Raw genomic sequence first — 57,671 nt, 5'->3', positions numbered from 1 at the left:
TGTGGTCGAAATGGGTCAGCTGCGAAGTAACGCTTACTTGCCCTGCTGGGGTAAACTTAATAGCGTTACTCAGTAGGATCGACAGTATCTGCTGGATCTTTTCGGCGTCGCCTTCGAGGCTATAATCAATATGATGAATATGACTGCTTAAATCCAAACCTTTCTGCTTGGCAATAGGTTCATATTCGGCCAATAGGTCTGAAATTAATTGTAGCGGATTAAACTCACTGATTTGTAGGCTGATTTGCCCTTTTTGGATTTGATTCAGTTGTATAATTTGATTGAGCGCCAATACCAATTTATCACTGCCATTGTGAATAATCTCAACTGCGTCTTTTTGCTCAGCGTTTAGCTGTTCACCTTCTAATAACTGTAAACCGCCAACGATGGCATTCAATGAAGTTTTTAGCTCATGGGTTATCATACTTTGAAAATTATGCAGCTGCACGTCAAGCGATAAATCTTTTTGATGTAACTGCTGCTCAAACACCGCCAGCGCTGCATAGTCTTGTTTCGACGCTTGCAGGCGATTAAACAAAGTAATAAAAGCCTGCTTAATCTGCACCAATTCTTCAAATTTAAAGCGCTGCGGAATCGCCGGTAGCTGCTCAAGCTCAGGGTTTTTTAGCACAATATCGCAAACTTCGGTCAGTGCGTCGATATCTTTTGATGGCCAGTTTAGTTTGCGCAAAATAAACAACGCCCAGATAATCGCCAACGTAGTCGTCATTAACCACAGCCATAAATTGCTTTGCACCCAATCTGTCCGCAGCGCTGCCACATTTAAAGTAATATTGATATAGCCAACCAAGGCGGTATCAGACGACATTTCGCTCACTAAGTCGCTTACAGGGTCGCTCTCTGAGTTTGAGTTAGCATTGATAGCGGTCAAAGTCGTAAAATCTTTCTGCTCGCCGTTTAGCGTATCACTACCGATAGCGAGCGTGCTATTGCCATCCACATAGTCGCCGACGACCGGATAATTAAAGCTGACTGCATTGGCAAATAAAGCATTTTTCCAATCATCTTTTGATAGGTTGCTATCAGCAATGGGCTGCGAGGTGGTATAAAATAAAATACTTTCGATATTTTGCTCATTTTCTAACAAAAAACGCACTTGATCAGCGACTACCTCATCGCCATCTACGCTCGCCGCGCTAAGCGTCAGGAGGTTCGCCAACTGCTGAGTATGCCGACGTTCTTCCTTATAATGCTGCACCAAGCCATAAACAAAAGACAATAAAAAACCTGCCAATACAGCCAAAATCATGGTCTGCATGATAGATTGCCAAATAAGCATGGGTAAGGTTTTTGGGGAGCGGTTGTTCATATGACTCAACTGAGTGAAGACAACTTGTAATTATAATATAGATATATTATAGAGAGGATAAGGATAATGCGACATTTTAATGTAACTTAACACAGTCTTAAATTAAAAAATGCCATGACGACTGATATAGCCATCATGGCATTTTATACTACAGAAAAAGCTAAGAATCGAAAAACAGCAAAGTTAAAATAAAATGTTCTTTATTTGCTAAAAAAGTAAAGACACTCACTATCTGGCAAAATTAACGCTTTTTATCTTTATTGGTAAATCTGGGCTTATCTTTGGTGGTAAATTTTTGTGCGCGATTGCGTTCACGTTGGCGTAATTGCTGCGCTTTTGCTTTGGTTGGCGTATCACTCTTATTGGCGTACGGGTTTTCATTTTGCTTAAAGATAACATTAAGCGGTGTGCCTTCAAGTTTAAAAACTTGACGGAATTGGTTTTCAAGATAACGCTGATAGCTTTTTGGTAGCGCAGAGGTTTGGTTACCATGAATCACAATCACCGGCGGATTATGACCACCAATATGCGCAAAACGTAACTTAATACGGCGACCAGCAACCGTTGGCGGCGGATTTGCCGTAACCGCATCTTGTAAAATCTGCGTCAAACGGTTGGTTGATACCTCAAACATCGACGACTGATAAGCGCGCAAGATAGATGGGTATAAATTACCTACGCCAGTGCCGTGTAGCGCTGAGATAAGATGTACTTTGACATAAGGGATAAAGTTAAAGCGGCGATCCATCTCAAGCTTGATATAGTCTTTTTGATCCTGGGTCAGACCGTCCCATTTATTAATAGCAACTACCAATGCACGCCCTGCATCAAGCGCATAACCAATCATATTTAAGTCTTGGTCGACAATGCCTTCGTGCGCATCAATCACAATGATGGTTACGTTAGAATCTTCAATCGCTTGCAAGGTTTTAATGACCGAGAACTTCTCTACCTTTTCATCGATTTTACCGCGGCGACGTACACCAGCCGTATCAATCAAAACGTAATCTTTGCCATCGCGTGTATAAGGAATATAAATACTATCGCGCGTCGTACCGGGCATATCAAACACCACCACACGGTCTTCACCTAATAAACGGTTGACCAGCGTTGATTTACCAACGTTTGGACGACCGATAATCGCAAGCTTTAGCCCTCTTGGCTCGACGACATTTTCTTGCGTTGGCATATTAGCGGTCAACGCTTCTAGCAAATTACCAACACCGCGCCCATGACTGGCGGCCATCGGATACGGCTCGCCCAATCCTAACGCATAAAACTCTGCAGGCGCAGCTTCATGGACACCATCGACTTTATTGGCGACGACATAAACAGGCTTGCCAAGGGTATGCAAAAACTTACCAATTTCAGCATCAGCGCCAATCATACCGGCGCGCGCATCAACAACGAAAACGATAATATCGGCTTCATGAATGGCGGTATGCGACTGCTCAGACATATAGTCATCAATATTGCCGCTACCATCGTCAGCTTCGCCAATACCGCCGGTATCGACTACGATAAAGGATTTGTCTTCATAAGTCGCATCACCGTATTGACGGTCACGAGTCAGCCCTGATAAATCAGCAACCAATGCCTGCCGACTTTTAGTGAACTGGTTAAATAAGGTAGATTTACCGACGTTTGGACGGCCAATTAAGGCGACCACAGGCTTGATACTCATGGGTTACTCTCAGTGAAAGACACAGTGATGTGTACAATGGCGGACGCTGCGTTTACGCTTATATTAAGAACAATAACGCTATTCGACCGCGAATTTAAATAAAAGATAAAATGATGATAAATAATAGTGAGCTTTTTGTGTTAAGCAGTTGCTATAAGTGTTGGTTAAAATATTGTCCAAAGTCTGGTAGGTTAAGCGTATAGATATAATTACCAATCAATCATCATAACTTATACCATTAACACCTAGCACTTAAACACCTAGCACTTATCGGTCGCATAGAGTACGCGAAAGCCACTACTTAAACAAGCAATTTACACAAGGCACGAAACGCTGACAAAGCAGCGTTTTTCTTGAACCTAATACCAGTATGCTTATTTAACGCTTTATTTGACAACTAGTTTTAAAATATTGCTTTAGAACATTGATTTAAAACATCGCTTTAAAAAATAGGAGGTTAAATAAGCCGTCACTGACAAAAAATTAGCGTGCTAATTGCCAAATCGCTACTTGTCCTGCGGTACTTTGGGTCATTAACAGACTGCCTTGTACTTGCAAGTTGGTCAAAGCACCTTTGGTCTGCACGCGGCTAACGATTTTACCGCTTGCAGGGTCAAATAAATGTACGACCCCATCAAAGTCGCCAACCGCAATATAATTGCCAATCATTACAGGATTGGTGAGGTGACGGTAAGCCAACTCTTCGCTTTCCCATAACACTTCACCATTACTGCGGTTATAAGCGACCACTTTACCGTCTAAACTGGTGGCAATAACTTGCTGATTATTGACCGCAAGTGACTTTAAGCTGGCAAGTTCATTGACGAACATAACCTGACGCGAGGCCAGATCAATCCCAAGCAGCTGACCGCTATAACTGATGGCAAATAGCTGATTGCTATCAACAATCGGCATACCATCGACATCGCTCATGCGCTCAACTTCGCTACTACCCGATCCGACGCCAACGCGGCGTGACCACTGCGGTAGACCATTATCAATAGTAATAGCATGCAAGCGACCGTCAGCCGTTGCTAGGAGTGCAGTTTTATCATCTAACAGTGTCGGCGCTGCTGTACCGCGTACACTGATAGGAGGTACTTGGGTGGCAAACTGCCAAACAGATTGACCGTTTTGTAGCGACAGACCATGCAAGAAACCATCATTGGCCGATAAAATTACTCGGTTATTGCTGATTAATGCTGGCGTCAAAACCGTACCGGTTAATTGCTGCTGCCAGCGCTTGGCACCAGTGGCACTATCAAATGCCATCACCGAACCGCTGCGTGTACTAACAATAGCCGTCTGACTAAGGGCGTCTAATGCCACGCCGCCGGTGATTTGATCGCCTACATTGACTGACCATAGGCGCTGACCCTTACTATCAAAGCCTGTCAAATCGCCACCGCGTGAGGCCGTCACGATTTGCGAGTTGGCATAGCCTACTTGCAAGCTAAGAGGGTCTTTACTACTGGCTTTTTTGCTGCCAACATCGGTACTAAAAACAGGTTGTAGTACGCTAATTGGCTGTGCGATTTGTACCAACTTTACAGGCTCATTGACGACTGGTTTGATACCTCGATTACACCCAACGACTGCTGTTGCCATCACTGCGATGACGGCGACATGCATGGCCGTCGTTTTGATTGTCTTAACGTTTATCGTTTTGTTTGAGCGAATAGCTTGAGTCATTATAGGTTCTCACTACCAATAAAGTAATCATGAATAAATTAGTTAGCAGTAAGTAAACGGCACACAATAATAAGTATAATAAATAAGCACTTATGATTGATGCTACCTCTTTAACTCACTGCGCTACTTAGTTTTAAAAGGGTTTGTACAACGTTTTATCGTGTTGCAATTTTTCTTTATTAGCACATTAGCGCTTTTGCTATTTTTTTAATATTTGGTTTTGGTATCTTTTTAACAACTGGCTTATGCGCCAGCTTCTATCTTATTATTGTCTGCCGCATTTTCACCTTCGGCTACGACTGGCTGGGCAGGCATAGCAGGTTCTTGGATAAGTCCAGCTTGCGGCTCAATAGGTTCAGGCACGATACCGAGACTTTCCATCTTTAATGCCAATACTGCACGCGTTTCTTGACGGCTACGTAACAATTCCCAAGCATTATTGTAAGATTTAATCGCCGCATCTTTATTATTTTGCGCCAAATAAATATCACCCAATAGCTCTTGCTGGCTTGCCTCAAACGAGCTTGGCATATCGTTATTAGCTTCAGCTAAAGCAGCATCGGCATCGCCCGCTGCCAATAGTGTTTTGGCATAGCGCAGACGGGTAATCGCTTGTAGACCCGCATCACCCAAATCGATTGCCAGTGCTTTTTTAAAGGTCTCACCTGCACCTTTAAAATCATCGCTGTCCACTTGCTGACGCGCTTTAATCATTAGCGCTTGCCACGCATAGACAGAATTACCATGGGTGCTCACTAGAGCATCAATATCTTTATCTAGCTTTTTACGGCTCTCTGCTAGTGACGCTTGTGCCTCTGCTTCTAAGTCTGGGTTTTGTGATGCGAGGCTAACTTCTTCATTTAAACGTTGAATATCGGCGTAATGGTCGGCGGCCACCGTATCGACGCGCGCATGGTTGTTTTGCCAATACGTCCAGCCAAAATAGGCTGCTAACGCCAATAAAATCGCAGTGACAATATAGCTGCCATATTGCTTTAACGCTTGCATTGAATTGTCTGCATTTGGCGAATTGGGTGTCAGAGCCATATATTTTTACCTGATAAAATTGATATGAAATTTTTAATGCTAAAACCACAATCGCTTATTAACGAACGAAGTTGTCTTTAGTTGACAACCAGTCTTGCGCGACTGTTTTTTGCTCACCCGTCTGCATGTCTTTGATACTAATGGTATTATCATCGAGTTCCTGCTGAGCGATAATCACTGTCAACGCCGCGCCCGATTTATCAGCCTTTTTCATTTGCGCTTTTAAGCTGGTTGCGCTCGCCATTTTTACGCGTAGGTCAGGACGGCTATAACGCAGCGCTTGCGCATAACTGATACCCGCACTATAAACTTCTGGATGGGCAACCACAAAAATATCGCAAGCGGGCAACTCTGCTATCGGTGATACAGCGTCGATAAGCAGTAATAAGCGCTCAAGTCCCATCGCAAAACCAACGGCTGGCTCAGATTTTACTGCTTTATCATCAGAGGTGCCGATAGATTTTAACTGACCAACCAAACCATCGTAACGGCCACCGGCACAAACGGTCGCTTGGCTACCAAGCTTATCAGTAACCCACTCAAATACGGTTTTATTATAATAATCAAGTCCACGTACTAAATGCGGATTAATCTCAAACTCAATCCCAAGTGCGGTTAAATACGCTTGTACTTGTTCAAAATGCGCTTTACTTTCGGCACCCAAAAACTCGGCAAGCTTTGGCGCCTCTGCCAATAGCGCTTGGGTACTCGCCTCTTTACTGTCTAAAATACGTAATGGATTGGTCGTCAGGCGGCGTTTGCTGTCTTCATCTAACTGCTCTTGCTTATCAGTTAGATATGCAACCAATGCTTCGCGATAAGCATGACGCTCATCAAGCTCGCCCAAACTGTTAAGCTCTAAGCGCATCTCATCTTTTAGACCCAATTCTTGCCACATCAAATGCGTCATAGCGATCAGCTCGGCATCAGCATCCGGTAGCGCACTACCAAAACTTTCGACACCCAATTGATGAAACTGACGGTAGCGACCTTTTTGTGGACGCTCATAGCGAAACATCGGGCCAATATACCAAAGTTTCGGCGTATCACCGCGCAATAAATTGTGCTCAATCACCGCGCGTACTGCCCCTGCCGTGCCTTCTGGGCGCAATGCCAATGGCGTTGGCGGCTCAGACTTATCGGTAAAGCTATACATCTCTTTTTCGACGATATCGGTTGCGCCGCCGATAGCACGCGCAAACAAGTCGGTTTGCTCAACGATAGGCAGACGAATATGCTCATAACCGTATCTGCCCAATACATCTGCCAACATCGACTCTAAGTGCAGCCATTTTGTAGACTGCTCAGGCAAAATATCATTAAACCCTTTGATTGCTTTAATCATAGTACGGTCGCATCCTTAAATTTTTAACAAGCTATCTCTAATACTTTTTATTAATAATCGCGCTTTATTTTAATCAGAAAATACATCAGGGTGACGACTTATTTTACGCGAATGATTTCATTCTCACGTTTTTTCGCCAAATCTTCGGCATGCGCACGTACCATGCCTTCGATTTCATCAACCAAATTATTGGTATCAATCAAATGGCTTTTTTCGCCCATACGGTAGACCAGTGATTTTGGCGCGGCGCCAACAATACCAATGTCCGCTTCTTTTGCTTCGCCCGGACCATTTACCTTACAACCAATCACCGACAAATTCATCGGCTCACGGATATCTTCTAAGCGTGACTCTAATGCGGTCATTACTTTAATCACATCGAACTCTTGGCGTGAGCAGCTTGGGCAAGCGATAAAATTAACACCATTTGAGCGGATATTAAGCGACTTTAAAATATCAAAGCCGATTTTAATTTCTTCCTCTGGCTCTGCTGCCAAGGAGATACGAATGGTATCGCCGATACCGTCTAATAACAGCCCGCCTAAGGCAATGGCAGATTTCACCGCGCCAGTACGATACACGCCCGCTTCAGTGACGCCTAAATGCAAAGGATTATCAATCTGCGCAGAAATCAGACGATAGGCATCTAAAGTCAAAAATACATTACTGGCCTTTACCGATACTTTATATTGATCAAAGTTCAAACGCTCCAAAATATCAATATGGCGCATCGCTGATTCAAGCATCGCCTCGCCAGTTGGCTCGGTATATTTACGCTGAATGTCTTTTTCTAATGAGCCTGCATTAACGCCAATACGAATCGGAATATTATAATCTTTGGCGCAAGCGACCACTTCGCGGACTTTGGCGTCGCTACCGATATTACCCGGGTTAATCCGCAGACAATCGGCGCCCGCTGCTGCAACCGCTAGGGCGATTTTATGATCAAAATGTACGTCTGCGATAAGGGGTACACTAACCCGCTTACGAATCTCGGCAAAGGCGTTGACGGTGTCCATTGTCGGTGTCGACACGCGCATCAAATCCGCACCCGCTTCAACGCAGCGCTCGATTTGGGCAACAGTCGCTTCTACATCACAAGTATCGGTATTGGTCATGCTTTGCACACTAATCGGTGCATCGCCGCCGATTGCGACATCACCAACATATATTTTTTTGGTAAGACGACGGTTAATAGGCGCTGACGTTGACATAGACAAACCCTTTCATTGGAACAAATTGGAACGAATTAAAACTGAAACTTGGAAACCAACATTACTTTTAACGCTAACAGCTTGTTAAGAACAATCGTTTTGTTAAGTTTAATAGCTGTTAAATATTAAGGTGCAAGCTCAAAACTGGCCTGCGTACCTGTAGCATAACTGTCTAACGCCACCGCTTCTTCATTAAGCATTAAGCTGACATTTTTGACATTATCAATCTGTACGTTAAAAGGTGGTGTACCTGATAACTTATAATCGCCAGCAGTTTGCGAGCCATTCATTAAATTGCTACCCGAGGCATCGGTAATCACCACAACAGCGGCATCGGTCAGCTTCACGTCGAGCGTAGCGGCAGCTGTACTTTCACCGCCCAAATTCAGCGCCGAGCCAGACGCACCAACGCCATTACTATCAACATCAATCGCTGCGCCTTGCGCTTGCTCTAGTGCTGAGATATCTTCGCTGGTCGTTACTGGCTGCTCATTATTGTCTTTACTGGCGTTAGACACCATGCGAAATAAGAAAATCGCTAAAATAATAACGCCAATCACGGCGATGATTAATAAGGGATTAAAACGAATGCGATTGTGAGTATCGCGCTGCAACGTACCCATCGGGCGTAGTGGCGACTCAATATTCTGAGGGGCGCGCGCTTTTAGCTCATTAGGATAAGCAGCATCAAAGCTGCTCGCTACTTTTGTGGGATCTAAACCCAAAAACTTAGCATAATTAATCGCAAAACCGCGTGCAAACGCCGCTTGTGGTAAATCCGCAAAATTCTCATTTTCGAGCGCTTGTAAATGACGTTTTAAAATAAATAATTCGGCAGCAGCCTCTTCTAAACTGACTTGTTTGGTTTTGCGGGCTTGCTGCAACATGGCACCAAATGATCCCTGAGCGTTAGATTGTGTGTTTGATGATGGGGTGGTCATTTCCATGGTGCCTCTGGATTATTAAGCCAAATCTTAAGTTGTTTTGCTTCATCGCTTAGTGGGTAAGCAGATAAAAGCTGCTGAGCCAATTGCTGGCGCGTTGCTATGTTATTTTGTGCCGCGGCAAGTTTGATACCCTGTAATAGCAGACGCGGGCTAATACCCTGTCCTTGTACCAGTAGCAAGGTTTCATCATAGAGCCTTTGAGCCTGCTGTACACGTTGCTGCTCAAGTAGCAAATCAACCAGTTCAATATGCGCAATCACACTATTACGGTTGCCATCTAAAGCGCGTAAAAATGCTTTGGCAGCGGCTGGATGATCATTGAGCTGAAGATAGGTACGCCCTAAATTCTCTAACGCCCCAATTCGGCCTTCGTAACCAAGCGCCGCCCCTGCAATCTCAAACTGCTCCGCCGCCTCTTTATAGCGCTTCATTTGCGACAGATAAACGCCATAATTATTGTGCGCTTGATCAAAATCTTTATCTAGCATAATGGCTTTTTTAAAGTATTGATCGGCTTTCGCAAGATTTAGGCGACTGCCCTCTTGCTGCAACAAAATGCCCATCATATCATAGGCAGGCGCATAACGGCTATCGGCAGCAAAGGCTTTTTCAAGTTGGCGCTGGGCGGTATCGAGCTCATTTTTGCGGATATATTGTGCAGCAAGTGACGTGCGAACGCGAGCAATTTCTTGCTGATCCAAATTGCGATTGTCGCTCGGTCGCGTCGACGTTTGATAAGGTGCATTACCAATCAAGTCTGTGGTCGTCGTACTTTGACAACCACTTAATAACAAAGCACTTAGCGCACTGGTTAACAAAATAACTTTTGCGCCGCGCGTTTGGGCAATACTGACAGCTGATTGCTGCGCTGGTTGAGAAAGTAAGGTTTGATATTTGAACTGACAAAGAGTTTTTAAAGTCATCATAGCCGCCATCATAAAACTGTGGGTCAATGCGTTCGATCATCGAGGCATCAGTTTAATGGATTTAGCACCCATAAGTACAATTTAGTTGATATTAATTGTACTGCTCTTTGTTATTGATGCCCGTAACTACATTTTATTACCGTTGTGAGATAAAAACGACAGTTAAGCAATTCAATTCATTGCCTTACCTACTCACTTGTCAATCAGCAAATATTTAATCCTAACCTCCTAACTTTAGACAATAAAAAAGGCATTAAACAGTTTCTCGATCTTTAATACTTTGCTGCCACGCTGCTGAACGACGCGTTCTATCCGCCACTTGTCCAACCAATTGACCACAAGCGGCATCAATATCATCACCGCGCGTTTGGCGAATGGTACACACAAAACCCGCTTGACTTAAAATATCGCTAAAGGCATGAATGCGGTTATTGCTCGATTTATCATACGGCGCATGCGGGAACGGGTTAAACGGAATCAGGTTAATCTTACTTGGCAAATCTTTTAATAATGCCACCAGTTGATGGGCGTGCTCATTGCTATCATTGACGCCATCAAGCATGACATATTCAATCGTGACATGCTTTTTATGACGCGGATTAACATCATAAACGTAGTTTTTTGCCGCGGCAATCAGCTCATCTAACGGATATTTTTTATTAATCGGCACCAGCTCATTACGCAACTCATCGTTTGGTGCATGCAAGGATATCGCCAATGCCACGTCAATATCTTGCGCCAATTGGTACATTTTTGGCACCACGCCTGAAGTCGATAGCGTCACACGGCGTTTTGATAAACCGTAAGCATGATCGCTCAGCATCAGCTCCATTGAGCCAACCACGGGTTTATAATTTAACAATGGCTCACCCATGCCCATCATCACGACGTTGGTGACGTTATTTTCCCATAAACTATGGTCAACGTTTTCCAAACTGTCATTGTCATCGCTCATATAAGAGGCGTTCGCCACCCATAATTGGCCGATAATTTCAGCAGGGGTTAAATCACGTTCGAAACCCTGCTTACCAGTACTACAAAAACTACAGTCTAGCGCACAGCCAACTTGCGAGGAGATACATAAGGTTTTACGGCCGTTTAGTTTGCTATCATCAGCTGGAATTAATACTGTCTCAACCAATGAGCCACCCGTGACTTCAAAGACCCATTTACGCGTGCCATCATCGCTATATTGACGATGAATCACTTTTGGCGGCGTGACACAAGCATTGGCAGATAATTTATCGCGCAAGGATTTGCTCAAATTGGTCATTTGCTCAAAATCGGTCACCCCATGCTGATAAATCCATTTAATCACTTGCGTCGCACGAAACGGCTTTTCGCCAATACTTTTGAAATAATCGGCCAGTTGTGCTTGCGTCATGCCCAATAAGTTGGTTTTTGCTTGTGCTTCATCGACAAGCTTGATGCTATTGGCAGGCTTTTTAGCAGTCTGTGCTGGGATATGTTGGATAGGAGTTTTGAGAGTGGACATAATAGGTAACCTTTTTGCAGCCATTAAAATAAGCGCTGCAATTATTGAGATGGGCGTTGCCAGTTAATCATACATCTGATGTATGAGGGCATAAGCAATCCGTTATGAGCGCATTTTTATCCGCTTCTTTTATCAAAATATCTATAAACACATAAATTTTATAAAAACATCATGACAATATGCTGATAAGGGATTGATAATGCTCGTAAAACTAATAATGAGGCAGATCTTTAAGAATTTCAATATAGAATCAAACTATTATAGCTAAAACGGCTTATACCAAAAGATATAAGCCGTCTTGCTACACTAATTATCGATAACCAGCATCAAAGCGATTATCAATAACTGCTGCTATTAACGCGTACGTGCACAAACTTCATCTTCATTGAAGAAATAGCTGATTTCACGGGCTGCTGATTCCGCTGAATCTGAACCATGAACGGCGTTTTCATCGATGCTGCTAGCGAAGTCAGCACGGATAGTGCCTTCAGCAGCGTCTTTTGGGTTAGTTGCGCCCATGATTTCACGGTGCTTAGCGATTGCGTTTTCGCCTTCTAGCACTGATACCAATACTGGACCTGACATCATGAAAGATTTTAGGTCGTTGTAAAATGGACGCTCAGCGTGCTCAGCGTAGAAACCGCCTGCTTTTTCATCATCAAGTTGTAGCATTTTAGCGGCAACAATTTTTAGACCCGCTTTTTCAAAACGGTCGTAGATAGCGCCGATGTGGTTACCAGCTACTGCGTCAGGTTTGATGATAGATAAAGTACGTTCGTTAGCCATGAAAAGCTCCTATTAAGAGTGGGTTGGATAAGAAATAAATTGTTATGTCTTTGGCCACTGTGTTGGTATCGGCTAAATTAAGCCATTTTTATTTGCCAATGCGGCAACCTGAGTGCCAACACAGGATTGCTGCCTATTATAATGGTTGACGATATAAATGATAGGGTTAATTTAGGAAAGTCACTTGCATAAAGCCAGAATTCAACGCTCATTTAGCAAATATTTATAATTTATTTCTACTAAAAAACCCCAATACTCAGCATTAGGGTTTTATTATTCAATCAAAGCCAGCTAATATTTAAGCATCATACGGATCGCGCAATACAATCGTTTCTTCACGGTCAGGACCGGTTGAGATGATATCAACTGGGCAACCAATCAACTCTTCAATACGTTTGATGTAAATCTTGGCGTTTTCTGGTAGGTCATCATAGCTTGTGATACCAACCGTTGACTCGCTCCAGCCTTGTAAGGTTTCGTATTTAGGCGTAACTGACTCATAGAATTCAGCATCATGCGCGCCTGCACACTCAGTCTCAGGTAAGTTGTAACCGACACCGATTAATAGCTCTTCTAGGCCGTCTAATACGTCAAGCTTAGTCAAGCAGATACCTGACATAGAGTTTAGTACCACGGCACGGCGTAATGATTCAGCATCAAACCAACCACAGCGACGCGCGCGGCCGGTGGTTGCACCAAACTCATGACCGACTTTGGCCAGATGCGCACCAACATCATCAAACAATTCGGTTGGGAATGGACCGCTGCCAACACGCGTAGTATAGGCTTTAGTGATACCCAATACATAATCTAAATACAATGGACCGATACCCGTACCAGTTGATACGCCGCCCGCGGTGACGCTTGAGCTGGTGACAAACGGATAAGTACCATGGTCGATATCAAGTAAGGTACCTTGCGCACCTTCAAACATTAAGTTTTTGCCAGCAAGACGTAATTGGTTTAGGTCTTCGGTCACATCGGTAACCATGCCTTTAATTTCTTCGCGCCACTCTTGGCAAAGCTTAAAGGTCTCATCAAAATCAATAGCGTCCACTTTATAGTACTGAGTCAGTTGGAAATTATGATATTCGATTAGATTGCGTAGTTTTTCTTCTAAGTCATCTCGGAACAAGTCAGCAAGTTTAATTGCACGGCGCGCAACTTTATCTTCATAAGCTGGACCGATACCGCGACCTGTGGTACCGATTTTGCCAGTGCCGCGCTTAGCTTCACGTGCTTGGTCAAGCGCGACGTGATAAGGCATAATCAATGGACAGTTTGGTGAAATACGTAGGCGCTCACGGACTGGCACATTTTTCTCTTCTAGGGCTTTCATCTCTTTTAATAGAGCGTCAGGTGCAAGCACCACGCCGTTACCGATGAAGCAGGTTACGCCTTCACGCAAGATACCTGAAGGAATCAGATGTAGGATGGTGGTTTTGCCATCGACAACTAAGGTGTGACCGGCATTATGACCGCCTTGGAAACGTGCAACAGCTGAGGCTTTTTCGGTCAGTAAATCAACGATTTTACCTTTACCTTCATCGCCCCATTGACTACCCAAAACTACGACATTCTTACCCATGATTAATCCTTACCTTTATATATTGAGGTGTGTGCAGCAATAATTTTAAAACAACCTAGCAAAACTTAATTAGTACTAAGAAATGATATGTTATTCACTGTCTGTTTTTTAAAATTTAATAAATAAGCTTCGATAAATAAGCCTTATACAAACTGGTTGTGAGCGTAACAGTTTTTTTAAATTTAAACCGCTTCTAGACGCCACTCATTATCTACAAAGTTTAAACGGTGCGTCAGCGCTGCTGGACGGTCATCAGCCGTTAATGGCATAGTGACGCGGTAACCTTGCTGACGTAAGCTTGTGACTTGTTGTAATAGATTCTGCATTTGCGCTTTATCAGCATTAGCGTGCTGTAAAGCCTCATAATCAACCAGTACAATAATTGGTGACTCAAGCTGCGTATGCGCCAACAAACGGCTGACATCCATACTAAAGCCTGTCGCTTGACGTGGCTGCTTTGCGCTTAATTGACCAACACTTTGCATACCATCAAAACGCCCACCACGTACCAGCGGCTGGGTTTCACTATTGATATAGCCGTTAAAGATAATACCGGTATGATAATGATAGCCCGACAGTTCGGTCACATCGATACTGACTGGCGTCTGCCACTGCGTTTCTAAATGAGTTTTTAGACGTTGCAACTCATCGACAGCCGTCACGATGTGTGTATCTTGCTTAGCAGTATTTGACAGGGTGTCTAACAGTTTTGCCATATCATGACCAAAGCGCGCCAATGCGTAAAAATCATTACCCATTGTCAATAGCTGGCAGACACGTTTTAGCTCTGGTAAATTTTTATTGGCATACAGATGCATCAATTGCTCGGTGTCATTATCCGACAACTCAGCCAATGCTGCCAAACGCTTAAATATCGCCACATGACCCAAATCAATATGCAATGCTGCGCTCATATCTAAGCTGTTGACCATACTAAACAGCACATCTATCAGCTCGATATCAGCTGCAAGATCGCCGCAACCAAATATCTCTGCACCAAGCTGTAGCGGTGTACGTGAGCCAAAGAGCCCTGAAGGCAAGGTATGAATGACGTCGCCTGCGTAGCAATAACGTGCAATCCCTTGACCGCCATGATGGGCATCAATACGCAAAATCTGCGGGGTAATATCCGCGCGTACGCCCATCAAACGACCGGTCAGCTGATCGATAATCTTAAAGGTTTGGCGTTTTAAATCTTCTGAAGCTTCACTCAATAACGATTCGGTAAACTCAATCATGGGCGGATTGACCAACTCATAGCCATGACTGATCAGCTGCTGGATCAATTGATGTCTCAAGACCTCTTGCTTATGGGCATCTTCAAACAGCACATCGACGACCCCGTCAGGCAGCAGCCAGCTATTATTGGCAACGTCGCTGGCAAAGTTGTTGAGATATGGCAGACCATTAGCGGCAGCACGGTTATCAGCAGGCTGGGTCGCCGCTGGTTTTGTCGTATTTGACTGGGCAGGTTTTGCAAAATCAGAACTGACAGACACAATGAATCCTTGTTTGGCGTAGCGCTTACCAAAAACGCGGTACTGATGCGGTACTAAAAGGTCGTATTCATAATGGCAGTGATATAAGGCGTTTTGTATTTTTGACGCGCAACATCACCGACCCAATTATCTATAAGCAAACTAGGTGACCGCAAAAGGGTGAGTAATAAGTATAAGTTAGGATGATAAGACGAGTATCTTTATGCGCTAAAATTTATGCGATAGAAAACTATGATAAATAATCAAGGCACTTTATGCTTTAGTTTAGCATAGCAGTCAAGCTTCGCCTAGTGACAATTGAACCCAATTGCCATCTAATTATTTTTCAAACGCATGATGTAATGAACTCATTGTCTCCTAAACTTATTCTTTAACAAAGAAACAGCCTGTCTCATAAACCGTACTTAAACCTTGTAAAGCGTTTACCATCTGTTGCTTGATAACGTCTTACCGCTAGACTCATGTTACACTAAAGCATATTTTTATCTCGGAAAGTCTTATGTCATCTGATTACCACCCAAACCCTGCCATCAACCAAACCAACGTCCTTGGCACTGCCCTTGCCAGCTGTTGTTTTGACCCTATTACTGGCTATTACCGCAATGGCTTTTGTCATACCGGTAACCATGACGTCGGTCAGCATACCGTCTGCGCGAAGATGACCAGTGAATTTTTAAACTTTTCTGCCAGTCGTGGTAATGACTTGATTACGCCGCTGCCTGAGTATGGTTTTTCTGGCCTGCAACCTGGTGATTATTGGTGTATCTGCGCGCTACGCTGGGTTGAAGCATTAGACTTCGATATTGCCCCGCAGATAAAGCTCGAAGCCTGTCACGAAAGCTTATTAAGTTTGGTGGATATCGACACGCTAAAACGCTATGCATTGTAGTTTGCAGAGCTGCGATGAACATGAAAGCAATGGGCAAAAGATGTTTTAGCCCATGTCATTTTCACGTTTATTTAACATTTATTTAACATTTATTTAACATTAACCACCGACTGAAGGAGAAGGTATGAACCAAGATGATGACCTGATTGTCAAACCGACAACGCGTATCGCACCTGACTCTAATGTCAGCCTTATCGACCCCAGAATAGGCGATGAGCGCTCTTATCTAGACAATTATGCCAGCTATGACAGCTATATTTATGGCGATGCCGATGCGACGGTTGAGGATACGATTGAGACGATGACCGTCTATGACCCCGACTCTGAGCGCTATGAAGATATCGACTTATCGAGCGATGATGAAGTGGTCAATTGCTACGCCTACTCGCGTAAAACGGGCGAAAAAGTCAATAAAATCGGCCTAAATGATGTCAGTCGCGCTTTAAGTAATAGCGGGCAATTTATCTGGCTTGGTCTTTATGACCCAAGTTTAGAAACCATGGTAAAAGTGAGAGATGCCTTTGAGCTGCACGAACTAGCCATTGAAGATGCCTTTGCCGACCATCAGCGCGCCAAGGTAGAAAACTATGACAATGACATGATATTTGTGGTGCTACGAACTGCCAAACTGGAAGACAACGTCATTCGCTATGGCACCACGGCGATATTTATGGGCAAAAACTATCTGATTACCATTCGTAATGGGCCGTCGAATTCTTATATGCCAGTGCGCGAACACTGCCATCGCCGCCCAGAAAAGCTGCGCATGGGGCCTATTTTTGTCCTGCATGCCATTCTCGATTTTATCGTCGATAACTATATGCCGATTACCGATCGCTTGGGCAGTTATCTGCGTGAGCAAGAACGCAACATCTTTACTTATGAGTTTAATAAAGAAACGCTTAGAAATCTGTATGAATTAAAATCCCAGCTGGTGCATATGCGTGCGGTGATTTTACCGGTACAAGATATCTGTAGTTTCTTTATTAATCACAATAAAAGCGACTTAATCTCGCCGTTTTCTCATGCTGCTAAACCTTATTTTCGTGACGTCAATGACCATTTATTGCATTCTTTAGATGCGATTAATGGCTTAAATGAAATGCTTAGCGTGGTCATGAATACTTACCTCGCCATGGTAAATATGGGACAGAATGAGGTGGTCCGTAAACTTGCTGCTTGGGCTGGTATTTTGGCCGTACCGACAGCAATTGCTGGTATCTATGGCATGAACTTTGATTTTATGCCAGAGCTGCATTGGCAGTATTCTTATCTGGTTATCATGGCAGTTATTATCTCGCTATGTAGCTTTTTATACTTTAACTTTAAACGCTTGGGTTGGTTGTAAGCAATTTAAGAGAATTTCAGACAAAAAAAAGGGCTGCCGTTTAATTGGCAACCCTTTTTTTATTAAAAACCATTTATTCGCAGCAATTTATTGAAAGCCATTCAACAATGATGTTTTTTGAAAAAACCTTATTTACGATAAGGCTTACTATCAACGCTTGGTAGATGATGCTCGGTACTACTTATTTGATGATCATCCAAATAATCTTCTGGTCGCCCAAACATCTTCGCCGTCCACGTTAATATTACAATCGACGCACTCAGTACCATAATGGCAAAGGAAATCGTTGCCAATAGCCACAGATGAAAGTTATCGGATACCGCTTGTACATCGACCACCAAATGGCGTGATAGAGCGGTAATCGCAATAAATATCAAAAACTGCACCGGCAAACGATGGGTTTTAAAATAAATCCCAATCATAGCGAGCAGCTCAAGATAAATAAACAGCAATAAAATATCTTTTAAATCTGCTGCGCCTTTTTGCACAATAGAAAGGAACTCTTTGCCAGCCGTCCAAACGACCACCACACTGATTAAAAATAAAATAACATAGTGGCAGATATCGACAAACTCACGGCCGATATGCTGCATGCGCTCATGGATACCCATATTGGACTTTGCTACATCGATATCATTGCTTTGGTAGGCGTTATTATTTTTCTCTGTCGATAGCTGTTCAGATTGCTGTTCTGGTTCTTGCTCTGACAGCGGCTTCATTAGCTGACTGCACTGTTGTCTAGACCAACAGACTTTTCAGCTGCATCAACGGTTTGGCGAATAAGGGTATTAATGGTCATCGGTCCAACACCGCCGGGAACTGGTGTATAAGCACTAGCGATATTTTCTACGCCTTGCAACTCGATATCACCGACGCCGCCATTATCCGTTGGATGGAAACCTGCATCGATCACCACTGCGCCTTCTTTAATCCAATCCGCTTTAATCAGCTCAGGCACACCCACTGCGCCAACAACGATATCAGCACGCTTGATATGTGACTCTAAATCTTGCGTTCTTGAATGGCAAATCGTTACCGTGCAGTTGGCATTTAATAGCATCATCGCCATTGGTTTACCCAAGATGGCACTGCGCCCTACAACTACTGCTTCTTTGCCTGCAAGCTCAATGTTATGATGCTCTAATAAATGCATGATACCTTGCGGCGTACATGAGCCGTAAGCGGACTGCCTCATCGCCATACGGCCAAAGCCCAAACAAGTCACACCATCGACGTCCTTTGCCAAGTCAATCTGCTCAAAGCAAGCACGCTCATCGATATGCGCCGGTACTGGGTGCTGCAGCAAAATACCATGCACGTCTGGATTGCTATTAAGCTCGTCTATTTTTGCGATCAGCTCTGCAGTCGTTGTCGCACTTGGCATTTCAACGCGTATAGAATCCATACCGACACGCTTACAAGCATTACCCTTCATACGTACATAAGTCGCAGAAGCAGGATCGTCACCGACCAATATCGTCGCTAAACTTGGAGTACGGCCTGTTTTCGCTTTAATAGCGTCTACACGCGTACTTAGTTGCTGTTCTATTTGTTTAGCAAGTGCTTTACCGTCCAAAACGGTAGCAGATCCTTGGGCAGTTGACGTAATAGACGCAATTGACATAGTAACTCCAATAAAGGGTTCGATAAAAAATAGGGTACGATAAAAAGTAAAGACAGCGCCTGCAGTATCTTTGCATGCCTGTCTTATGCTCGGTCAATTCTTTTTGACCGTTAATTGAGACTGATATTGTACCTGTCTGAGCTAAAAAATCCTAGCGACCTATTAACAGTCCTTACTTTAAAATCCGTAAACTCACTATAAAAAATCGGCCTATTAATTATAATAGACCGACTTTTTATGTTCGAAAACTTCCTTAAACTGATTAAACAGTCATTTAATAAGTTTGCAGCTCAATACCTACGCCCACACCAACATCAGTGGACTGGATATCAGAGTCGACCGCCCAAAGCCTACTAGATATAAGTGTCTTTGGATTATACTGATGCTCCCAAGCGACGTCGACAGCTGTCAGCTTATCAGTCGTTGGAAATGCTTGATTGATAGCTTCATCCGCTTGATTCACCTTAGCATGCTGTAATTTTGCATTAATGAAATTACGGTTATCGACCCATAAACGCCCCCCAAGCGCGATACTTTCCGCATCGCCGCCTAACGCATAGCCTAATGGGAAGCCTTGCTGATAATAGCCATCTTTATAAGTACCATGATCATAAGAAACCCCTCTAACTTCACCGCTAGTACGGGTATCTGTATACTCAGCATAAAGCTGATAAGGTTTGCCGTAAGCAGCAGACGCATAATCAACACCTGCTAAATACATATTTTTCGCTGGCAAGCCGCCTGCTTCATCTTCGCCCACATATTGAGCATAAACGCCAGCAGGCACATTGACTAATGGCGCTAAACTTAAGCGCGCATCAAATCCACCTAACTGATTAGCCGGATCGCCTCTTTCGTTACCACCATTATCTTTAGTTCCTAAAAGAGCATCAGTAAAGGAGCCAAGACTCTCTGGACGACCCTCACCGCCCCACATAAAGGTACGAGAAGCCCCGACTTCTAACCATTCCCAAGGACTAGCCGTCAGCCTTGCGCCAAACAGCTTAGCATCAGGAATTGCTTCATAATCTTCAAACTGACCAGCAAATAGCTGATACTGCCAAGGTCCGACCCACGATAAATATGGTGATGTCGGTGCAGATTGTTGGTCACGCTGCATGGTAAAACCTGCGACCGGCAAGCTTGCATCGCCTCGAATCAGGCTACCATCATGACCAGGTCCCCACCATGTAGGAATTTTACCTGCAATCAACCATTGATTAGCTGCGGTACCAGCAAGATATGAGCCTTCAAAGCTAACGTCTGAGCCATCTTCAATGAGTTTGTCATTTTTTAGATTGGCTTGTAGATTAAATTCCCACTCTGCTTCGCTAAGTGACACCCCAACGCTTGCTTGTTGACCCGCCAGCTTATCATCAGCAAATTTTTGTGGTAGCTGATCTCTATCGGTTTGTATATGCAGGGCGGCCGTCCCTTTTACCACAGAATTGCGGTTTTGAGCTAGGCGCGTTTGTACCGACTGCAGGATTTGCTGCTGCGCAGGTGTCTGAGCATTAGCCGTATTTAAAGCGCGCTTGATCTCATTGGACGTCAGTGGCCACGTGCTGGTGCTAATCTGCGCGACCCCTTGAGTATTTAGCCAGTCAAGATCTGCCTTAAGCTTGAGATCGTTCATATATAGGTTTTGTGCAGATGCTAGCATCGACACTGATGATAAGACACCAAAACCCAATAAAATACTTAGCTTCTTGTACATGATCACATACTCTTCGGTTAAAAGGGGTTTATTATAGATGCTATCGTTTAAACAGTAATATGGATTATCGTAATTAAAATAACGTCACTAAATTCAATTTAACCCAATAAATTATTGACCATGAATTTTAGTGAATACACTATCAATTGCTTGTACGGTTTGCTTAATCTCGTCTTCCGTCAACGTTGGATGCACGAGAAACATCAAGCTGGTTTCGCCGAGCTGCTTGGCGACTGGTAGTCTCGTCTCAGGACGTAAGCCTGTATTATCAAACGCTTTTTCCAGATAAACTTCAGAAGCGGATCCTGAAAAACAAGGAACCCCTAAGTCATTGATCTCTTCAATGATCCGATCTCGTGACCACTCTTTAGGTAGGTTATCTGACTGCACATAGACGTAGAGCTTATAATAGGCGTGGGTCGAATCTGCAAACTGCGCTGATTCTTCTAACCTAGGTACAGAAAGATAACCTTTTGCTTCCCATTGAGCACAGGTATCTAAGATAGCTTGAGCATTAGCCGTACGTTTGGCTGTCCAATCAGACATTCTCGTTAATTGAATGCGACCGAGCACAGCTTGCATTTCAGTCATGCGCCAATTGGTACCAAAGCTCTCATGTAGCCAGCGATAGCCTGGTGGATGCTCGGTCTCATAGACCGCTGCATAGCTTTTACCATGGTCTTTATAAGCCCACATTTTGCGCCATAATTGCTCATCATTGGTGGTAACCATACCGCCTTCACCGCCTGTGGTCATTACTTTATCTTGGCAAAAGCTCCACGCACCGATATGGCCGATACTACCAACGCTACGACCTTTGTAGCGCGCACCGTGCGCCTGCGCACAGTCTTCGATGACATATAGATTATGCTTATCTGCCAACGCCATAATGCCATCCATATCACAAGGCCAACCTGCCAAATGCACGCAGACGATAGCTTTGGTCTTAGCTGTCAGTACCGCAGCAATTGACTCAGGCGTGATATTACCAGTTGCCTCATCGACATCAGCAAATACAGGCGTCGCTCCCGCATTAACCACCGATGAGATACTAGCAATAAAGGTACGCGGCGTGACGATTACTTCATCGCCTGCGCCGATATCTAGCGCTTGCAAGGCTACGTCTAATGCCAACGTACCATTACCCATTGCAATTGCGTATTTGCTATCAGCCCACTTAGCGAATTCATTCTCAAACTGACGACACTCTTGCCCTGTCCAGTAATTTACCTTGTTGGATAATAATACTTGACTGACCGCATTAGCCTCTTCTTGAGTAAAGCTTGGCCAAGGTGAAAATGGAGTGTTTAACATAGTTGCCTCGATGGTGCTTATTTATAATTGATGATGACGATTAATAACTTATAACGAAATATTTGATTCTGACTTTTTATTTATTGAGGGGTCTTGCAGGATTACCAATCACGACTGCCCCAGCTGGCACGTCTTTGGTAACAACCGCTCCCATTCCTACAATGGCACCTTTACCAATAATTAATGGCTTATCAGGAGTGCCTTGCTTGATAACTGCCCCTGTGCCGATATAGGCATGGTCATGAATATGAATATTGCCATTGCAACTGACGCGCGGAGCAAAGGTGACATAGTCGCCAATCACGCAATCGTGTTCGACATAGCTATATAGATTGGCATGGAAGCATTTACCGATAGTCACATTAGCAGCGATAGTGACAAATGGACTGAGCGCAGCACCGGCAGTGATACTGACTGCATCCATAATTAAGGTGGTCGTTCCTTTTACTGTCCACAACGAGATACCATCTTGAACCAGTTTATCTGCAATTTTTTGACGAATGCTACTATTAGCAATGGCAATTAGGACAAACTTATCATCACTATCTATACTTTTAAATCTTGCATAATTCATCGCTGTATAGCCGTTAACATTAGCATCTTCATCTAATGCATCGTCAATAAATACGATTTGGCTATTTTCTTGATCATCTATTCTTTGTAATTGATCAACGGCTACCGGCATTAAGCTACGACCACAGCCTGAGGCACCGTAGACGGCAAATACTTTACTCATAGCTATTTTCTAAAGCGGGCTGGTCTTGAGAGCCAGTGAACTTACTCATGGTCGCTTCGCCGTCAGCGCTAATACCATCTTTGACAACCACTTTTTTTACTGTCTTAAGTAATATCTTGATATCTAACCAAAATGACTGATTATCTACATACCAAGTATCAAGCTCAAACTTCTTATCCCAACCGATGGCATTACGTCCATTCACTTGCGCATAACCCGTAATACCAGGACGTACATTATGACGACGCGCTTGTTCTTTACTATATAGCGGAAGGTATTCCATCAATAATGGGCGTGGTCCGACTAAACTCATATCGCCTTTGACGACATTCCACAGCTCAGGCAGCTCATCCAAACTACTATTACGTAGTGCTTTACCAAAATCAGTCAAGCGCTCACTATCGGGCAAAGGATTGCCAGCGCTATCTATGGCATCTTTCATGGTACGAAATTTAATCATTTCAAACGGCTTGCCGTCTAGACCCGGACGCGTCTGACGAAATAGGACTGGTGAGCCCAAGTTCTTTTTGACTTTATAAGCAGTGATGGCGTATACCGGAGATAAAGCGACCAAAGCGGTGGTCGCAGCAGTGATATCGAAAAGGCGTTTTATCATTCTTCTTCCTGTGACTCTACTATATAAATTATAAACCCATCGCTTCTAGCATGGATTGATTGACCGCATCCACATCAAATTTTTCTTCTACCAATTGGCGTGATGCCTTACCCATTTTAATAACAAGCGCTGGATTAACGATAAAACGTTCCATCGCAGCCGCTAATTCTTCTACCGCTTTAACAGGAACGAGGTAACCGTTATAACCATCAATCACTGTTTCACGACAACCTGGTGCGTCCGTCGTAATGATTGGGCGACCCATTGCCATCGCTTCTAGTACAGTGCGCGGTGTGCCTTCTCGATAAGAAGGCAATACATAAATAGAACTCGCTGCAATGGCTGGCTTCACATCATTAAGCTTACCCCAAAAGTTAAATAACCCTGCATTAATCCAACTATCTAGCTCTTGTTGCTCGATAGCATCAGGGTTATCGTCGATCCAGCCTACTAAGTCAAATTGAGCTTGCGGATATTTATCTTTAATAATTTTAGCAGCTTGAGCATATTCGCGTACTCCTTTATCACCGAGCAGGCGAGCTATCAATAGAAACCTAGGGATCAACATATCATCTATAGTGGCAAAAGGCTGGACACTATATTCTGATATATCAACGCCTGAGCCATTAACAACGGTAGTTGAGGCTTTAGGCTGCAAAATCTTCATAGTTCTAAACAAGGCTTCATCGTCAGGATTTTGAAAAAACACTTTATGAGTCGATGCTAATGCTATTGAATAAAGTTTATGCATTATTTTTTGTAGATTAGACTTTTTATAGTCTTGTTCATCTGCTCCTTGAAACGCGTAACCAAGACCTGTAATCAGCGCAAAACGATGCGGCACACGAGCTAGTTTGGCTGCTAGCGATCCATAGATAACTGGTTTAATGGTATAGCCCATTACATGGCTAGGCTTAATTTTCTTCATCAATAAGTATAAAGCAGACAAAGTTTTAGCATCGTTTAATGGGTTGGTCCCTGTACGCTGCATGGGTATATGGTGAACTACATAACCTAAAGCAGTGAGACTCTCATATTCTTCTGGAAAAATCTCAAATTCAGGGGCAGCAATGTGAATCTCAAAGCCTTTATCTTGTAGCGCTTTAATTAAAGCACCACGAAATTTTAGGATAGAGCCTGGATAGCTGGCTATGATTAGAAACTTCATGAATAGACCTTATTTTTTTTAGTTTTATAGTCGTAAAAGGCATAAATAAGTAAATAGATAAGTACAGGCATAAACATCCATTTTTGACGTGTAGCAATACCTAAGTTGGCAGTAGTGAGTGCTAACATAGTGCAGGTCAAGAAAGCATACATAAATAACCATAGGTTTTCATTTTTAAAAAATGTTTTAAAGCTAGATTTAGATTTAATAAATATATATATAAATACTAACAATAAAGCTATGTTTTCAAGGCTACTAATTAACGCTACAGCACTATGAGCCTCAAAAGGTAAAGGCCTAAATATATAGGTAAACATTTGCATAGGATAGCTCATAGAGGCGATATCTAGAGATGAGCCACCACCTTGGTTTACTGCCTGCCTACTATCAACATAACTTGATACACTATCAAATGAAGCTTCCTCTAATCCTACATACTGCTGCACAAAACCTAGAGAAAGAAAGAGACCAGCACCTATGGCGGGCAGTGCTAAAGCTTTTAGAATAATATGTGTCTTCGACTTAACAATGAAGTAGACAAAATAAGAAATTAGAAGCATAGCAGCAATATGAGGCCTAACCATAAACATTGAAAAAAATGAAAGAGTGAGTAATAAGGCTGGCTTTGTATCTGTACTTACAGCATATATAAACAAACAGCAAGCCATATAGGATATAGCATCTTTTCCTAAACCTGAACTCCAAAAGCTCATCGAGGGTATAAACAGTATTAACACCCAGTACCAGGGTAAACTTGATAAATAACGCTTAATAGATAAATATAAAAATACTAGACCTATAGAACCAAATAAATTATAAACTAACGTCGAGTTAAAATAATTAGCATCAACACCCTGTGAGAATATAGAAGTTAAATAATTAATAAATCGACTACCTGGGTAGAAACTAAAGTCATAATCAGAAATAGATGCTCTGTAGTAGCCTTTGGCATCTGCAGCATTATTTAAAGTATACAGAAAGTAGACGATAGAAAATAAGGTATGCCATAAGAAAACTCCCAGTACTATTAAGGTATCTCTCTTGGTGCGAATACCTACTATACCAATAATAAAAATAGATATTATTAATATAGTAATTGTTAGTAGATTTTGATAAAAATCTAGTCGGTATTCAAACATACTATTTCTCTAATAAGTTTTTGACTATTCGGAATTTACCGCTCTTCTCTGTAGGTATGTCATCTACTATAGTTAAATTCAAAGTCACCTCTGAACCAAACCTTTCGCGTAAAGCTTGGGTAAATTTATTTTTTTGAGGTGTATTAAATGCTTTACTGGCTACGATCAAGACATCTACATTATTGATCTCACTCTGTAGGACTTGAAACTTTATTATTCCTTTAACATCTTTAGTACTATTACTAATGTTGCCTAGATTCACCTTTCCTTTAGTAGGTGAAAGAATGTAGTCGGTCGAACGTCCCTCTATTTTTTGTACTAAAGGGAATAACGAGCCACAGGGACAAGACGATTCCGATGGTGTAAGCTTTATACTGTCACCAATACGATACCTTACTAAAGGAGTGCCATGGGTGGTGAATGATGTTACTAGTATCTCACCCTCTTCTGAAGGTTGCATGTCCTTATCAACCACTTCGAATATACCAGTAAGAGGATGTATATGTAAGCTACCCTCTGTACACTCTAAAATAAAAGGAGCACCTTCAGAAGATGCATATTGATCAACTAGTTTACAACCTAGTACTCTGCCGATTACTTCTCTATGCTGAGGCAGCACAGTTTCTGCCGTAGGAAAAAAAGCCTTAACTTTTTTATCTAAGCGCAATCCGCGACTATCAGCTATTTGGCATATCTCATAAACACTAGATGGAAACCCAACTATAAACTCAGGAGAGAATTTATTTAAGGACTTCCAATAAACATTAAAGTTATTAGAATTAATATGAAAAGTAGAATAAAAGCGAATTTTATTTATAAAATCATAATGAGAGCAAATACCTTTATTAATATCTAACTCGGATATGAGGTTCTTACCTGAGAACCAAGCAGTTTTTTTACCGAGCTCGTAACCATGTTGCGCTCTGAAATGACCAAGTATAGCAAATCGCTCTTGCATATCAGTTTTAGTATATACCACTTTCATTGAGGCACCAGTGGTACCACCTGTTAAGCTAATGAGGCCAGCTTTTTCTGAAATTGTCTTGATTTCATCTAGACTATTAATAAGATCGTCTTTCTCTAAGATTGGTAATGAATTTAATTCGTCAAAGCTATAACTTTTGTACCACTTTGAGTTATTTTTTACATAATTAAAGAACTGCTGCTTTTTACGATCAATTTCTTTAGTGAGTTCAGGTTCAGTTAGAGAGTCCACACGTGCATAATAATCTCTAAAGCTTCTATACATGCCTCCATGACGTATTTTATACTGATAAGTATTATAGGCAGTAACAATTAGATTTTGAGTAATGTAAGGGCTGGATTTAAATACTTTATCTTTAATTGACATTTATAGATTGTCCATTAGGCTGTATAGCTTAGATTCTAAATATCCAATTAGGCTAACTAATTGAAATTTAATATTTTTCTATAGCTAATTTAATTTAATAGATCTTAATATTCCTTGACAGCTTGCAATAAAGTCCTGCGAGTAGCTGTTCTTATTGCTCCAATATTGAACAGCATTTCGGCTCAGAGTTTTTTGATGATGTTCATTGGATAGTAGCTTTATAATCCTTTTAGCAGTAGAGCTCTCATCTGTATAGTAAATACTATTTTCATTGTCCATACAGTAATTAGCGACCTCACCTACAGGAGTTACTATAGGAATGAGGCCTAGTTGCATGGCTTCAGTTACAGCAATTGCCATACCTTCATGACTTGAAGTGTTGATAAAAAACTTGGAGGAAGTAATCGGCTCTGGATAATGACCAGGCTCTTTCTTACCCATAAATAAAACTTTTTTCTCTAGTTCTAATTCTTTAACTAGAGTTTTTAAGTTATTTAGTTCACCTCCGTCTGGACCATAAATATAGAATAAAGAACTTGGGTTATTACGACTTATTATGCTAAATAGCTTAATAGCTTTATCAACTCTTTTCTGTTTAGCTATTCTTCCCCAAAATACGAAGTTGTTTTTTCTTTTTTCTTCTATCACCTCTTCTGCTCTGGCATGAACCAAGAAGGATATCACTTTTGATTTCTTAGCAAGCTTTTCTTTTTTTAACATAGCTAGCTGAGTTGCTTTAGAGTCACACCAAACTTCATCTGCAAGATACATAGCAATGGTTGTGAATATCTGATCAAAAATGTGACCAAACTTATTAACATGAAGAAAGAGTACAAATTTAGAATCATTTTTTGTGAAAGCTCTTGAGTAAATATTGTAAGCAATACCAATAATACTCGATCGCCATAAAGAGCTAATGAGTAGGTCGGGCTTTTCTTTTACGAGATATTTTAAGCCATTAATGTAAAACATAAGGGAGTTTAGGTTGACTTTAGGCCCAGATATCTCTTTAAAAATGCTATCTTTGCGTAATGAGCTGCCACGTATAAAAGCTATATGAATATCTAACTCGGATGATGGATTCAAGGATCTAGCAGCTTGCTCAACGCCACCGAGACCATCTTGTGGTATTAAGTGTATTACTTTCATATTAATTAAACCTTACTTTTTTTAGTTCAATTCAAACTATAATGTAGATAGATAATTAGCTTTTTATTATTAATAGCTGATTTAAAAATAAGCTACTATTCAATTGTGTTAACTCCGAGCTACTTAGGATTATGAGTAATAGGTTTTTAAAATTAGCTAATATTTCTAAATGAGAAAATTATATGCAATATGAAAAATAGAAGTAATCAGTCATACATATAGGTAGTCACTTAAAGTTTTCTAGTATTTTTTGAATATATATCAGAAGCATAATTAAGTTGATCAAGGCTTTTAATCTATCATTTTTTTTATTGAACAAGCCTAGCCTCAGGTTATCTTATCCCTAGTATAGTTGTTCTAGTGTTACTTGTATTTATAACTTATAAACTGCTGTGGAGCTTTATTAATTATTTTTAAAATAATAAACTTCGCAATAACAGCCTTTTTAAAACCTAATAACTCTGACAAACGAATTGTTATAGGATTATAGCCTAGCTTTTTGTATCCCAAGCTTTTCGATCTTTCTAACCAAACTTTTGCTGTTTTATCTAAGTGACCCGCCGCCTGTGCAAGCCAGGCATTTTGGCAGCAATACTGGCCTAATAGTGACTTTTTATCTAATAGATTACTATTAGATTCAATTAATTCAATAATATGCTCATAAACTATATCAGATGTAAATAGAGTAACAGCAGGAGATGCATTACTAACTCTATTAGGTGACTTATGCTGCCAGTAAGTACTGTACCCTTTAGTGCTGATAGCTAAGTTTTTAGAATTAATCAGTCCTCTAATAGCAACTTCACCGTCTTGATTTTTCTTAAGGTTTTCATTCCAACCACCTATCTTTTTAATATTAGTAGTTTTCCACAAGACACTGCATGTTGGCACAGAAGAATTGTTTATCCAGTGAAATACCCAGTCATGTGGAGGTAGCTCAGGTGGCTGACGTATCTCTCCCTGATTAATGTAATTGCCATCATATCTCCATGGGCCGAATGCCATATCAGCAGCTGTTTTTTCTGCAGCACTGACTAAGCCGCTTATAAGATCCTGTGATACAAAATCATCAGAGTCAATAAACATAACATATTTGGTTTTTACTTTAGATAGTCCAAGGTTTCGAGCATAGGGAGCCCCTTTGTTTTTCTCATAAGATATATAGTTGATTTCATCAAACTGTTTTAGTGCCTTGCTAGTATCATCGAACACACCGTCCTCAATGACAAAAATATTTCCAGGCTGGACGCCTGCACCTAAAATAGATTGTATAGTTCTCGATATTAGTGACTCTGCTTTGAAAGCAGGTATAACAACAGATATATTATTCAATTAAATCAACCTCTAACATATATTTTTAATAGGGTAATGCATATAAAAGACAGTATGAATAAATAGACAGTGACTATCTAAAAACCTGTCTTAAGTAAATCTCAATAGTAGCTGCACGTAGAATCTGATTAGTATTGTTAACTCGTTTATCATTTAAATGAGGTTCTAACCAGCGTTTTGATAGATCATCATTTGTTAAACGAGCATACTCTGCATTAATAGGATCTAATAATTGTAACAGTTGACTTGAGACTTCCCTTTCTCTAATCCAAGTAGGATAGTCGGTATAATTTTGGTTAGACTTGATACCTAAAAATGTATGTAGCTGCCTTTTAGCCTTTCGAAGAGCGCGATTTGGTATACTTTTTAGAGTATTGGTTTTAGCTACAGGCTTGCCTGTTCTACTCCATGGGATGCTCTTAAAGTATTTAGGGAAGTGCTTCTGTAGCATTGCAGAGTAAAGTCTATTATTGATCCGATATTCATCAGGTAAAGACATTAAGAAAGTGACGATTTCATTGTCCATTAGAGGCTTACGTTGTTCTATTTTAACTAAATTATTAACCGTTCCCATATTAGTTGCACGGCGATTCCTATTCATATAAATATATGGTTCAATATGATTAATATCATAAAAGTCAATATTATGAGGTGCTAAGTTTGTATGTCTTCCTAACAGCTTATCTGCGTGATAATGATCAACTCTTTGATTAGCAGTTTTCGAATTAACCCATTCACCAGTCAATAAGCCTCCAGCATACCCATTGAGGTTAATATCCATTTTACTTGATGTGATATCAAAAAACTCTGTACCATGCATATGCTGCATATCCTGCATACCATCAGTGTTCCATATCTTCTCAAATCTTGGTTCAAACCAGTTTTTTGAATTAAAGAAAAAAGTATCGTGATACCAGTTTTTAGAACTAGCTATAACTTTCTTAGCTATGTTAACATCTACGCAGTTTGGTACACCGAAAGTATAAGCATAACCGTGATATTCAGGTTGTAAATAATCTAATGTTGCAAATAAAACTCTAGAGTCTAGACCTCCGCTTAAAGATAATCCAATCCTTTCGTTAGTACCTAATCGTTTGGATACAGAGCTAACGAGTAAGCCTCCTAGTTTGTCGACTGCATCATTAAAACTTAATTTACACGGTTCTATATCAGACCATTTCCAGTAGTAATGTTGTTTTGATGTATTGGTATTTAAATCATATTCTACTACTGAAGCAGGCTTAATAAGCTTCATATGTTTGAACCACGTATGTTCATCGACTAAGTATCCTAAATCCATAAAGCAGTCATAACTTGTGGGATTCAACTCTTTATCTATATCTTTGATCGCAAGGATTGCTTTAACCTCACTACCCCAAGCAAATACTGCATTTTTATGATACCAGTATAGTAGTCGCATGCCATAGCGATCAGAAATCAGTTTTATTTTCTGAAGTTTTTTGTCATAAATAGCAGCACAAAAATAACCATCTAGTCGATTTAAGCACTTATCTAACTGATTACTCTCATCTGCTTTAACTAATAGAGTAGGCAGTGAGTTGGATTTTAAATTGAGCTCTTTGGCAACTTCAGATATGTTATAAGCCTCACCCTCAACCCATACATAAAGATCATTTAGCTTAACAGGTGAGTGATCAGTGCCTACCAGTCCTGTATGAACCCTAGAGGCAGCAACTGAGCCGTCATAAAAGAGCTCATCTTGAATAAAGTGATCATAGAGATACATACTCTTTGACATGCTTTGTAGGTTGCTCTTAGCATCTTTTTTACTGACTACTCCGTATATTCCAGGCATTATCTCATCTCACGTATTATTTTTATTAGTGTTTTCTCAAAAGCTAGTAGATACATTATATATAAAGCTCCACATATTACTGTACCCAATATTATATGAATTAAATTGCTGTTTATTATGTACATGTTAAGTAGAGTGGAGGCTAACCAACCTATGGAAATAACAGCTATAAATGTTTTAATAAAGTGTTTAATTAGAGGCAAGTATTCAACCTCCCCGATTTTGGCTACAAGCACATGCCAAATAGCTCCTACAGTAAAGCTTAATCCTAATAGAATATAGATTGCAGTATACAATGAAGGTCTGAGTAATAAACCTATCGATAGAGCAGTTACAATAGTAATAGCCCATACAATATTCCACCAGAAGCCAATATCAGCTCTACCTTTGGCTAAAATAAGTGCCCCGCCTGGATTCCCTAAAGCCTTTAGGATCCCAATCAAAGCCAATACTGGAAGTAAGTTAGCAGTAGTTTCCCATCCTTCCCCAAATACCAATCCAACGACCTCACTAGAAAAAAACATCAAAAAAGCTAAAAGAGGCATGGTGACCAATGAGAGTAACTTCACATTTAAAGCATAATAACGGTTTAGCGTTTTCGAATCATTCTGGACTTTGGAATAAACAGGAAAAGCCACCTTATTAATAATGGGATTAATTTTGCTAAGTGGGAAGATAATTAACTGCCATGCAAGGTTATAAAAACCTACTGCATTGATACCGACTAATTTACCAATAAGGATTTTGTCAGCGTTGGCACTAATATAGTTAATGGAACGCTCACCCATCTGGTACATACCAAAGCCATAAAAGCCTTCTAACTCTGAATGCTTATACACTAGAGAAGGCTTATGATAATGCTTTAAGCCTACCCATAAGAACAAAAAACTTGATAGACCAGCTTGAGTGATCATTGCGCAGACCAAAGTTAGCACCCCATAACCGTTGTAAGCCATAACTGTAGCTACTATCAATGAGATAACTGAAGTAGAGACATTAATGATTTCCATAGTGCGAAAATTTAGATTTTTCTGGCACAGAACCCTATACTGGTTACCTATAGCGACCAAGATGAAAGTACTAGATAGTAAAATCATTAGCGGGGTAATTCTCGGCTCGTCATAAAACATAGCTACTAAAGGCGCTATGGCTATGACTATCAGAGTAAGAACAGCACCTGCTGCAATATTCAGCCAATAGAGACTAGACAGCTGGGTATGGCTTATGTCTTGGCGTTGGATAATGGCATTACTAATTCCCATATCCTGGAAAGCTTGTGAGAATCCAATGACCACCATCATAATAGCCATTAATCCAAAATCTCCTGGCTCTAAAAATCTTGCCAAGATGGACATTTGAGCCAACTGTAGAATAGTAACAATTACTGTAGAAGCTGTGGTCCATTTCACTCCACCAATAGCGCTTTTTCGTAGACTCATATATGTACTTGTTTTAATAAAATTTGTATAAAATAATTAGTTATGAGTGATAGATATTTATTATCTATAATAATGAGATAATTTTAGGAATGTACTTGTCTACTACCTTTTCTAAGTACTCAGGCTCATTTGCAAAAAACTTCGAGATGATTTGACTTCCATGGCTATTATCTAACTCACATACTTGTGGAGAGCCAGCGTCAACTATTTCATATAATGCCTCAGTCTTTAGTTTTTTCGATATTAGTTTTACTAAATACTCTGGCTGGAAAGTATATTGAGGGCAAATATTAAGTGTTACATTCCTTTCAGATTGTGAGTATATGAGCTCAAATAAGTCAACTAAATCCTCAACATCGACAACAGTTCGTGTAGCATTCTTAAAAACTTTAAAGGAGTTACCAAGATAGATGTTTTGGGTAATGAATGATAATAAAGTGCTATTAACAACAGCTCCCGCTACTTGAGGTAACCTGAAAATTATGTAATCTTCAGCACTTTCAACTATAATCCTTTCCATGTTTTTTTTATGGTTGTAGTAGGGGGTATCAATCTTAATAGCAGAGACACTGCTAAAATAAACAATACATTTATTACTATGTACAATGATTGAATTTCTAAGAAGTGCTTCCTCTCTATCAAAAGCTTTTTTTCTAGTTTCAGAAGAGTTAGATACGCCTGAGCAAAAGAAAAGACAGTTCTTTATATTAGCTTTTGAAAATGCGTTTGCTAGTAAGCCATTACCTATAATCACACTATCCATAAAAAACTTTTTCCCAATCAGACTTCAATCTTTCAGGTGAGAAGTGATGCCTCATGATTCCGATATTTCGCACTTTATCATCTTTGGTTAATAGAGCCATAACGTCCTTATCATCTAGCGAATATACTTTCAGGCCTAAGGACTTAAAGAAGTTATAGGGTGTTGTAGTACGTTTTAAAACTACTTTTTTTCCTAGGCTTAACAGTCCAATCATATTGCCCATAGCTTGTTGCCTATCATGATTAAAAATAGCAATGTCAATTGAACTCATATATTTGTTGTATTCTGAAAAATCCATGTAGTTAGTTATAGGAATGAACTTGTCACCTAATAAATCTTTTCCATACTGTATCACAGACTCTCTATGACTTGGTGACCCATAAGATAGAGGGCAAAATACTTTATAATCATCTAATTCAAGTCCAGAGATATATGTTAATACTTCATGATGATTATTAGTGGGATCTGCAGAATTCCCTACCTGAATATAAACCTCTGACTTATCTTTAGATTGAGTTGGTATTAAATCTCTGTATAAATGGCTTGGATACATTAGATTTTGAATAAAAACAGATTTTGATTTATACCAATCTTTCACTAACTCAAAATCCCCAGGCACTGTGGTACTAAAATAACCAAAATTTTTAATTACACGCTTCCTAAAGAACTCTCTGAACCTCCATTTAAAGTCATGAGTACCTAGTTTATAGGTATAAAGATCTGCTCCCCACATTATCCAGTAAGCTTTTTTAAGAGTCCATGGCATAAAAAACAGCAGTACTACATTTTTGAAGTTGAATAGATTATGTATTATAATTTTATCAGATCTATTCATCTCATATACTATATGAAAATAGTGTTTTATTTTTCCGACTTTAGACTTAGGAATTAAATAAATATTTGAGTAGTTAGGCAACGTGTTTACAGCCATTCCACTAGTTACTAGAAAGTTGTGGTTTTCAAAGTCACTCTCAAAATTTTCTTTAATGAATTTAATATAAGGTGGAATAAACTTATCGCAATCTGAAATATGTAGAATTCTTCGAACCATGACTATAATCCTAAACTTAACAAGTATTGGCCATAGCTATTTTTACTTAATTCTTTACCAATCCGTTTTAAGTCATCCTTATTCAGCCAACCATTGTTATAAGCAATTTCTTCTAAACAGGCAATCTTAAAACCTTGACGCTTTTCAACAGTCTCTACGAACATACCTGCTTCAATGAGGCTCTCATGAGTGCCTGTATCTAACCATGCAAAACCACGACCTAATAGCTCAACATTTAAGTCACCGCGCTCCATATACATTTGATTCACAGTAGTAATCTCAAGCTCACCACGGTCTGATGGCTTAACCTGCTTAGCAATCTCTATAACATCATTGTCATAGAAATATAATCCGGTTACAGCATAGTTAGATTTTGGCTTAGGCGGTTTTTCTTCTATTGAAATGGCTTTCTTGTTTTCATCAAACTCAACCACCCCAAAGCGCTCCGGATCTTTAACCTGATAGCCAAATACCGTAGCACCAGAAGCTTGACTGGCTGCTTTACGTAGTAGGGGAGAAAAACCTGGGCCATAGAAAATATTATCACCAAGTACCAAGCACACATTGCTGTCACCGATGAATTCTTCACCGATAATAAACGCTTGAGCCAAACCATCTGGACTTGGCTGAACGGCATAGCTGATATCGATACCAAGCTCTTGACCATCTCCGAGTAAGCGCTTAAAACCATCTATGTCATCTGGTGTGCTGATAATAAGCACCTCACGGATACCTGCGAGCATCAATACAGATAACGGATAATAAATCATCGGTTTATCATAGATAGGCAGCAGCTGTTTAGAGACGCCTTTGGTGATCGGATAAAGGCGTGTACCTGAACCGCCTGCTAAAATAATACCTTTTGTATTCATTATTCACCTGCTCCTAGTCTTTCACGTTGGTAGCTACCATCTTGGACGCGGCTGCACCAGTCCATATTATTCAAATACCATTCGACCGTTTTTCGGATACCGCTATCAAACGTCTCTGTCGGCGTCCAATTTAATTCATTGGCAATCTTGCTGGCATCAATAGCATAGCGCAAGTCATGCCCTGGACGGTCTTTTACAAAGGTGATCAATGATTCGTACGGCTGACCATTTGCCTGTGGTTTTAGCTCATCTAATATCTGGCAAATGGTTTTGACTACTTCGATATTTTGCTTTTCGTTATGCCCACCGATATTATAAGTTTCACCCACTTTGCCTTCAGTGACCACTTTATATAAAGCACGCGCATGATCCTCTACAAATAACCAGTCCCGTATTTGATTGCCTTTACCATAAATAGGCAAAGCCTTGCCGTCTAGAGCATTTAATATAACCAACGGAATAAGCTTTTCAGGAAAATGGTAAGGACCATAATTATTAGAGCAGTTAGTAACTAATATAGGGAAGCCATAGGTACGATGCCAGGCTCGAACTAAATGATCAGAACTTGCTTTAGACGCAGAGTAAGGTGAGCTTGGCGCATAAGGGGTAGTTTCAGTAAATAAATCCGTCGTGCCTTCTAGATCACCATAGACCTCATCAGTAGAAATATGGTGAAACTTAAACTGTTGCTTACTTATTTCATCAAGATTTTGCCAGTATTGACGCGCAACTTCTAATAAATGATACGTACCGACAATATTGGTATTAATAAATTCAGCAGGTCCATCGATAGAGCGATCTACATGTGACTCTGCTGCTAAATGCATGACAAGATTAGGCTGAAAACTATTAAATGCTTTTTCTAACGCCTCTTTGTCACAAATATCAATCTGTTGAAATGTATATCTTGGATTTTGATCAATCTCTTTAAGGGATTCTAAGTTACCCGCATAGGTTAATTTATCAATATTTAAGACTTCGTCGTCCGTATTATGGATAATATGGCGTATAACAGCAGAGCCGATAAAGCCTGCACCGCCAGTAACTAATATTTTCATAAAAATCTACTTATTTTCTTAAGTTAAGGACTTTACATACCAAGGCATCGCTTTCTCAATACCTTGAATAATATCAAACTGCGGATCATAGCCTAACGCATTTTGTATTTTTCTAATATCAGCCTGACTATGACGCACGTCTCCTTCACGGAAATCTCGATAGACTGGTTCTTGAGTGTAGTTAACTCCATTAACGCTTAAATGCTCTTTAAGTGCTGAAAACAGCGTATTAAGGGTAGTACGACCACCAACTGCTACATTATATACTTGGTTCTTGGCTTCTTCAGTAGCAGTTGCTGCTAGGATATTAGCTTGTACGGCATTTTCAATAAAATTAAAGTCGCGACTGGTATCGCCATCGCCATTGATGAATACCTCATCACCTGCGATCATAGCAGCCGTCCACTTTGGAATTACCGCTGCATAGGCACCATCTGGCGTTTGACGTTTACCAAAGATATTGAAGTACCGCAGACCAATCGTCTTAAAGCCATAAGTACGAGCAAACACATCAGCATATAGCTCATTGACATACTTAGTCACTGCATAGGGAGATAACGGATTACCAATAGCATCCTCGACTTTTGGCAATGCTGGATGATCGCCATACGTTGAGCTACTCGCCGCATAAGTAAAGCTAGCTACCTGAGCATCACGAGCGGCTACGAGCATATTTAAGTAGCCTGAGATATTGGTATCATTAGTATTAATGGGATCAGCGATAGAGCGTGGTACTGAGCCTAGTGCTGCTTGATGCAGTACGTAGTCCACGCCTATACATGCCGCCCGACAGTCATCTAGATTACGAATATCACCTTCTATAAAGGTAAAGTTCTGCCACTGATCTTTGCTGACCAAACCCTGTACTTCATCTAGATTATGCTGAAAGCCAGTCGCAAAATTATCTAGGCCTACTACTTTTTGATTTAGTAACAATAGCTCTTCTAGTAAATTAGAGCCTATGAATCCCGCTACCCCAGTAATTAACCAGGTTTTTGGCTCGTTAATTAGTACTTTTTGAACTTTTTCATATGCAGTTGACGTCATAGCCATTACTTTCCGTATTTTTTATAGATTTATAAGCGGATATCAGTGTCTTCTTTAGTGAAAACATACTTTAAATCGTAAAGCACGTGTTCATTCTTGCCAAATGCTCTAATCTGATCTACACCCAGCTCGACGAACTCATTATGCGCGACCGCTAAGATGATACCATCATAGTTATTTACAGCGGGCTTGCTAATAGGCGTCACATTATATTCACGCTCAGCTTCTGCTTTATCTACCCAAGGATCATAAACATCAACTTCGATATTATATTCTTCTAGCTCATGGACAATGTCGATGACCTTAGTGTTACGCACATCGGGGCAGTTTTCTTTGAAGCTCAGCCCTAAGACCAAGACTTTTGCCCCTTCAACCTGAATACGCTTTTTGATCATGGTTTTGACCAGTTGCGTGACCACATACTCACCCATACTGTCATTCAAGCGACGTCCAGCCAAGATAATCTCTGGATTATAACCAATCGCTTGGGCTTTATGAGTCAAGTAATAAGGATCTACACCGATGCAGTGACCACCGACGAGACCTGGACGAAATGGTAAGAAGTTCCACTTGGTGCCAGCCGCTTCTAAGACTGCTTGGGTATCAATACCCATCTTATTAAAGATAACAGCTAATTCATTAATCAAGGCAATATTGACATCTCTTTGGGTATTTTCAATCACCTTTGCCGCTTCTGCTACTTTGATGCTTGCTGCTTTATGCGTACCAGCAGTAATAATTAAATTGTATACTTCATCCACAAAATCAGCGACTTCAGGCGTTGAGCCTGCGGTCACTTTTAAAATATTGGTAACGCGATGTTCTTTATCACCCGGGTTAATACGTTCAGGACTATAACCAGCATAAAAGTCTTGATTGAAGGTTAATCCCGAAATTTTCTCCAACACCGGAATACAAACTTCTTCTGTAGCACCTGGATAGACGGTCGATTCATAAACCACAATGTCGTCTTTTTTAAGTAGACTACCGATAGCTTCTGAGGCTTTAATTAAAGGCGTAAGATCGGGCTGTTTATAACCATCGATCGGTGTCGGGACCGTAACAATAAAAAAGTTACAATCTTTAAGCGCTTGTATATCTGAGCTATAACTCAAATGTAATGCTTGGGTCAGCTCTTCATCACTAACTTCTAACGTATGATCTGTACCTGCGGCAAGTGCCGAGATACGCTTAGCATTTATATCAAAGCCGACGACCGGAAGATGCTTACCAAACTCAACCGCTAATGGCAAACCGACGTAGCCAAGTCCGATAACCGCTATTTTTATATTTTTAATATCTAGCATAATTTTCCTTTGTTCATCTAACCAATTTTAGTTAAAAAATAGTATTTAGGGTGTTTGTTGAAACTTATGCAGCTTTAGATCCTTCTTTATAACCTGCTACAAAGTGCTTGAATTGCTGCTTTAGCCAAGGGACATCAAACTCTTTTTGTTTTTCATTCAACTCAAACAATACTGATTCAAGCTCATCCAATGGAAAATGGTGTTCTAGCGCTTGCATGATAAGGGGATGTTCAGTTGATTCAACATTTTCTTCACCGATGATGAGCTCTTCATAAAGCTTTTCTCCATCTCTAAGCCCCGTAAAGATGACTTCGATATCACCCTCAGGATGGGCAGCATCTTTAATATCAAAACCACTTAAATGAATCATTCGCTGTGCCAAGTCAACAATCTTGACCGGCTCTCCCATATCAAGCACAAACACCTCACCACCTGATGCCATTGCACCTGCTTGGATGACTAAGTTTGCTGCTTCTGGAATCGTCATAAAATAACGAGTCACATCAGGATGGGTGACCGTAATCGGTTTACCTTGCTCGATCTGCTTGGTAAATAACGGTACTACAGAACCGGACGAGCCTAGGACATTACCAAAACGCACCATACTGATACAGGTCTGGCTATCCGTCTGGCTGAGCGCTTGGCAAACCAACTCTGCTAGACGCTTAGAAGCGCCCATCACATTGGTTGGTCTTACTGCTTTATCGGTCGATATTAAAACAAAGGTCTCAACATTTGCTGCAATCGCCGCTCGGGCGCAGTGATAAGTGCCTTTGGTATTATTAATGATGCCTTCAAAGGGGTTGTGTTCAACCATTGGCACATGTTTATAGGCGGCAGCATGATAAACCGTTTGGATATGATAGAGATTTAGTATTCTGAGCAGGTTCGATTCATTAGTGACATTACCGATGACTGCAACGATTTGGATGTCTTTATAAGCAGGCGTATTGGCTTGTTTTATAGTTAGCTCTTGATGAATACTATAAAGCGCAAACTCGGATAGCTCATAGAGCACGATACATTTAGGCTGGTTCTTGATTACTTGGCGACATAATTCGCTACCGATAGAACCACCAGCGCCAGTAACCAACACGCACTTATCTTTAATATTTAGCTGCAGCAATTTTGCATCAGGTTCAACAGTCTGTCTGTCTAACACATCTAAGATATCTACTTTGCGCATACTACTGACGGTCACTTTTTCGTCAGCGATTTCCTCTAAGCTTGGCAATTCTTTGATTTTTATCGCAATGCCTGAGAGCTTATCTATAATCTGGCGTTTTTGCGCGCGACTAATAGAAGGAATGGCCAAAAATACTTGCGCAATATCCAGTTCTTCTACTAAGCTTACTAACTCGTCAGCAGGATAAATCTTTTTGCCGAGTAAATACGCACCGGTAAGCTGTGGATCATCATCAACGTAAGCCACAACATTATATTTATGCGAATTTCTAAGACCTTCTAATAAATCTCGACCAGCCTCTCCCGCTCCGTAAATAACAACATTATCATAAACACCATCGTCTTTAAGGCGACGCTGGGCTCTACCGCTCCAGCGCATCAAGAGCTCACGTATAGTAAGACGACTATTCCATAACCAGATAAAGAAGAAAAACAGAAAGATAATAGGAACGGAGCGTGGTATATCTTCTAAAGGATTTAAATAAATGATGATCTCATAGACCACCATAAGCAAAAAGAACAGCTTTGCGACACTACCCATAACCGTATCTAAAAAACCACGTGCTACCCCTTTATAGAAACCAATCAGATATAAACCGATGATGGGCAGCGTACCATAAGATAATAATATGATAGGGCTAATGTTATGAGCGATATCACCATAGCGCAACGACAACGCTAAGAACAGACAAACTAAAGACATTGCCAAGTCTGTAGTGAGTAAAATCGCTCGCTTAACGCTACGGGGCAACGATAACAAGTATTCTGCTATACGTTGTAGCCAGCCAGTTTTGCCATTAAGTGATGGATAATCACTTGACGGTTTTGAATTAGTAGACATAACACTCAACCACTTAAAAACGTGAATTTTGGTAGAATTTTCAAATAGCTAACTATTGATTATTACCATAAGCATAACTATAGTGATAACTATATTTGCTCATAATCCCTTGTTGTACATCGTTGAGAATGATACCGTCGACCTTTATATTGGCTTTATTCATCTGATTAACCGCATAAACCAGCTGCCCTTCTATAGAATCGTCGTATCTAGTGACCATCAATACCTTATCCGCGTGCTGCGCTAATATCATAGCGTCAGAGGCAGCCAATACTGGTGGCGAGTCGATGACAATATAATCATAATGCAAATTAAGCTCTGCCATTAAATGATTAAAACTGCCATTTGCTAATAATGAAGCAGGGTTACGCGGATGCTGGCCGCGTGGCATAAAGTCAATATTATCTATGCCAGTCGGATGAATAAAGTTTGCTAGGTTACTACTCTCTTGGCTAGTAATAACTTCTGTAGTTTGGGCGTTAGATTTTGATAAATGAGTCTTATCCTGTGATAAATAGTCCGCTAAACCATTATCTTGGCTCATGCTAAACATTCTATGTAGCTCACCCAAGCGCATATCAGCATCGATAATCAGCACTTTTTTATCTAACTGCGCAAATACTTCTGTCAGATTCGCAGAGATAAATGACTTACCAACGCCTGGGCTTTCGCCAGTAACAAGAATAACTTTGGCGCGCTGACCCGCTCGCCCTTGTACTGGCATGCCGAACATTAGGTTCGTTCTTAAGCTCTTAATAGCTTCATAGCTCAAACTATTGTTATCGACATAGGCCAACAAACGATTGGGCGCTTTCTTATTTTTACGTAGCCTGGTGAGTAGTGGCGAACGTGGAATCGTCGCTACTACAGGAACGCCCGTTTTACCCTCAATACGCTCAGGGTCTTTAACCACATTTCTAAGCAAGCTTTTAATTAATACTAACATAGCGCCTAGCATAGTACCCAATAATGTCGCTAATACCCAAATTTGTAACTTTTTAGGTGCAATCGTATTAAAGGTACTGATAGGCAAATCGATGATACGGGCGAAACCAATTTGACCAGCTTTAACGATCTTTAATTGCTCATAGTTTTTAAGCAAAGTAAGATAAATCTCTCTATTGATAGCTGTATCTTCTGATAATTGTAAAAACTCTCGTTGTACTTCAGGTAGACCAGCGATAGTATTATCAATCTCTTGCTTTCGACTATTAAGTACGTCGAGCTGCTCATTGATTTGGATCACCAATGGATGGTCTTCGGTATAGTAAGTCGTGAGATCGGCTTTTTTAAGTTTTAATTCATTAAGCTGTGCATCAATTTGAGAGTTCTCAGTTAACAATATACCTGCTTCTTGACCAATATCTATAGTTCCAGACTTTTCACGGAATTTATTAAATTCCTTTTCAGAATCTTCTAACTTCTTTTTTAGTGTTGGAATTTGAGTTTCCATGAACTTAATTGTTTTTGTAGTTTCTTCAGAACCACGCGACTGATTCTGATTAACATAGGATAAAATTATTTTTCTAAGTATTAAAGTCACTTGTTCTGGATTTTCACCTGTCATAGACAGTTGAATAATGCCAGTTTGTTGCCCCTTTTCCGTAACCACTAACGAACTGTTCAAAGCATCAGTCGTTGCCTGTAAGGACTGTTTAGTGATGACGGTAGGATGTGAGTTAAGAGGTAAGTCAGTCACTACGATATGAATTTGTCCATTCGCGCCTTTGAACTTATTGAGCTGATTAAATTGACCTTTAAAATCATCAAAGCCATTACTTAATACAAACCCTGTATCAGTTCTTGTCAATGTGAAAGGCTGGTTTAAATAAGCTTGCGATACATCAAACTGCCTTATACGTACTTGACCGCTCTCAGTCTCGAGAGATACATCATCTAATGTATTCCTTTGGGTGTTAGTGCCATTCTTTTTAATTTTATCAAAGATATCAATTGTAGGATCAGTAAGCTTTATACGTAGATGAAGGGAATTAACAACCGGCTCTAAGATCATACGAGACCTTATTAACTCAGCTTCTGTCTGGGCCTTACTAACATCAGGTGATATCAAATCTGATATATTGGTACCTAAGGCTGAAATACCTTGAGAATTTTGCTCGATCTGTATTAAAGCATCTGATTTAAAAGTAGGATTGACATATCTACTATACAAGATCCCAATTACTAAACCCAATACAGCAAAGAACACAACAACTTTCCAGCCACGCAAAATGGCAAACAGCAATGCCATAAGGTCAATGTCGTCATTATCTTCTTTAGAAGCAGTGTTTGATAAGTTCTTTGAATCTGTATTCATAACTGTATGGTCATCACTTAAGGTTAATCGTTTAATAGCAGCTATTTAGCTAATTTTATCGGCCCACTGTTCTAGACTATCAACAATATCTTGATAGGCTGTTTCAAAAGCACTCATCTCATGTTTATAAGGATCAGCAATGTCTTTATTCATCCAATGACCTAGCTTAAAGGTTTTGCCACGGCAAAACGGCCAGCGCTCTTCAATCCATTTCGTTTGACCATCTGACATGGTAAAGATAATATCGGCCTTTTTAGCTAACTTTTCATCGATCTGTTTTGCCATATGATTGGTAATATCGAGCTGTCTCTCGGTCATGATTTCTAAAGCAGCAGGGTCTGCAGGATGACCAACTAATGCCCCAACACCAGCAGAGTCGACAGCTTTATCAGGGTAACGTTGTTTTAGCAGTGCTTCAGCCATGGGACTACGACAAATATTACCGACACATACGACTAAGATATTATTAAACGCCATAATAAATATTACCTACGATTTATAAACTTGAGAGCGATCTTACGGCTGACGTGGAAGGTAGAATGGCGCTGATAACACGATTCCAACGCGTTAAGCCAGTTGGGTCAACATAAACAATATCATTAGGGTGCATCTCGAAACGATTGGCTAGCGCAAAGCTAGTAATGGTCTGCATATCTACATAGTAAATATCTGTTGCTCGTGTATTTAAATTATCACGAACCACATATATTTTAGCTGCATTTGCCGTAGCAGAATTAAGCCCTTTAGATTCACCCAAAACCTGCGCTAAACTAATACCTTGCTCTAAAATAGGCACTGGCTCTACTTGACCGAACTCACCCAAAACATATACTTTATTACGGTCTTGGCTATTGACATGAATAGAATCACCATCCTGTAAATATATTTGGTTGGCTGATAGACCCATTTGGCGTAACGACTGCAACCCTAAATTATAACTTTTTCCTCGGCGGCTAAGCACTATATTATTCGAGTCCCCGGTAACCGTTGCTCCACCTGCCATAGAAATTGCACTGTATAGAGATACTGGTACATCAGCAATAGCAAACTCACCAGACTGCTTAACATCTCCATCAATAAAGAATTTACTACCACGATAATTTATAATCTTCACTTGTGGATCAGAGTACTTAAGATAACGTTGTAGTTTACTTTGTAAGGTAGCAGTAAATTGTGGCACACTCATACCACTGGCTTTAATACGACCTATTAGAGGGAATTGAATAAAGCCTTGTTGATCGACTGTCAGACTTGATGTCGATGCATTAATATCCGGATAATCAATAAGGGTAACGCTTATGATATCCCCTTGCTCAATACGATATTCTACTCGCCCGGAGGTTTTGGCTAAAGTATACAAATCATTATCAATAACAATCGCTTGCTTAGGCGGCAAAGTAGCTAGATTTAACGGTTGCACATTAAACTGTAAACCATTGTCAGCGATAAATGTCCCACTAGGTGGTAGTTCACCTGCTTGTAGTCCAGCATTGATACTAGAGCAACCCGTGAGTATGCTAATCACAAGTATAGACGCCACACTTAATAACTTTGATGAATTGAAAAACATAGAAAAACCTTTATAAATCACAGATATAAGCAGCGTCTAGCAACGAGCATAATTGAGACAACCATAATCGAGTATTAAACTAACCATAAAAAACAATGGAATAATACCACAGGTGGTCGAAGATTGGACAGATAAGGTAAGTTTTTTGGTAAAATTAGATAAGAGTAACAATCAATTTATATTTACTTTTCGTCAAATATATAAATCTCGATTGAATTATAGCCACATAATAAAGCCTAACTTACCAATAATGTGAGCCTCAAAAGCTTTATCTTTAATATCATTTCAATAAATAGCGTATAATACTCAGTCCAATTTTATACATTGAGAAATGTAAACCCACCGAAACAAGGATATCGTTATGAAAGATGAAAAACTGCAAAAAGCGCTTGCCCGCATGGGACTTGGCTCACGTCGTCAGATGGAAGAAGTCATTAAAGCAGGTCGTGTGACCGTTAATAATGGACCTGCAACCATCGGCGACCGCGTCGAACAAGGCGATGAGATTCGTGTTGACGGTCGTCAGATCAAATATACGGCTGAAAATGAAAAGCGTCGTCGCGTTTTAGCTTATTACAAACCTGAAGGTGAAGTTTGCTCGGCTAATGATCCAGAAGGTCGTCCAACGGTTTTTGAACGTTTGCCAAAACTGACTCATGATCGCTGGGTTATGGTTGGGCGCTTAGATATTAACTCGACTGGTTTGTTATTATTTACCAATGATGGCGAGATGGCGCATCGCTTAATGCATCCGTCTAGCGAAGTGACACGCGAATATGCTGTACGTGTACTTGGTGAAGTAACTCCTGATATCGCGCGTACGCTAACGGCTGGCGTCATGTTAGAAGATGGCATGGCACAGTTTGAAGATATCAAAGAAGGCGGCGGTGAAGGCGTCAATAAATGGTATCACGTCAGACTAAAAGAAGGTCGAAATCGCGAAGTGCGCCGATTGTTTGAATCGCAAGGTCTTAAAGTTAGCCGTCTATTACGTACGCGTTACGGGTCGATTGCGCTGCCAAAAGAGCTGCGTACTGGACGCTTCTTAGAGCTGGATAAAAAAGACATCAATACCTTAACCGATTTGGTCAGCCTACGCCCACGTCACGGTACTGGTTTGCATGGTGCAGCTAAAGAAAAGCAAGAACGTATCAAAAGCAAGCCGCTTAAAGCGCGCCGTGTTGACAGTCGTAGCGATAACCGTCCTAGCAGTGCAAAACCTAAAAGCAGTGGCAGTCCTGCCAGTCGCGGTTCACGTAATACCCGCGATCGTAACAACAAGCGTTAATCAGTCACGGATTAATCCTAGCTGATAAAAAAGCGGTCAATGCCTGATTCATTGACCGCTTTTTTTATGCGTTTTTTAAGAGTATCACTCACTTTAGGCTTAGTCGTCATGACTATGAATATAATTTTTCATCACGCGCAATTCTTGTAGATGTTGCTCTTCCATTCGCTCTAACAACCCATCTAAGCGCTGCTCAATGCTGTCCAATACCTCTTGTAACAGCCTACCCGCCTCAGTCTGCTTCTGTCCATTTTTAGTACGATTGCTTATATTGATATTTGCTAAATGATAATGACTGACCAACATTTCGGGTAAGCGGGTATGCAGCATTTTATCTAAAACAAATTGTTGCTCGCTAATAACTGAAGTTACATTTTGCGCTTCTAACTCGTTTTGACAATTGTGGTAGTCGGCTACTTTCTTATCAATATTCTGTAATTGTCGTAGCTGTTTATCTGATAAGGCTTCTAGATGTTTTTTATTTAAGTTTAGCTGTTGCCAATTGAGAGAAGTTAACAACAGGGGTGCATTACTATCTTGATAGGTCAGCACGCCTGGAGTAATACCGACCATTCTATGCAATGCGTGCCAGCCCTTTCTCCCCAAATAAAAGACGCCGACAGTGGTAATCACACCAACGCCTATTAATATACTCATGTTACTTTACTCTTCTTTCGATTTATTTCAGCCTAAACATTTAGACTTGGGTTATTATCACTGTCTCTCATTTATAGCTTAATATTTTCTATATCAGTTTCTTTATTAGCTGAGTTTTCAATTACCTGAATTTCAGCAGCACTATTATCGATTTGTTGTAGTCTAGAATTGCTGGTTGGATTATTAAAACGCTGCTGCAAATATCGATTGGTCGCCAGCAGCTTTTGCCCATCTTGATGATAGGACGCATTCAGCAGGTCATCAAACTGGGTATTAATCGTCCTAAGCACTTCTAATAGCGCCTCTTTGCCCGTGACATCAGAATGCTTAATTTTCGTGGTATCAGCAAGGGCGCCGTTCCCAACATCTAAGTCATGCAAGCGGCGATAATCGGCTACCGCTAGTGGCACATGCCTATCCATTAGATTTTGAATCATAACGTAGGTTTCATTGACGGTATCTTTATCATCAATTTTACCATCGTTATTGGTATCGCCATAAATAACCCGCAGCTTCTCACCCTTATCATTGATTTGATCCAGCGCTGTTTTGACTTCAACTGGCAAGCTCTTTTCAGGGATATAACCCAATTGCGGCATCGCTTTATACTCAAGCATTTTGGGCGCCGTGACTTTTTTGATACCACGATATCCAAGGTACAACCCAGCTGCTGGCAATACGCCATATAAAATAAACATCACGAACATCGCAGTCAATTGGGTCATTTGGGTATCCTTGTTGTATAGTAGAAATACTTAGCAAAAATATTTGGCAGACGCGGTTGGCAAATTTATTGTTATTTTCGATAATACTTAATCATTATTATTAAACAAAAAAATAAGGCTGTATTAAAGCCTTATATTGTTATGTATTGCGCCGATTGTGTTTAACAATACTAACGACTTTTAAATAATCCTCGTTAAATTCAAGTTAGCTTTGCGTACGGCTTTTGACATAACGGTGCGTTGAAGCCAGTTTGTTCATCACCGTTTGATGCAATTCTTCTAATAACTCGTCAAGCTCGTAATCAATGTCTAAAAACAAATCCGTGAGCATATCGCCAGCGGTCATTTTTCCTTGCACGACATTGTTCTTAGTGCGATGCGGGCTAAAACGTTGGAGCTGCTCATAATGATGCAGCGCCTCAGGGATACTTTCGGACACCAACTTATCAATAACAAACTGGCGCTCATTATGTTGCTGCTGTTGCTCGGCATTGAGCTCGCTACTCCACTCACGGTAGCGTTTTAGCTTACTATTAATCCGGTCTAATATGGCGACCGCTTCAATCGGCATGGCATTTAGGGTGGCTGCATCGACCACATCAACAAGCTCAGTCATAATCGGACAGCGTCCATGTTTGAGATACCATAAGGTATCTGGGTCAAAAGGAGGTCTATTGGTTGGGCGCATTTGGGCGCGATTGGCTAGATAGCGATCGGTCAATGGCGTCGGTGTACGGATATCATTTACTTGTGCTAAGGCATCACAAATGCGCTCGCTACGCTGCGGCTCGCTAAAGGAAGAACTGGAAACTGAAGTATGCATGTTTTCTTGGTTATCGCTACTATCGCCATGCTTATTTGCATTATTAGAAACTTCTTTAGCGGCAGCTTGCTGAGCATTTTTGGCAGCGATGGTTGGCAGGTCATCCTGGGCTTGCCCGAACGACTGTAGCATTCTTGTCAGACTTATGACCATGACCTACCCTGCTCCTCGCTTATTCTTTATTCATTGCTGACTAATATTTCTGAATAGTACTGATGACTTGGTAGCATCTATTGCAGCAAACACATTGCATTCGACTATTTTATCCCTTATCTTAACAGCTTTTTCGGGCGCTGCCAGTAAGCAAACGTCACCGTTTTGGCCTTTAAAGGATAAGCCAATTATCATGAATTTCACCGATTATAGCGCCGGTTTTTTGCTTGGTTTATCCTTGATTATCGCTATTGGTTCACAAAACGCCTTTGTGCTCAAACAAGGACTGAAACGCGAGCACATATTCTTCGTCTGCTTATTTTGCGCCATCAGTGACGCGCTTTTAATTTCTGCTGGGGTAGCAGGCTTTGGCGCGGTCACGGCGCAATATCCGCAAGTTGTGAACATCGCTAAAATTGCTGGCGTTATTTTCTTATTAGGCTATGGGCTACAAAGCTTATATGCCAGCGTACGCCTATCGCATGCGCTTACTGTCGATGGTCAAGTGATCACCAGTTTAAAAAAAGCGCTGTTATTATGTTTTGGCTTTACTTGGCTTAACCCGCACGTCTATTTAGATACATTGGTGCTGGTCGGCATGGTTTCAACCAGTGCCAGTAGTAAATTGGCTTTTGCAGTCGGTGCGGTCAGTGCGTCATTCTTTTTCTTTTTTGCCTTGGGCTATGGCGCGCGCTTGCTCAGACCTTTATTTGCCAAACCAAAAGCTTGGAATATATTAGACGCTTTGGTAGGCATATTAATGCTGTATTTGGCTTGGCATTTATACCAAAGCTAACCATGTATTCAGTGCATTTAACGTTAAAAACGAAAAAACCAAATACACTCTCAGGCGTATTTGGTTTTTTATTTATCACAACGAGCATTTATGCCACTTTTTTACGCTTTTTAGGTTTAACAAAGGTTAAGTTTAAAAAGTGCTCAAGTGAATCATCAAGAATATCCAACCAAGGTTCTGGCAATTTAGGTGCCATGGTTCCCGTCAAAGTAGAACGATAGGCCTTTTCTCGAAAGGTCATGATGTTCTCGGCTTTATCTTTTTGCCATTCTTTTAAAATCTCGCCCTGTTTTTCAACGGCAAATTCTGGATAATCCGTAGCATTGGTCAAATCGCGAATATAAGCGGCCTGAAAGTCGATTGAATCACTGACCGTCACGCATTTGGCATACGTTGCGAGCCATTTTTGCTCATCTTCTTCACGTGCTGCCAAATCGGGCAATTCGATATCACCCATAATCACATCACGTGCATACCATGCTTGCGCATCGAACATATTAAAGGTGAAATACTGGTCTTGCATGCCCAAATAAATCAGCTTTGGATTTGGCTGCCAAAAGATACCTTTATAAAGGTTGGCTGGATACAAGCAGTTGTGCGTCTGCAAACGTAGCTCATCTGGCATAAACGGGAAATGAAATAAATAACCAGTGCACATGATGATGGCGTCGAATTTTTGGCTCGTGCCATCGGCAAAGTGCGCGACATCGTCTTCAAAATGCGTCACTAACGGCACTTCTTTAATACCTTCAGGCCATTCATAACCAAGAGGCTGACTACGATAACTGATGGTTACCGACTTGGTGCCATATTTATGACACTGGGTACCGATATCTTCGGCAGAATAGCTACTACCTACTAATAAGATATCTTCATCTTTAAATTCTAAGGCATCGCGGAAATCATGCGCGTGCAAGATACGACCTGGAAAGGCTTCTAAACCTTCAAAATACGGCATATTTGGCGTTGAGAAATGACCCGTTGCTACCACCACGTAATCAAACTCTTCGACTTCTTGCTCATCGGTTTTATGATTCATTACCGTCACAGTGAATTTTTGCGTTTCATCATCAAACGACACCCAGCGTACGGGGCATTCAAATCGAATATATTTTTGGATATCTTGTTTATCGATACGCCCCATGATGTAATCTTTTAGGACTTCACGCGGCGGATAAGATGGAATGGCTTCACCAAAATGCTCATCAAACGAATAATCGGCAAATTCTAAGCATTCTTTGGGGCCATTTGACCATAAATAGCGGTACATACTGCCGTGCACGGGTTCGCCGTTTCTATCTAAACCAGTACGCCAACTGTAATTCCACATACCACCAATGGCGTTTTGTTTTTCATAACATACGATTTCAGGTAAGTCTTTTATCCCGGCTAAACGAGCCGCTTCAAAGGCACGTAACTGTGCCAAACCACTTGGACCTGCACCTAAAATTGCCATTCTTTTCTTACTCAAAACTGACTCCTATAATATTGTTGTACCCCTATCATAACATATTTGTATGGATGACGTTTTTAATGCAGACTTTTGGTGATTAATTGGAATTGGTACAAGCATTAGTAAGATATAAGAAAGTGTTACTAAACAACCTTTTAGGATAAGTATTAGTATTTTTTAGCAACTAGGCAGGTTTGACTAATTTAGGAAGTTTTAGCCTTTAACCCCATAATAAAAAGACCATGTTTTTTTACACGGTCTAAAAAGATACAGTTATATTTTAAAAAAGAAGGGCGTAAAAAAGGACAGGTAAGAACCACTAGAGAAGTAAGTGGCAGACAAGCAAGGTGATGATTACACTAAATCAGGAAATAAGGTACGTAGGCCGTTAACGATAATCTCGATAGAAACTGCTGCAAGCAACATACCCATGATACGGCTCATGATATTAAGTCCGGTATCGCCCAATAACCGACTGATACGGCCCGCTGCCATTAGCGCCACATAACAAAATAAGCTGATAAATAAACCAGCAATCAAAATGGCAGAGACTTGCAAAATACCAGTAACCTGTGATGAATAAATAATCACCGTCGAGATACCGCCAGGTCCAATCATCATCGGAATGGCAATCGGCACCACTGCTGCAGCCATCGTTGGCGGCGCACCTTGCAAATGGTCAACATCAAAGTTTTCTTGATCGGGCTTAACCGGGTTACCTTCGCCATTCATCATATTTAGGGCGATTAAAAATACCAAGATACCACCTGCCAGCTGGAACGAACCAATCGAGATACCCAACGCTTTTAGCAGCGTCTCACCTGCTAAGGTAAAAAAGCTAATGGTGATAAAAATCGTCAAACAAGCGATGCGCGCCACTTTACGGCGATTATTTAGCGAGTAGCCGTGAGTTGAATCCAAAAACAACGTCAAAGCGCCAAAGGGATTAATCAGTACCATAAAGGCTAAGATTATCTTGATAATTTCAGTATCCACTGAGCGCTCGCTTATCTATTGGTCAAATCAGGCAAAAGATAAGGTCACTATGCACAAGTAGAGGCACAGGCAAAGATGACCTTATAATCGGTAGCAGCGGCATTGTAGCATAGGCAGATAAGTCTATTAAATCATTAACTTCGCTTAATTCCCCGTCCTTACCAATTCAATAGCATATCCGTACAAATCTGCCCTTTTAATAAGCTATTTAGCCGAGATTTAAAGCGCGAGTGAAACCATTAACCTAACTATGAATTTAGATTAAAGGTTAATCTTAAGCGCTAAAATCGAGACCAATATCTAATGCCGTGGTGCTGTGGGTTAAATAACCCATGGCGATGAAATCAACACCTGTTTTTGCAACTGCTTGCACGGTTTCAGGAGTGATACCGCCTGAAGCTTCGGTTTTGGCGCGACCTTTACACATGGCAACGGCTTTTGATAATACGTCAGGTGCCATATTATCCAAAAGCACCAAACTCACGCCAGCCTCTAGTGCTTGCTCTAGTTGCTCTAGCGTATCTACTTCTACTTCAATGGGAATTAAATGCCCAGCGAAATCTTGCGCTTGCTGAATGGCAGTTTTGATGTCACCGGCGATAGCAATATGATTGTCTTTGATTAAAATTGCATCGTCTAATCCTAGACGATGATTGCGCCCGCCGCCGCAGCGTACCGCGTATTTTTGCACAATACGCAAACCAGGTATGGTTTTACGCGTACAAGTGATTTGCGCCGGATAGTCGGCAACGCTATCGACGATTTTTTTAGTGTCTGTCGCAATACCACTTAGATGGGTCATAAAGTTAAGCGCGGTACGCTCTGCGGTTAGTAAATTCCGCGCGTTACCATGCACTGTTGCCAGTACCGTACCCGCTTCGACCGTTGCACCGTCATTGACCTTGGCAATAAACTCGATTTGCTCGTCAATCAAATCAAAAGACAATCGCGCTAAATCCATCCCACATATTACGCCTGCTTGCCGCGCTTTTATCTGTAATTGCGCTTGCATATCTGCTGGTATAGTCGCTTGTGAAGTCACATCACCGCGCCTGCCTAAATCCTCCATTAAGGCCGCTTCCACCAAAGGTTTAAGCAATACTTTAGCCAATGCTGGCTCTTGTTTAACTGTCATATTTGACCCTTATTTTGCCTGATATTTATATGCATTAAACTTAATAAAACATCTTTAATTAAACTCAAAATGAGCATAAATATAGCGCAAAGTACAAAGCCTCGCAAGAAAAGGGTGTAAATTAATAAAATGAACCAATATGATTTAGCTTTGATATGAGTATTTAGCGTCGGTATAGGAAGGCTTGTGCAGTTGATGCTATTTTCGTTTAGGCAATTTACTATCCATCAGTAAACTTTGTAGCTCAATATCATGGCGGAAGCGATAGAGCTTGGCAGGGCGACCGCGCTGAGCGCTACTACTCTGACCCGTCTCCATGACAAGGTTTTGCGCATCAAGTAGACGGCGGAAGTTTTGCTTATGTAAAGGTACGCCTGAGAGCGCTTCGACGCTTTGTTGCAGCTGAGATAAGGTAAACACATCCGGCATCAAACCAAAGATAAGCGGTCGATATTCGATTTTTGCCCGCAGCCTTGAGATGGCAGTCGCAATCACGCGGCGATGGTCGTAATACATCGGTACGCCGATTAACTGCGACCAACTTGTCGGTAGTTGCAGCTGATAACTGGGCGGATAAGTCGGCGCTTCAGGGATTAAACCTGCTTCATAAAGCATCTCATAACGCAGCAAGACATGCTCAGCAACCCATTCTCTATTTTCATAAGCTTTATCAGCATTTGGTGCTTTGTCCGTATCTTTAAACCTATCAACGTCGAAAGTTTCCTCACTGATTCCCCAGCATAAACCAATACGTTGACGGCGGCGCTGCTGGACAACCGTTTCTGCTGCGCTATCTGCCCAGCTTAATAACGCCGGCACAATATGATTCATAATCATACTCGGCATACCATCCAAGTGATTTTCCCACGGAAAATAATCGTACCAATCACGCCATAATGCTTGGCTTGGCAGCTCCTGCATTTGCGCTTCTTGCACCAAGCCTAGGTAGCTCACATAGACAAGCGCATGGCCATCGACATTGCGTCTATTGGTATCGACAAAGGTATAAAGCTGCTCTAAATAACCAAGTGGCTGCTGCGTTTGCTCCTCGACCCATTGGCGTACGCCCGCTTGCAAGGAGCGATGTAATGGCATCAATGGCCCGTTGGGCAAGAGCTTGCCTTGATCAACCGTTAAAACGCGCGCGGTGTGCTCAGTAATCGCTACCAGCACGGCGACCACTTCTGTGGTGCCGCTACCTTGCTGATGCGAATGCGAATAAGACAACGTCATGGCTTTAAAGGTTTCCTTTATGTTTAAACGTAAAATGAGTGTTTTAAAAATGAAGTGTTTCTAACCACGCTTAGTATAGCGTGAATCGAAAACTATCATAGCCTACCGTTGTAAATAGGCATTATTAAAGGCAATAAAAAATATAGTCTGCAAAGTAAGTTTTGACGAATTACGTATCATTTTAGAAGCAGATTATAAAAAATACTTGTAATTATGCTCAAAATGAGCATAATTATTAAAACTTGTTATTTGGCCACATTTAATTGACTCACTTTTAGCGGCTATTAGGTTTGCCGTTATCGCAGCAAAGGTTTGCACTTATGAAAACTTATCCATACGACGCGCCCATCATGAGCACTGATAATCGCATTGCGACTCAGATGAATATCGAATACGCCAAAGCGAAAATCCCAGCGGATTTGCCACGTGCGGAACGACTTGCGGTTGAAGAAAATATTAAGCAATTGCTAAAAGAACATAATGCAGTATTGGTTGCCCATTACTACGTTGATCCTTTTATCCAAGATTTGGCCTTGGCAACCGGCGGCTGTGTGGGTGATTCGCTTGAGATGGCACGCTTTGGTCAAGCGCATAGTGCGCAGACATTGGTCGTCGCGGGTGTGCGCTTTATGGGTGAATCAGCAAAAATTTTAAGTATGGAAAAAATGGTACTGATGCCAGATTTGGAAGCCGAGTGCTCGCTCGACTTGGGCTGCCCTGCTGATGAATTCTCTGCCTTTTGTGATGCCCATCCTGAGCGTACCGTGGTGGTTTATGCCAATACCAGTGCTGCTGTAAAAGCGCGCGCTGATTGGGTCGTAACGTCTTCGGTTGGTATCGATATCATTCGCCATTTGCATGCGAATGGTGAACCAATCATTTGGGGTCCTGACCGCCATTTAGGTAAATACATCGCGCAAGAAACTGGCGCGGATATGCTGCTCTGGCAAGGGTCTTGCTTGGTCCATAATGAATTTAAAGCGACTGAGCTGATGCAATTAAAAGAGGAGCACCCAAACGCCAAAGTATTGGTACATCCTGAGTCACCTGATAGCGTCGTAGCGCTGGCCGACGTGGTCGGCTCGACCAGTAAGCTGTTGCAATCAACGTATGAGATGGATGCCGATACCTTTATCGTTGCCACCGACTTAGGCATCTTGCATGAGATGCAAAAGCGCTCGCCACATAAGCGCTTTTTAGCTGCGCCAACAGCTGGTGAAAGCGCCAGTTGTAAGAGTTGTGCATTTTGTCCATGGATGGCAATGAATGGTCTACAAGGTATTGAACAGTGCTTGACCAATCGTAGCGGTGAAGTACTCATGACGCCTGAGCTGGCAGCAGCAGCTAGAAAACCTTTACAACGTATGCTTGATTTTGCTGAAGCGCAAAAACAACGTGTGGCCGCGAGCGGAGATATCGTCAAAGACCGCGAATTATTTGCCAATGTCGGAGCGGCCTAATATGAGCGAGGCACAGTCAACGGATAAGGTAACTTCAAATAATGCTGAGGATACTGTCCAGACAGACGTCCTTATCATTGGTGCTGGCCTTGCAGGATTAACCACCGCCCTTGCTTTGCCGAAATCGCTAAACATTACGGTACTCAGCAAAGCGGCACTGGATGTTTGCTCAAGCCATTATGCCCAAGGTGGCATTGCAGCCAGTCTAGATAAGAATGACCGTGTCGCTGACCATATCGCTGACACACTCATTGCAGGCGCAGGTTTATGCGAAGCTGATAATACTAGCAGTATTTTAAGCGCTGGACAGCAAGCGGTGCAATGGCTTTGTGAACAAGGTGTGCCCTTTACCATGATTCCCCAGCAGGAGAGACACCAGCATGATAATACAAACTCTATAGCGACATTACAGACCAGTAATTTGCATTTAACCAAAGAAGGCGGTCATGGCTGTCGGCGGGTCGCCCACGCCGATGATGCAACTGGTCGGCATATTATGGAAGCCTTGATTGTAAAAGCGCAAGCTGCGTCCAATATTACTATCTTGCCCTATCATGAAGCACTAAGCCTGTTAAAAAATAGCGCCAATCCAAATAATCAGTGCCAAGGTGCGCTTGTTTTTGATCATATACATCAACGTAAACTTACCTTTTATAGTCGCGCGGTTGTCTTAGCCAGTGGTGGCTTGGGGCAATTATTTAAGCGTGCCAGCGCGCCGAACGTCTGTGTCGGCGATGGGATTATGATGGCATGGCAAGCGGGTTGCCGTTTGGCTAATTTGGAATTTATTCAATTTCATCCGACTGGTTTGGCATTTGGCGATAGTAGCTTTCTAATATCTGAAGCACTACGCGGTGAAGGTGGACGGTTGTATTGTCCGCAGACAGGTAAGCGTTTTATGCTCGATATTGATAAGCGTGCAGAGCTGGCTCCAAGAGACATCGTTGCGCGTGCCATCGCTGAGCAAATCAACGATAACGGTCTAGGCTACGTCAATCTTGATGTCAGTCACTTGCCAGCGGAATTTTTGCAAGAGCATTTCCCGCAGATTTATCAAACGCTATTAGAGCTTGGCATTGATATCACAAAACAACCTATTCCCGTTGCGCCGACTGCTCATTATAGCTGCGGCGGTGTGGTCACAGATGCAAATGGCGTAACCGATGTAGCAGGGCTTTATGCGGCAGGTGAAGTCGCTTATACAGGTCTACATGGAGCAAATCGCTTAGCAAGTAACTCATTGTTAGAATGTGTGGTGGTTGGGCGCAATATCGCTGCTGACTTACCGCGCTATTTAGCAGCTTTAGATAAAATGGCAAATACTAATAATTTAAAATCGTTAGCTGCTGATATTTGGTCAGCGCCAACGCTTAAAAACACTCAAACGATTACCTTACCTAGCACTACTCTGCCTTTATTTGATGCTTATCAATATAGCACCACGAAAAGCGCTTTAAATATTGTTACTAAAGGCACTGATATCAACGAAATAACGGCACAGCTAAAAAAACTGATGACCAACAGCATGGGTATCACCCGTAGTGCTGAGCAGCTAGAAAAAGCATTAATGCAGATTCAACAATGGCAACAGAGCATTGGTTTAGCTAAATCTAAGCATTCTACGATAAATAATGAAGATATAGCTAATAATCAAAATGAGCTGGCAGAATTTCAATTAGCCAGACAATTACAGTTAGCGACTTTAGTTATTCAGTCCGCTTATCAACGACTTGAGAGCCGCGGTGGCCAT

Annotated in this window: 48 protein-coding genes (2 of these 48 cut by a window edge); 6 read left to right on the top strand and 42 right to left on the bottom strand. The window is 41.3% G+C overall.

The genetic code is table 11. The annotated features are described in order from the left end of the window. The 12 genes from ACPEGP_RS00490 to ACPEGP_RS00435 all read right to left on the bottom strand — a co-directional run. Positions 1-1,330: the 5' portion of a sensor histidine kinase gene (locus ACPEGP_RS00490; protein WP_423813608.1), read on the bottom strand. The gene continues 644 nt to the left of window position 1, outside the view; only the first 1,330 of its 1,974 coding nucleotides appear in the window; its start codon is at positions 1,328-1,330; its stop codon lies beyond the left edge, outside the window. Between the two features lie 241 nt (positions 1,331-1,571). Continuing rightward, positions 1,572-3,014, bottom strand: a complete 1,443-nt coding sequence (gene der, locus ACPEGP_RS00485) for a ribosome biogenesis GTPase Der (protein WP_191691683.1) — start codon at positions 3,012-3,014, stop codon at positions 1,572-1,574. A 483-nt stretch (positions 3,015-3,497) separates the two neighbouring features. After that, positions 3,498-4,706 carry an outer membrane protein assembly factor BamB gene (gene bamB, locus ACPEGP_RS00480; protein ID WP_286796868.1) on the bottom strand — a complete coding sequence of 403 codons (1,209 nt, stop codon included), beginning with the start codon at positions 4,704-4,706 and terminating at the stop codon, positions 3,498-3,500. Between the two features lie 243 nt (positions 4,707-4,949). Next, entirely contained in the window at positions 4,950-5,753 is an 804-nt protein-coding gene (locus tag ACPEGP_RS00475) for a YfgM family protein (protein ID WP_068407677.1), read from the bottom strand. 58 nt (positions 5,754-5,811) lie between these two features. Continuing rightward, a complete protein-coding gene (gene hisS / locus ACPEGP_RS00470; protein ID WP_423813607.1) occupies positions 5,812-7,098 on the bottom strand; it encodes a histidine--tRNA ligase in 1,287 nt (428 codons plus the stop codon). A gap of 98 nt (positions 7,099-7,196) precedes the next feature. Next, positions 7,197-8,312 (bottom strand): flavodoxin-dependent (E)-4-hydroxy-3-methylbut-2-enyl-diphosphate synthase, encoded by a 1,116-nt coding sequence (ispG, locus tag ACPEGP_RS00465; protein ID WP_068407683.1) that lies wholly within the window; start codon positions 8,310-8,312, stop codon positions 7,197-7,199. A 125-nt stretch (positions 8,313-8,437) separates the two neighbouring features. Next, entirely contained in the window at positions 8,438-9,253 is an 816-nt protein-coding gene (locus ACPEGP_RS00460; protein ID WP_423813606.1) for a helix-turn-helix domain-containing protein, read from the bottom strand. After that, positions 9,250-10,185, bottom strand: coding sequence for a type IV pilus biogenesis/stability protein PilW (pilW, locus tag ACPEGP_RS00455; protein ID WP_313206027.1), 936 nt, complete (start codon positions 10,183-10,185; stop codon positions 9,250-9,252). Before pilW ends, ACPEGP_RS00460 begins: the two co-directional genes overlap by 4 nt. A gap of 253 nt (positions 10,186-10,438) precedes the next feature. Then, on the bottom strand, positions 10,439-11,680 hold the full coding sequence (gene rlmN, locus ACPEGP_RS00450) for a 23S rRNA (adenine(2503)-C(2))-methyltransferase RlmN (protein ID WP_423813605.1): 1,242 nt from the start codon (positions 11,678-11,680) through the stop codon (positions 10,439-10,441). Positions 11,681-12,034: 354 nt separating this feature from the next. Continuing rightward, entirely contained in the window at positions 12,035-12,466 is a 432-nt protein-coding gene (gene ndk / locus ACPEGP_RS00445) for a nucleoside-diphosphate kinase (protein WP_102076375.1), read from the bottom strand. A 298-nt stretch (positions 12,467-12,764) separates the two neighbouring features. Continuing rightward, on the bottom strand, positions 12,765-14,054 hold the full coding sequence (locus ACPEGP_RS00440) for an adenylosuccinate synthase (RefSeq protein WP_144297272.1): 1,290 nt from the start codon (positions 14,052-14,054) through the stop codon (positions 12,765-12,767). Positions 14,055-14,236: 182 nt separating this feature from the next. Beyond that, positions 14,237-15,553, bottom strand: a complete 1,317-nt coding sequence (locus tag ACPEGP_RS00435) for an ATP phosphoribosyltransferase regulatory subunit (protein ID WP_423813604.1) — start codon at positions 15,551-15,553, stop codon at positions 14,237-14,239. Between the two features lie 499 nt (positions 15,554-16,052). Here ACPEGP_RS00435 and ACPEGP_RS00430 point away from each other — a divergent pair, with 499 nt between their 5' ends. Next, positions 16,053-16,442 (top strand): DUF2237 family protein, encoded by a 390-nt coding sequence (locus ACPEGP_RS00430; RefSeq protein ID WP_068407701.1) that lies wholly within the window; start codon positions 16,053-16,055, stop codon positions 16,440-16,442. Between the two features lie 124 nt (positions 16,443-16,566). Then, entirely contained in the window at positions 16,567-17,790 is a 1,224-nt protein-coding gene (gene corA, locus ACPEGP_RS00425) for a magnesium/cobalt transporter CorA (protein ID WP_423813603.1), read from the top strand. Between the two features lie 128 nt (positions 17,791-17,918). On the opposite strand, the gene ACPEGP_RS00420 is transcribed toward corA, so the two are convergent. From ACPEGP_RS00420 to ACPEGP_RS00310, 23 genes are all read right to left on the bottom strand, one after another. Then, a complete protein-coding gene (locus tag ACPEGP_RS00420; RefSeq protein ID WP_423814222.1) occupies positions 17,919-18,401 on the bottom strand; it encodes a phosphate-starvation-inducible protein PsiE in 483 nt (160 codons plus the stop codon). A 107-nt stretch (positions 18,402-18,508) separates the two neighbouring features. Beyond that, positions 18,509-19,414, bottom strand: coding sequence for a bifunctional methylenetetrahydrofolate dehydrogenase/methenyltetrahydrofolate cyclohydrolase FolD (gene folD / locus ACPEGP_RS00415; protein ID WP_423813602.1), 906 nt, complete (start codon positions 19,412-19,414; stop codon positions 18,509-18,511). Positions 19,415-19,688: 274 nt separating this feature from the next. Then, positions 19,689-21,131 carry a capsule assembly Wzi family protein gene (locus tag ACPEGP_RS00410; RefSeq protein ID WP_423813601.1) on the bottom strand — a complete coding sequence of 481 codons (1,443 nt, stop codon included), beginning with the start codon at positions 21,129-21,131 and terminating at the stop codon, positions 19,689-19,691. A gap of 111 nt (positions 21,132-21,242) precedes the next feature. Next, positions 21,243-22,445: a DegT/DnrJ/EryC1/StrS family aminotransferase gene (locus ACPEGP_RS00405; protein WP_423813600.1), complete on the bottom strand. Its 1,203-nt coding sequence runs from the start codon at positions 22,443-22,445 to the stop codon at positions 21,243-21,245. Between the two features lie 76 nt (positions 22,446-22,521). Next, positions 22,522-23,181: a NeuD/PglB/VioB family sugar acetyltransferase gene (locus tag ACPEGP_RS00400; protein WP_423813599.1), complete on the bottom strand. Its 660-nt coding sequence runs from the start codon at positions 23,179-23,181 to the stop codon at positions 22,522-22,524. Then, a complete protein-coding gene (locus ACPEGP_RS00395; protein WP_423813598.1) occupies positions 23,174-23,797 on the bottom strand; it encodes a sugar transferase in 624 nt (207 codons plus the stop codon). Before ACPEGP_RS00395 ends, ACPEGP_RS00400 begins: the two co-directional genes overlap by 8 nt. Before the next feature lie 28 nt (positions 23,798-23,825). Beyond that, positions 23,826-24,965 (bottom strand): glycosyltransferase family 4 protein, encoded by a 1,140-nt coding sequence (locus ACPEGP_RS00390; protein WP_423813597.1) that lies wholly within the window; start codon positions 24,963-24,965, stop codon positions 23,826-23,828. Then, positions 24,962-26,104 carry a hypothetical protein gene (locus ACPEGP_RS00385; protein ID WP_423813596.1) on the bottom strand — a complete coding sequence of 381 codons (1,143 nt, stop codon included), beginning with the start codon at positions 26,102-26,104 and terminating at the stop codon, positions 24,962-24,964. Before ACPEGP_RS00385 ends, ACPEGP_RS00390 begins: the two co-directional genes overlap by 4 nt. A 1-nt stretch (position 26,105) precedes the next feature. Next, positions 26,106-27,455 (bottom strand): phenylacetate--CoA ligase family protein, encoded by a 1,350-nt coding sequence (locus tag ACPEGP_RS00380; RefSeq protein WP_423813595.1) that lies wholly within the window; start codon positions 27,453-27,455, stop codon positions 26,106-26,108. Positions 27,456-27,539: 84 nt separating this feature from the next. Continuing rightward, positions 27,540-28,604, bottom strand: a complete 1,065-nt coding sequence (locus ACPEGP_RS00375) for a glycosyltransferase (protein ID WP_423813594.1) — start codon at positions 28,602-28,604, stop codon at positions 27,540-27,542. Between the two features lie 363 nt (positions 28,605-28,967). Next, complete coding sequence (locus ACPEGP_RS00370) at positions 28,968-29,936, bottom strand: glycosyltransferase family 2 protein (protein WP_423813593.1); 969 nt, start codon at positions 29,934-29,936, stop codon at positions 28,968-28,970. Positions 29,937-30,009: 73 nt separating this feature from the next. Continuing rightward, positions 30,010-31,752 (bottom strand): asparagine synthase-related protein, encoded by a 1,743-nt coding sequence (locus ACPEGP_RS00365; protein ID WP_423813592.1) that lies wholly within the window; start codon positions 31,750-31,752, stop codon positions 30,010-30,012. After that, positions 31,752-33,191 (bottom strand): MOP flippase family protein, encoded by a 1,440-nt coding sequence (locus ACPEGP_RS00360; RefSeq protein ID WP_423813591.1) that lies wholly within the window; start codon positions 33,189-33,191, stop codon positions 31,752-31,754. The genes ACPEGP_RS00365 and ACPEGP_RS00360 overlap by 1 nt, the downstream gene beginning before the upstream one ends. A gap of 64 nt (positions 33,192-33,255) precedes the next feature. After that, on the bottom strand, positions 33,256-33,954 hold the full coding sequence (locus ACPEGP_RS00355; protein ID WP_423813590.1) for an NAD-dependent epimerase/dehydratase family protein: 699 nt from the start codon (positions 33,952-33,954) through the stop codon (positions 33,256-33,258). Then, complete coding sequence (locus tag ACPEGP_RS00350) at positions 33,947-35,005, bottom strand: TDP-N-acetylfucosamine:lipid II N-acetylfucosaminyltransferase (RefSeq protein ID WP_423813589.1); 1,059 nt, start codon at positions 35,003-35,005, stop codon at positions 33,947-33,949. The genes ACPEGP_RS00355 and ACPEGP_RS00350 overlap by 8 nt, the downstream gene beginning before the upstream one ends. A 2-nt stretch (positions 35,006-35,007) precedes the next feature. Beyond that, entirely contained in the window at positions 35,008-35,877 is an 870-nt protein-coding gene (gene rfbA / locus ACPEGP_RS00345; protein WP_423813588.1) for a glucose-1-phosphate thymidylyltransferase RfbA, read from the bottom strand. Then, entirely contained in the window at positions 35,877-36,935 is a 1,059-nt protein-coding gene (rfbB, locus tag ACPEGP_RS00340) for a dTDP-glucose 4,6-dehydratase (RefSeq protein WP_423813587.1), read from the bottom strand. Before rfbB ends, rfbA begins: the two co-directional genes overlap by 1 nt. 18 nt (positions 36,936-36,953) lie before the next feature. Further along, positions 36,954-37,988: an NAD-dependent epimerase/dehydratase family protein gene (locus ACPEGP_RS00335; RefSeq protein WP_423813586.1), complete on the bottom strand. Its 1,035-nt coding sequence runs from the start codon at positions 37,986-37,988 to the stop codon at positions 36,954-36,956. Between the two features lie 23 nt (positions 37,989-38,011). After that, positions 38,012-39,289, bottom strand: coding sequence for a Vi polysaccharide biosynthesis UDP-N-acetylglucosamine C-6 dehydrogenase TviB (tviB, locus tag ACPEGP_RS00330; protein ID WP_423813585.1), 1,278 nt, complete (start codon positions 39,287-39,289; stop codon positions 38,012-38,014). Between the two features lie 64 nt (positions 39,290-39,353). Next, on the bottom strand, positions 39,354-41,315 hold the full coding sequence (locus ACPEGP_RS00325) for a polysaccharide biosynthesis protein (RefSeq protein ID WP_423813584.1): 1,962 nt from the start codon (positions 41,313-41,315) through the stop codon (positions 39,354-39,356). 52 nt (positions 41,316-41,367) lie between these two features. Next, positions 41,368-43,632: a GNVR domain-containing protein gene (locus tag ACPEGP_RS00320; RefSeq protein ID WP_423813583.1), complete on the bottom strand. Its 2,265-nt coding sequence runs from the start codon at positions 43,630-43,632 to the stop codon at positions 41,368-41,370. Positions 43,633-43,677: 45 nt separating this feature from the next. Next, complete coding sequence (locus ACPEGP_RS00315) at positions 43,678-44,109, bottom strand: low molecular weight protein-tyrosine-phosphatase (RefSeq protein WP_423813582.1); 432 nt, start codon at positions 44,107-44,109, stop codon at positions 43,678-43,680. Positions 44,110-44,128: 19 nt separating this feature from the next. Further along, positions 44,129-45,202: a polysaccharide biosynthesis/export family protein gene (locus tag ACPEGP_RS00310; RefSeq protein ID WP_423813581.1), complete on the bottom strand. Its 1,074-nt coding sequence runs from the start codon at positions 45,200-45,202 to the stop codon at positions 44,129-44,131. Positions 45,203-45,563: 361 nt separating this feature from the next. On the opposite strand from ACPEGP_RS00310, the gene rluB reads away from it, so the two are divergent. Continuing rightward, positions 45,564-46,490, top strand: coding sequence for a 23S rRNA pseudouridine(2605) synthase RluB (gene rluB, locus ACPEGP_RS00305; protein ID WP_144297250.1), 927 nt, complete (start codon positions 45,564-45,566; stop codon positions 46,488-46,490). Between the two features lie 99 nt (positions 46,491-46,589). Here the strand turns inward: rluB and ACPEGP_RS00300 are convergent, their stop codons facing one another. From ACPEGP_RS00300 to ACPEGP_RS00290, 3 genes are all read right to left on the bottom strand, one after another. Continuing rightward, entirely contained in the window at positions 46,590-47,147 is a 558-nt protein-coding gene (locus ACPEGP_RS00300; RefSeq protein WP_198328966.1) for a hypothetical protein, read from the bottom strand. Positions 47,148-47,218: 71 nt separating this feature from the next. Further along, complete coding sequence (locus ACPEGP_RS00295) at positions 47,219-47,872, bottom strand: hypothetical protein (protein ID WP_423813580.1); 654 nt, start codon at positions 47,870-47,872, stop codon at positions 47,219-47,221. A 205-nt stretch (positions 47,873-48,077) separates the two neighbouring features. Next, complete coding sequence (locus tag ACPEGP_RS00290; RefSeq protein WP_423813579.1) at positions 48,078-48,827, bottom strand: hypothetical protein; 750 nt, start codon at positions 48,825-48,827, stop codon at positions 48,078-48,080. A 214-nt stretch (positions 48,828-49,041) separates the two neighbouring features. On the opposite strand from ACPEGP_RS00290, the gene ACPEGP_RS00285 reads away from it, so the two are divergent. Further along, positions 49,042-49,644 carry a LysE/ArgO family amino acid transporter gene (locus ACPEGP_RS00285; protein WP_423814221.1) on the top strand — a complete coding sequence of 201 codons (603 nt, stop codon included), beginning with the start codon at positions 49,042-49,044 and terminating at the stop codon, positions 49,642-49,644. An 88-nt stretch (positions 49,645-49,732) separates the two neighbouring features. Here ACPEGP_RS00285 and ACPEGP_RS00280 read toward each other — a convergent pair whose 3' ends face one another. From ACPEGP_RS00280 to ACPEGP_RS00265, 4 genes are all read right to left on the bottom strand, one after another. Continuing rightward, positions 49,733-51,115, bottom strand: a complete 1,383-nt coding sequence (locus ACPEGP_RS00280) for an NAD(P)-binding domain-containing protein (RefSeq protein ID WP_423813578.1) — start codon at positions 51,113-51,115, stop codon at positions 49,733-49,735. A gap of 336 nt (positions 51,116-51,451) precedes the next feature. Further along, a complete protein-coding gene (locus ACPEGP_RS00275) occupies positions 51,452-52,093 on the bottom strand; it encodes a MarC family protein (RefSeq protein ID WP_200663136.1) in 642 nt (213 codons plus the stop codon). A gap of 274 nt (positions 52,094-52,367) precedes the next feature. Next, positions 52,368-53,228, bottom strand: a complete 861-nt coding sequence (nadC, locus tag ACPEGP_RS00270; RefSeq protein WP_423813577.1) for a carboxylating nicotinate-nucleotide diphosphorylase — start codon at positions 53,226-53,228, stop codon at positions 52,368-52,370. A 198-nt stretch (positions 53,229-53,426) separates the two neighbouring features. Beyond that, positions 53,427-54,461, bottom strand: coding sequence for an NUDIX hydrolase (locus tag ACPEGP_RS00265; protein WP_102077268.1), 1,035 nt, complete (start codon positions 54,459-54,461; stop codon positions 53,427-53,429). Positions 54,462-54,781: 320 nt separating this feature from the next. On the opposite strand from ACPEGP_RS00265, the gene nadA reads away from it, so the two are divergent. Together nadA and nadB are read left to right on the top strand one after the other, a co-directional pair. Beyond that, positions 54,782-55,921 (top strand): quinolinate synthase NadA, encoded by a 1,140-nt coding sequence (gene nadA / locus ACPEGP_RS00260; RefSeq protein WP_423813576.1) that lies wholly within the window; start codon positions 54,782-54,784, stop codon positions 55,919-55,921. 1 nt (position 55,922) lies between these two features. After that, positions 55,923-57,671, top strand: partial view of an L-aspartate oxidase gene (gene nadB, locus ACPEGP_RS00255; RefSeq protein ID WP_423813575.1) — the 5' portion only. Its footprint extends 138 nt past the window's final position; only the first 1,749 of its 1,887 coding nucleotides appear in the window; its start codon is at positions 55,923-55,925; the stop codon falls past the right edge of the window.

This window comes from Psychrobacter sp. 219-2-C (assembly GCF_049560815.1).
Classification (GTDB): domain Bacteria; phylum Pseudomonadota; class Gammaproteobacteria; order Pseudomonadales; family Moraxellaceae; genus Psychrobacter; species Psychrobacter faecalis.
The sequence above is the reverse complement of the archived record's forward strand: the minus strand, read 5'-3'. Positions and strand labels throughout refer to the sequence as shown.

Bases quoted from the DNA above. Each gene is read 5' to 3' on its own strand.
- der (WP_191691683.1), bottom strand. From the start codon at position 3,014: ATGAGTATCAAGCCTGTGGTCGCCTTAATTGGCCGTCCAAACGTCGGT.
- bamB (WP_286796868.1), bottom strand. From the start codon at position 4,706: ATGACTCAAGCTATTCGCTCAAACAAAACGATAAACGTTAAGACAATC.
- ACPEGP_RS00475 (WP_068407677.1), bottom strand. From the start codon at position 5,753: ATGGCTCTGACACCCAATTCGCCAAATGCAGACAATTCAATGCAAGCG.
- hisS (WP_423813607.1), bottom strand. From the start codon at position 7,098: ATGATTAAAGCAATCAAAGGGTTTAATGATATTTTGCCTGAGCAGTCT.
- ispG (WP_068407683.1), bottom strand. From the start codon at position 8,312: ATGTCAACGTCAGCGCCTATTAACCGTCGTCTTACCAAAAAAATATAT.
- ACPEGP_RS00460 (WP_423813606.1), bottom strand. From the start codon at position 9,253: ATGACCACCCCATCATCAAACACACAATCTAACGCTCAGGGATCATTT.
- pilW (WP_313206027.1), bottom strand. From the start codon at position 10,185: ATGATGACTTTAAAAACTCTTTGTCAGTTCAAATATCAAACCTTACTT.
- rlmN (WP_423813605.1), bottom strand. From the start codon at position 11,680: ATGTCCACTCTCAAAACTCCTATCCAACATATCCCAGCACAGACTGCT.
- ndk (WP_102076375.1), bottom strand. From the start codon at position 12,466: ATGGCTAACGAACGTACTTTATCTATCATCAAACCTGACGCAGTAGCT.
- ACPEGP_RS00440 (WP_144297272.1), bottom strand. From the start codon at position 14,054: ATGGGTAAGAATGTCGTAGTTTTGGGTAGTCAATGGGGCGATGAAGGT.
- ACPEGP_RS00430 (WP_068407701.1), top strand. From the start codon at position 16,053: ATGTCATCTGATTACCACCCAAACCCTGCCATCAACCAAACCAACGTC.
- corA (WP_423813603.1), top strand. From the start codon at position 16,567: ATGAACCAAGATGATGACCTGATTGTCAAACCGACAACGCGTATCGCA.
- ACPEGP_RS00420 (WP_423814222.1), bottom strand. From the start codon at position 18,401: ATGGGTATCCATGAGCGCATGCAGCATATCGGCCGTGAGTTTGTCGAT.
- folD (WP_423813602.1), bottom strand. From the start codon at position 19,414: ATGTCAATTGCGTCTATTACGTCAACTGCCCAAGGATCTGCTACCGTT.
- ACPEGP_RS00410 (WP_423813601.1), bottom strand. From the start codon at position 21,131: ATGTACAAGAAGCTAAGTATTTTATTGGGTTTTGGTGTCTTATCATCA.
- ACPEGP_RS00405 (WP_423813600.1), bottom strand. From the start codon at position 22,445: ATGTTAAACACTCCATTTTCACCTTGGCCAAGCTTTACTCAAGAAGAG.
- ACPEGP_RS00400 (WP_423813599.1), bottom strand. From the start codon at position 23,181: ATGAGTAAAGTATTTGCCGTCTACGGTGCCTCAGGCTGTGGTCGTAGC.
- ACPEGP_RS00395 (WP_423813598.1), bottom strand. From the start codon at position 23,797: ATGATAAAACGCCTTTTCGATATCACTGCTGCGACCACCGCTTTGGTC.
- ACPEGP_RS00390 (WP_423813597.1), bottom strand. From the start codon at position 24,965: ATGAAGTTTCTAATCATAGCCAGCTATCCAGGCTCTATCCTAAAATTT.
- ACPEGP_RS00385 (WP_423813596.1), bottom strand. From the start codon at position 26,104: ATGTTTGAATACCGACTAGATTTTTATCAAAATCTACTAACAATTACT.
- ACPEGP_RS00380 (WP_423813595.1), bottom strand. From the start codon at position 27,455: ATGTCAATTAAAGATAAAGTATTTAAATCCAGCCCTTACATTACTCAA.
- ACPEGP_RS00375 (WP_423813594.1), bottom strand. From the start codon at position 28,604: ATGAAAGTAATACACTTAATACCACAAGATGGTCTCGGTGGCGTTGAG.
- ACPEGP_RS00365 (WP_423813592.1), bottom strand. From the start codon at position 31,752: ATGCCTGGAATATACGGAGTAGTCAGTAAAAAAGATGCTAAGAGCAAC.
- ACPEGP_RS00360 (WP_423813591.1), bottom strand. From the start codon at position 33,191: ATGAGTCTACGAAAAAGCGCTATTGGTGGAGTGAAATGGACCACAGCT.
- ACPEGP_RS00355 (WP_423813590.1), bottom strand. From the start codon at position 33,954: ATGGATAGTGTGATTATAGGTAATGGCTTACTAGCAAACGCATTTTCA.
- ACPEGP_RS00350 (WP_423813589.1), bottom strand. From the start codon at position 35,005: ATGGTTCGAAGAATTCTACATATTTCAGATTGCGATAAGTTTATTCCA.
- rfbA (WP_423813588.1), bottom strand. From the start codon at position 35,877: ATGAATACAAAAGGTATTATTTTAGCAGGCGGTTCAGGTACACGCCTT.
- rfbB (WP_423813587.1), bottom strand. From the start codon at position 36,935: ATGAAAATATTAGTTACTGGCGGTGCAGGCTTTATCGGCTCTGCTGTT.
- ACPEGP_RS00335 (WP_423813586.1), bottom strand. From the start codon at position 37,988: ATGGCTATGACGTCAACTGCATATGAAAAAGTTCAAAAAGTACTAATT.
- tviB (WP_423813585.1), bottom strand. From the start codon at position 39,289: ATGCTAGATATTAAAAATATAAAAATAGCGGTTATCGGACTTGGCTAC.
- ACPEGP_RS00325 (WP_423813584.1), bottom strand. From the start codon at position 41,315: ATGTCTACTAATTCAAAACCGTCAAGTGATTATCCATCACTTAATGGC.
- ACPEGP_RS00320 (WP_423813583.1), bottom strand. From the start codon at position 43,632: ATGAATACAGATTCAAAGAACTTATCAAACACTGCTTCTAAAGAAGAT.
- ACPEGP_RS00315 (WP_423813582.1), bottom strand. From the start codon at position 44,109: ATGGCGTTTAATAATATCTTAGTCGTATGTGTCGGTAATATTTGTCGT.
- ACPEGP_RS00310 (WP_423813581.1), bottom strand. From the start codon at position 45,202: ATGTTTTTCAATTCATCAAAGTTATTAAGTGTGGCGTCTATACTTGTG.
- rluB (WP_144297250.1), top strand. From the start codon at position 45,564: ATGAAAGATGAAAAACTGCAAAAAGCGCTTGCCCGCATGGGACTTGGC.
- ACPEGP_RS00300 (WP_198328966.1), bottom strand. From the start codon at position 47,147: ATGAGTATATTAATAGGCGTTGGTGTGATTACCACTGTCGGCGTCTTT.
- ACPEGP_RS00295 (WP_423813580.1), bottom strand. From the start codon at position 47,872: ATGACCCAATTGACTGCGATGTTCGTGATGTTTATTTTATATGGCGTA.
- ACPEGP_RS00290 (WP_423813579.1), bottom strand. From the start codon at position 48,827: ATGCTACAGTCGTTCGGGCAAGCCCAGGATGACCTGCCAACCATCGCT.
- ACPEGP_RS00285 (WP_423814221.1), top strand. From the start codon at position 49,042: ATGAATTTCACCGATTATAGCGCCGGTTTTTTGCTTGGTTTATCCTTG.
- nadC (WP_423813577.1), bottom strand. From the start codon at position 53,228: ATGACAGTTAAACAAGAGCCAGCATTGGCTAAAGTATTGCTTAAACCT.
- ACPEGP_RS00265 (WP_102077268.1), bottom strand. From the start codon at position 54,461: ATGACGTTGTCTTATTCGCATTCGCATCAGCAAGGTAGCGGCACCACA.
- nadA (WP_423813576.1), top strand. From the start codon at position 54,782: ATGAAAACTTATCCATACGACGCGCCCATCATGAGCACTGATAATCGC.